At 55.4% G+C, this 57671-nt stretch carries 53 protein-coding genes and 1 tRNA gene (2 of these 54 cut by a window edge); 23 read left to right on the top strand and 31 right to left on the bottom strand.

Features of this window, described 5'->3' with window-relative positions:
- The 5 genes in view from FHW71_RS15130 to FHW71_RS15110 are tightly spaced (at most 48 nt apart) and all read right to left on the bottom strand, a layout consistent with a single transcriptional unit that may run on beyond the window.
- Positions 1–246, bottom strand: the 5' portion of a protein-coding gene (locus FHW71_RS15130; RefSeq protein ID WP_179452184.1) for a heme ABC transporter ATP-binding protein. 534 nt of this gene lie to the left of the window's left edge; only the first 246 of its 780 coding nucleotides appear in the window; the start codon lies at positions 244–246; the stop codon falls past the left edge of the window.
- Entirely contained in the window at positions 243–1241 is a 999-nt protein-coding gene (locus FHW71_RS15125) for an iron ABC transporter permease (RefSeq protein WP_179452183.1), read from the bottom strand. The genes FHW71_RS15130 and FHW71_RS15125 overlap by 4 nt, the downstream gene beginning before the upstream one ends.
- Positions 1231–2061, bottom strand: coding sequence for a hemin ABC transporter substrate-binding protein (locus FHW71_RS15120; protein ID WP_179452182.1), 831 nt, complete (start codon positions 2059–2061; stop codon positions 1231–1233). The genes FHW71_RS15125 and FHW71_RS15120 overlap by 11 nt, the downstream gene beginning before the upstream one ends.
- Complete coding sequence (locus tag FHW71_RS15115; RefSeq protein WP_179452181.1) at positions 2058–3080, bottom strand: ChuX/HutX family heme-like substrate-binding protein; 1023 nt, start codon at positions 3078–3080, stop codon at positions 2058–2060. The genes FHW71_RS15120 and FHW71_RS15115 overlap by 4 nt, the downstream gene beginning before the upstream one ends.
- A gap of 48 nt (positions 3081–3128) precedes the next feature.
- Complete coding sequence (locus FHW71_RS15110) at positions 3129–5462, bottom strand: TonB-dependent receptor (protein ID WP_179452180.1); 2334 nt, start codon at positions 5460–5462, stop codon at positions 3129–3131.
- Between the two features lie 221 nt (positions 5463–5683).
- On the opposite strand from FHW71_RS15110, the gene FHW71_RS15105 reads away from it, so the two are divergent.
- Positions 5684–5971, top strand: coding sequence for a SelT/SelW/SelH family protein (locus FHW71_RS15105; protein WP_154192485.1), 288 nt, complete (start codon positions 5684–5686; stop codon positions 5969–5971).
- A gap of 60 nt (positions 5972–6031) precedes the next feature.
- On the opposite strand, the gene FHW71_RS15100 is transcribed toward FHW71_RS15105, so the two are convergent.
- From FHW71_RS15100 to FHW71_RS15090, 3 genes are all read right to left on the bottom strand, one after another.
- Positions 6032–6571, bottom strand: a complete 540-nt coding sequence (locus FHW71_RS15100) for a PadR family transcriptional regulator (RefSeq protein ID WP_061720252.1) — start codon at positions 6569–6571, stop codon at positions 6032–6034.
- Positions 6572–6660: 89 nt separating this feature from the next.
- Positions 6661–7443: a siderophore-interacting protein gene (locus tag FHW71_RS15095; RefSeq protein ID WP_179452179.1), complete on the bottom strand. Its 783-nt coding sequence runs from the start codon at positions 7441–7443 to the stop codon at positions 6661–6663.
- 233 nt (positions 7444–7676) lie between these two features.
- Positions 7677–7820, bottom strand: coding sequence for a hypothetical protein (locus FHW71_RS15090; protein ID WP_162129952.1), 144 nt, complete (start codon positions 7818–7820; stop codon positions 7677–7679).
- Between FHW71_RS15090 and FHW71_RS24145 the strand changes: the two genes are divergently transcribed.
- A complete protein-coding gene (locus FHW71_RS24145; RefSeq protein WP_137386906.1) occupies positions 7821–7877 on the top strand; it encodes an SEC-C metal-binding domain-containing protein in 57 nt (18 codons plus the stop codon).
- Positions 7878–8072: 195 nt separating this feature from the next.
- Here FHW71_RS24145 and FHW71_RS15080 read toward each other — a convergent pair whose 3' ends face one another.
- The 4 genes from FHW71_RS15080 to FHW71_RS15065 all read right to left on the bottom strand — a co-directional run bounded on the left by FHW71_RS15080 (position 8073) and on the right by FHW71_RS15065 (position 11757).
- Positions 8073–8939: a helix-turn-helix domain-containing protein gene (locus FHW71_RS15080; RefSeq protein ID WP_008107201.1), complete on the bottom strand. Its 867-nt coding sequence runs from the start codon at positions 8937–8939 to the stop codon at positions 8073–8075.
- 221 nt (positions 8940–9160) lie between these two features.
- Entirely contained in the window at positions 9161–9328 is a 168-nt protein-coding gene (locus FHW71_RS15075) for a DUF2474 domain-containing protein (protein WP_179452178.1), read from the bottom strand.
- A 1-nt stretch (position 9329) separates the two neighbouring features.
- Positions 9330–10334: a cytochrome d ubiquinol oxidase subunit II gene (gene cydB, locus FHW71_RS15070; RefSeq protein ID WP_008107197.1), complete on the bottom strand. Its 1005-nt coding sequence runs from the start codon at positions 10332–10334 to the stop codon at positions 9330–9332.
- Position 10335: 1 nt separating this feature from the next.
- Positions 10336–11757: a cytochrome ubiquinol oxidase subunit I gene (locus tag FHW71_RS15065; RefSeq protein ID WP_176971509.1), complete on the bottom strand. Its 1422-nt coding sequence runs from the start codon at positions 11755–11757 to the stop codon at positions 10336–10338.
- Positions 11758–12321: 564 nt separating this feature from the next.
- Here FHW71_RS15065 and yghX point away from each other — a divergent pair.
- Entirely contained in the window at positions 12322–13212 is an 891-nt protein-coding gene (yghX, locus tag FHW71_RS15060; RefSeq protein ID WP_179452177.1) for a YghX family hydrolase, read from the top strand.
- A gap of 30 nt (positions 13213–13242) precedes the next feature.
- Here yghX and FHW71_RS15055 read toward each other — a convergent pair whose 3' ends face one another.
- Positions 13243–13605: a winged helix-turn-helix transcriptional regulator gene (locus tag FHW71_RS15055; protein ID WP_008107191.1), complete on the bottom strand. Its 363-nt coding sequence runs from the start codon at positions 13603–13605 to the stop codon at positions 13243–13245.
- A gap of 97 nt (positions 13606–13702) precedes the next feature.
- Here FHW71_RS15055 and FHW71_RS15050 point away from each other — a divergent pair, with 97 nt between their 5' ends.
- Both FHW71_RS15050 and treF read left to right on the top strand, forming a co-directional pair.
- Complete coding sequence (locus tag FHW71_RS15050; protein ID WP_179452176.1) at positions 13703–14557, top strand: SDR family oxidoreductase; 855 nt, start codon at positions 13703–13705, stop codon at positions 14555–14557.
- A gap of 323 nt (positions 14558–14880) precedes the next feature.
- Complete coding sequence (treF, locus tag FHW71_RS15045; RefSeq protein ID WP_052026007.1) at positions 14881–16539, top strand: alpha,alpha-trehalase TreF; 1659 nt, start codon at positions 14881–14883, stop codon at positions 16537–16539.
- An 87-nt stretch (positions 16540–16626) separates the two neighbouring features.
- Here the strand turns inward: treF and FHW71_RS15040 are convergent, their stop codons facing one another.
- Positions 16627–17445, bottom strand: coding sequence for an alpha/beta hydrolase (locus FHW71_RS15040; protein WP_179452175.1), 819 nt, complete (start codon positions 17443–17445; stop codon positions 16627–16629).
- A 216-nt stretch (positions 17446–17661) separates the two neighbouring features.
- On the opposite strand from FHW71_RS15040, the gene FHW71_RS15035 reads away from it, so the two are divergent.
- Positions 17662–19251: an MFS transporter gene (locus FHW71_RS15035; RefSeq protein ID WP_179452174.1), complete on the top strand. Its 1590-nt coding sequence runs from the start codon at positions 17662–17664 to the stop codon at positions 19249–19251.
- Here the strand turns inward: FHW71_RS15035 and FHW71_RS15030 are convergent, their stop codons facing one another.
- Positions 19252–20160 carry a LysR family transcriptional regulator gene (locus tag FHW71_RS15030; protein WP_179452173.1) on the bottom strand — a complete coding sequence of 303 codons (909 nt, stop codon included), beginning with the start codon at positions 20158–20160 and terminating at the stop codon, positions 19252–19254.
- 143 nt (positions 20161–20303) lie between these two features.
- On the opposite strand from FHW71_RS15030, the gene FHW71_RS15025 reads away from it, so the two are divergent.
- Positions 20304–22175 carry an amidohydrolase gene (locus FHW71_RS15025; RefSeq protein ID WP_179452172.1) on the top strand — a complete coding sequence of 624 codons (1872 nt, stop codon included), beginning with the start codon at positions 20304–20306 and terminating at the stop codon, positions 22173–22175.
- 90 nt (positions 22176–22265) lie between these two features.
- Here the strand turns inward: FHW71_RS15025 and FHW71_RS15020 are convergent, their stop codons facing one another.
- Positions 22266–23213 carry a sensor domain-containing diguanylate cyclase gene (locus tag FHW71_RS15020; RefSeq protein WP_179452171.1) on the bottom strand — a complete coding sequence of 316 codons (948 nt, stop codon included), beginning with the start codon at positions 23211–23213 and terminating at the stop codon, positions 22266–22268.
- A 379-nt stretch (positions 23214–23592) separates the two neighbouring features.
- On the opposite strand from FHW71_RS15020, the gene FHW71_RS15015 reads away from it, so the two are divergent.
- The 4 genes from FHW71_RS15015 to FHW71_RS15000 all read left to right on the top strand — a co-directional run bounded on the left by FHW71_RS15015 (position 23593) and on the right by FHW71_RS15000 (position 29302).
- Positions 23593–26838 (top strand): transporter substrate-binding domain-containing protein, encoded by a 3246-nt coding sequence (locus FHW71_RS15015; RefSeq protein ID WP_179452170.1) that lies wholly within the window; start codon positions 23593–23595, stop codon positions 26836–26838.
- Positions 26835–27539, top strand: coding sequence for a response regulator transcription factor (locus FHW71_RS15010; RefSeq protein WP_008107174.1), 705 nt, complete (start codon positions 26835–26837; stop codon positions 27537–27539). Before FHW71_RS15015 ends, FHW71_RS15010 begins: the two co-directional genes overlap by 4 nt.
- A 131-nt stretch (positions 27540–27670) precedes the next feature.
- Positions 27671–28735: a mannonate dehydratase gene (gene uxuA, locus FHW71_RS15005; protein ID WP_179452169.1), complete on the top strand. Its 1065-nt coding sequence runs from the start codon at positions 27671–27673 to the stop codon at positions 28733–28735.
- A gap of 153 nt (positions 28736–28888) precedes the next feature.
- Complete coding sequence (locus FHW71_RS15000; protein ID WP_179452168.1) at positions 28889–29302, top strand: ester cyclase; 414 nt, start codon at positions 28889–28891, stop codon at positions 29300–29302.
- On the opposite strand, the gene FHW71_RS14995 is transcribed toward FHW71_RS15000, so the two are convergent.
- From FHW71_RS14995 to FHW71_RS14940, 12 genes are all read right to left on the bottom strand, one after another.
- Positions 29285–29707, bottom strand: coding sequence for a MarR family transcriptional regulator (locus FHW71_RS14995; protein ID WP_179452167.1), 423 nt, complete (start codon positions 29705–29707; stop codon positions 29285–29287). The two genes, FHW71_RS15000 and FHW71_RS14995, sit on opposite strands and share 18 nt — an antisense overlap.
- Before the next feature lie 118 nt (positions 29708–29825).
- Entirely contained in the window at positions 29826–31088 is a 1263-nt protein-coding gene (fabF, locus tag FHW71_RS14990; RefSeq protein ID WP_179452166.1) for a beta-ketoacyl-ACP synthase II, read from the bottom strand.
- Between the two features lie 36 nt (positions 31089–31124).
- A complete protein-coding gene (locus FHW71_RS14985) occupies positions 31125–31667 on the bottom strand; it encodes a helix-turn-helix domain-containing protein (protein WP_036649142.1) in 543 nt (180 codons plus the stop codon).
- A 180-nt stretch (positions 31668–31847) separates the two neighbouring features.
- The gene (locus tag FHW71_RS14980) at positions 31848–32540 is read right to left on the bottom strand and encodes an amino acid ABC transporter permease (protein ID WP_061720264.1); all 693 of its coding nucleotides are present in this window, start codon (positions 32538–32540) and stop codon (positions 31848–31850) included.
- Between the two features lie 15 nt (positions 32541–32555).
- Entirely contained in the window at positions 32556–33242 is a 687-nt protein-coding gene (locus FHW71_RS14975) for an amino acid ABC transporter permease (protein ID WP_218889374.1), read from the bottom strand.
- A 111-nt stretch (positions 33243–33353) separates the two neighbouring features.
- Entirely contained in the window at positions 33354–34169 is an 816-nt protein-coding gene (locus FHW71_RS14970) for a transporter substrate-binding domain-containing protein (protein ID WP_154155229.1), read from the bottom strand.
- 20 nt (positions 34170–34189) lie between these two features.
- Positions 34190–34927, bottom strand: coding sequence for an amino acid ABC transporter ATP-binding protein (locus tag FHW71_RS14965; protein ID WP_179452164.1), 738 nt, complete (start codon positions 34925–34927; stop codon positions 34190–34192).
- Between the two features lie 10 nt (positions 34928–34937).
- Entirely contained in the window at positions 34938–35504 is a 567-nt protein-coding gene (locus FHW71_RS14960) for a peroxidase-related enzyme (RefSeq protein WP_179452163.1), read from the bottom strand.
- On the bottom strand, positions 35501–35983 hold the full coding sequence (locus tag FHW71_RS14955) for a hypothetical protein (RefSeq protein WP_179452162.1): 483 nt from the start codon (positions 35981–35983) through the stop codon (positions 35501–35503). The genes FHW71_RS14960 and FHW71_RS14955 overlap by 4 nt, the downstream gene beginning before the upstream one ends.
- Entirely contained in the window at positions 35980–37434 is a 1455-nt protein-coding gene (locus FHW71_RS14950) for an NAD(P)/FAD-dependent oxidoreductase (RefSeq protein ID WP_179452161.1), read from the bottom strand. Before FHW71_RS14950 ends, FHW71_RS14955 begins: the two co-directional genes overlap by 4 nt.
- A gap of 297 nt (positions 37435–37731) precedes the next feature.
- On the bottom strand, positions 37732–38691 hold the full coding sequence (locus FHW71_RS14945) for a LysR family transcriptional regulator (protein WP_179452160.1): 960 nt from the start codon (positions 38689–38691) through the stop codon (positions 37732–37734).
- A 100-nt stretch (positions 38692–38791) separates the two neighbouring features.
- The gene (locus FHW71_RS14940) at positions 38792–39700 is read right to left on the bottom strand and encodes a LysR family transcriptional regulator (protein WP_179452159.1); all 909 of its coding nucleotides are present in this window, start codon (positions 39698–39700) and stop codon (positions 38792–38794) included.
- 130 nt (positions 39701–39830) lie between these two features.
- On the opposite strand from FHW71_RS14940, the gene FHW71_RS14935 reads away from it, so the two are divergent.
- The 7 genes from FHW71_RS14935 (at position 39831) to FHW71_RS14905 (ending at position 50017) form a co-directional block, all read left to right on the top strand.
- Entirely contained in the window at positions 39831–41141 is a 1311-nt protein-coding gene (locus FHW71_RS14935) for an MFS transporter (RefSeq protein ID WP_179452158.1), read from the top strand.
- A gap of 14 nt (positions 41142–41155) precedes the next feature.
- A complete protein-coding gene (locus FHW71_RS14930) occupies positions 41156–42244 on the top strand; it encodes a tartrate dehydrogenase (RefSeq protein WP_179452157.1) in 1089 nt (362 codons plus the stop codon).
- A gap of 140 nt (positions 42245–42384) precedes the next feature.
- A complete protein-coding gene (locus tag FHW71_RS14925) occupies positions 42385–43791 on the top strand; it encodes an MFS transporter (protein WP_179452156.1) in 1407 nt (468 codons plus the stop codon).
- 412 nt (positions 43792–44203) lie between these two features.
- Positions 44204–44386, top strand: a complete 183-nt coding sequence (locus FHW71_RS14920; protein WP_007893075.1) for a general stress protein — start codon at positions 44204–44206, stop codon at positions 44384–44386.
- 509 nt (positions 44387–44895) lie between these two features.
- Positions 44896–47178, top strand: coding sequence for an autotransporter outer membrane beta-barrel domain-containing protein (locus FHW71_RS14915; protein ID WP_179452155.1), 2283 nt, complete (start codon positions 44896–44898; stop codon positions 47176–47178).
- 168 nt (positions 47179–47346) lie between these two features.
- Complete coding sequence (locus FHW71_RS14910; protein WP_179452154.1) at positions 47347–47964, top strand: glutathione S-transferase; 618 nt, start codon at positions 47347–47349, stop codon at positions 47962–47964.
- A 10-nt stretch (positions 47965–47974) separates the two neighbouring features.
- Positions 47975–50017 (top strand): pyridoxamine 5'-phosphate oxidase family protein, encoded by a 2043-nt coding sequence (locus FHW71_RS14905; RefSeq protein ID WP_179452153.1) that lies wholly within the window; start codon positions 47975–47977, stop codon positions 50015–50017.
- An 18-nt stretch (positions 50018–50035) separates the two neighbouring features.
- On the opposite strand, the gene FHW71_RS14900 is transcribed toward FHW71_RS14905, so the two are convergent.
- Positions 50036–51052, bottom strand: a complete 1017-nt coding sequence (locus FHW71_RS14900; protein WP_179452290.1) for an NADP-dependent oxidoreductase — start codon at positions 51050–51052, stop codon at positions 50036–50038.
- 91 nt (positions 51053–51143) lie between these two features.
- Here FHW71_RS14900 and FHW71_RS14895 point away from each other — a divergent pair, with 91 nt between their 5' ends.
- A complete protein-coding gene (locus FHW71_RS14895; RefSeq protein ID WP_179452152.1) occupies positions 51144–52040 on the top strand; it encodes a LysR family transcriptional regulator in 897 nt (298 codons plus the stop codon).
- 58 nt (positions 52041–52098) lie between these two features.
- Here the strand turns inward: FHW71_RS14895 and FHW71_RS14890 are convergent, their stop codons facing one another.
- On the bottom strand, positions 52099–53058 hold the full coding sequence (locus tag FHW71_RS14890; RefSeq protein ID WP_179452151.1) for an autotransporter domain-containing protein: 960 nt from the start codon (positions 53056–53058) through the stop codon (positions 52099–52101).
- 492 nt (positions 53059–53550) lie between these two features.
- Positions 53551–53626: transfer RNA gene (locus FHW71_RS14885), tRNA-Phe, on the bottom strand.
- Positions 53627–53821: 195 nt separating this feature from the next.
- Between FHW71_RS14885 and FHW71_RS14880 the strand changes: the two genes are divergently transcribed.
- The 4 genes from FHW71_RS14880 to FHW71_RS14865 all read left to right on the top strand — a co-directional run.
- A complete protein-coding gene (locus tag FHW71_RS14880; protein WP_179452150.1) occupies positions 53822–55144 on the top strand; it encodes a PAS domain-containing methyl-accepting chemotaxis protein in 1323 nt (440 codons plus the stop codon).
- 444 nt (positions 55145–55588) lie between these two features.
- Positions 55589–56812 carry a SpoIIE family protein phosphatase gene (locus FHW71_RS14875; protein ID WP_179452149.1) on the top strand — a complete coding sequence of 408 codons (1224 nt, stop codon included), beginning with the start codon at positions 55589–55591 and terminating at the stop codon, positions 56810–56812.
- Positions 56813–56821: 9 nt separating this feature from the next.
- Positions 56822–57373 carry a SiaB family protein kinase gene (locus FHW71_RS14870; protein ID WP_179452148.1) on the top strand — a complete coding sequence of 184 codons (552 nt, stop codon included), beginning with the start codon at positions 56822–56824 and terminating at the stop codon, positions 57371–57373.
- Positions 57374–57380: 7 nt separating this feature from the next.
- Positions 57381–57671 carry the 5' portion of a DUF1987 domain-containing protein gene (locus tag FHW71_RS14865; protein WP_008103278.1) on the top strand. The gene runs 96 nt beyond the window's last position, so the window shows 291 of its 387 coding nt (coding positions 1–291); its start codon is at positions 57381–57383; its stop codon lies off the right edge, out of view.

Raw genomic sequence — 57671 nt, 5'->3', positions numbered from 1 at the left:
CACCGCGCGGCGCTGCGCCAGCGGTTCGCGCGGCCAATCATTTAGGGGCCGATCGCCGAGCCAGCATTCACCCGCTTCAGGCGTGAGAAACCCGGTGAGTAAACGCAGCAGCGTGGATTTCCCCGCGCCGTTGGGGCCGATCAGCGCGATCATTTCGCCAGGCTGTAAAGTCAGGGAAACGTCGTCGATCAAGGCGCGTGAGCCGTGGCTAAAACGCAGTCCGCGCGCCTGCATGCAGTCACTCATTCATCCCCCTTGGGCTCTCGCAGAATCAGCCAGAGAAACCACGGGCCGCCCAGCAGGCTGGTTAACAAGCCAACCGGCATTTCCGCCGGCACCACCACCGTGCGCGCCAGCGTATCGGCCAGCAGCAGCAAAATCGCGCCCGCCAGCGCCGAACCCGGCAGCATCCAGCGATGATCGCTGCCGAGGCAAAAGCGCATCAGGTGCGGCACCACTAAACCGACAAAGCCGATAATGCCGCTCACCGCCACGGCGGTGCCCACCAGCAACGCGCTCAGCACCAGCAGCTGACGCTGCGTGCGCTTCACGTCGATGCCCATGTAATGCGCATCCTCTTCGCCGAGTTGCAGCAAGTTGAGACGACGCGCGCGCAGCTGAATCGCCACTAATGCCGGCAGAATCAGCACCGCGCACACCAGTAAACTCGGCCACTGCGCCGCGCTCAAACTGCCCATGCCCCACAGCGCCAGCTGACGCAGCTGCTGATCGTTACTCAGCCACGACAGCACGCCAACCGCTGCGCCACACAAGGCGTTGATGGCAATGCCGACCAGCAGCAAGCGCGAGAGATTGCCCAGCGCCAGACGGCTAAAACTGAAGATCAGCAGCGTCACCACCAAACTGCCCAGAAAGGCAGCGAGGGTTGGCAGCCACAGCGCCAGCAGCGGCGGCAAGCCGAGCGGGATGACGATTGATATCGCCACCGCCAACCCCGCTCCGCTACTGATGCCGAGCAAACCGGGATCGGCCAGCGGATTGCGAAACAATCCCTGCATCACCGCGCCGGATACCGCCAGCGCCATGCCGAGCAACACCGCCAGCAGCACGCGCGGCAGACGGATGTTGATCCAGATTTGCCACGCCATATCGCTGAGCGGCGCGCGCAGCAAGGTGCGCATTGAAAGCGGCATCGCACCGAAGTTGGCGGCCATCAGCATTAATATCAGCGTGCTGATGGCCATCAACAGCAGCCAGCGCATCACGACATTATTCGCCATGTTTTGGTTTTGCTGCTTCAGCGGCGTGTCGAAGCTTAATAATGGCGCCCGGCGTATCAAGGCCAAAGCTCAGCAGCGCCATCTCATCGACCACCAGCAAAGCGCGATGCTGACCGGCTGGCGTCAGTGCCAAACCGGGCAGCGCCCACACTTTCTCTTCGCCGCCCAGCGTACGCAGGCCATCTTCACCCACCACGATCAAATCCGGTGCTGCTGCGACCACACCTTCCTGCGACAGCTGCTGATAGTGCGGCACCGCCGCCATCGCATTGATCAGACCCGCGCTGCGAATTGCGCCGTCCGCGCCAGTTTGCGCGCCCGCCGCCTGGGTGCGCATGCCGCCGTGCGCCATGATAAACAGCACTTTAACGGGCAAAGGCTGTTGCGGGATCTGCGCGCGCTGCTTGTTGACCTTTTCGATCAGCGCGTTGGCTTCATCTTCACGATGCAGCGCCTTGCCGATGGTGGCGATTTTTTCCGGGATGGCGTCGAGGCTGTTTTTGCCGGTAACATCCACCACTTTCACGCCAGCCTGCTCCACCTGTTGCAACACCAGCGACGGTTTTGCCAGCTCGCTGCTTAGCACCAGCGTCGGTTTCAGCGCCAAAATCCCTTCGGCATTCAGCTGACGCATATAACCCACATCCGGCAGCTTGTTGGCCTGCGCCGGATGCTGGCTGGTGCTGTCGCGCGCCACCAGATCCTGCTGCGCATCCAATGCGTAGATGATCTGCGTGACGTCGCCGCCAATCGAGATCACCCGCTCGGCCGCAACAGCCGGCAGCGCCAGCGCAGTCAGCAGCAACAAAAGTTTTTTCATGCTAACGCCTCCAGCGACATCACCTGCTCGCGCCAGCGTGCCTGCTCCGGCGTGCCTTCGCTGCGCTGACCATACAGCTGCGCGATCTGCGTGCCGTCAGCGGCAAACAGTTCCAGACTGGTGACGAAGCCGTCGCCGCTTGGTTTGCGCGTCACCCAGCTTTCGCTGATGTGATCCGCCATCAAATGGAGCGTGAAGGTCGGATTGAAGATGTTGATCCAGTTATCCATCGGCATCAGCTTCTCTACCGCGCCGGTGAAGATCTGCGTGCAGCCACGGTTGCCGATGAAAATCATGATTTCGTTGCCATCCTGCTGCGCCAGATCCAGCAACTGCGCCAGCGAGTCATTGCTCACCTGACGCGCCAGATCGTCCGCCACCGCGCGGAACGCCTGCGGGCGCGAGATGTTGTGACGCTTCAGCAAACCAAAGAACTGATGCACATCGGTGATGGCGCGCCATTCGGCTTCCACTTTGCTGGCATCAATCGTACTGCTGTATTGCGGCGCGCTGGCGGGTTGCGGATCTAACGCCGCCGCACTCTCCAGCACAAATTCCGCAATCAGCGCATCCCACGCGGCGAAATCGGTGTTGTCGGTGGTGTAGATTTTCAGCACCGCATCAGCGTGGCGATCAAAAATCTGGATGCTTTGACGTTCTCCGTGAGCGCTCTGCTCGCGCAGGAAGAACGCGCTGTGCCACTGACTCGGGAACAGGCGCTGATCTAGCGCACGCGGGTTGAGAATCAGTCCGGCGTGTTCGCCGAGGTGCAGGTTTTCATATTTGCCCACCTGCTCGTGGACTGCATATTCATTGCGGGTAATGCTTTTGGTTTCACCTACCGCCGCCAGTGCCGCCAGCAGCGCAGGGAAATCGGCTTTTAACGCTTTTGCATCATGGCCGACACGCGCTTCACACAGCAGCGCTTCGCCAATGCCCATCAATGCCGCGAGATCGCGGGCGTACTTTTTCGGATGCTCGCCTTTCAGCGCCAGATAGTGATCGTAACGTGGGTTCATTGCCTTGCTCCATGAAAATGCCCTGCGCTGCCGCAGGGCGAAAAGGGATTAGAAATCGACGTTCACACCCAACTGGAAGGTGCGGCCTGGCATCACCGCCAGGTTGATGTCGTTGCGTTCCTGGGCATTGCTGCTGGTCAGCGTGCGGCTGCTGGTGTAATCCCAGTATTTGCGATCGGTAATGTTGTAGATGCCGCCGCTCAGCTTGACGTTTTTCGTCGCCTGCCAGTAAGCCGTCGCATCCACCATGCCGTAACCCGGTACGCGCATATATTCCGAGGTGGAATCAGTGATAGCCGTGCCGGTGTTGGTGTAGCTTTCGCGGTTGGTCGCCGTGGCCTGCTTGCCTTTCACGAAAGTGGCGGTCAGCGCTGCGCCGTAGCCGCGCGCTTTGTCATCCCACGCCAGACCCACAATCGCTTTCAGTGGCGCGACGCTATCGAGATCGATGTACTTGTCACCGGCGTAGCTGGACTTGGATTTACCTTCGTTATAGCCCAGCGCAAAGGTGCTGCTCAGGCCATCGACCTGCGGGAACCAGGTGCCGTAATTCACTTTGGTTGAAATCTCAGCACCATAAATGTAGGCCTTATCGCGGTTTTCAGCCTGATAGCTGGTGTAGATGTTGCTCGGTACGTTGACGAACATCTCCGGATTGGCCGAGCGACGATAGCGGGTGTAAGCGATGAAGTTTTTGTACTGGTTGTAGAACACCGAGGTATTGACCGTTACGCCTTCAGTCGCCTGGCCTTTCAGGCCCCACTCGAAGTTGTTGCTGGTTTCGGTTTTCAGATCGGTGTTACCAATCAGCGCATACTGCGCGCTCCCCGCGTAGCTGGAGCCAAGGTTCCATGAACCATACAGCTGGCTGGTGGTAGGGAACTGCACGCCGCGTTTATATTGCAGATAGGTGGTTAGCGCTGGCGTTAAGTCGTACTGGAAGGTCAGCGATGGCAGCACTTGCGTATCGGAGTTGGTTTTGCCGTACAGCGCATCGACCTGCTCTTCGGTCAGCACCGTGCTGCCGTTAGTCAGATCGCCCAGATCCTTGGGTTTGGTGCTTTGATACATCACGCGCACGCCGGGAATAACCGCGAAGTTGTGGCTATCAACATCGAAATTGATCTTATCTTGCAGGTAACCTGCCACCGCGAAGGTGCGGCTGTCAGACTGCGGCTGCGTGATGGCGCTGAAAGTACTCGGCGTTGGCTCCTGACGGAACGGACGCTCGCTGTTATCCAGGCGCGCGTTGACACCGGCACTCAGCTCATGGCGGCCAAGCGTTTTGGTGCCGCGCGTGTCGAAGCCATAGGTATCGACGTTGAAATCAGAGTAAACAAAGCCGTACTGGCTGGCGCTGGTTGGCAGATACGTATTGTCGTGCGCCTGCGTTTGCTGCCAGTAAAGGCGCGTGGTCAGCGTATCGATAAAGTCGTTGTACGGCGTCCACTCATCCGCCAGATTGATGCCCCAGCGGCGCGTATCACTCTGCTGCTGCGCGGTGCCCCAAACGGTGTTGCCGCTGGTGTCCCAGGTATCGTAATGGCTGTGATTGGTTTTGTGATAGTAATCGAAAGTAGCGCTCAGCTTGTGCTGATCGTTCGGCTGCCAGATTCCGGAGGTCATAAAGGCGTCAGAGTGCCAGTTGGCCGGATAAGCATCTAGCACGCCGCTGTTGTTCTCGGTTTCCTGACCATCGCGACGACTGTAAACAAACAGGCCGCGTAACTCATCATCGCCGGCGGCGGCGGTGATGCCGTTGTGCCAGCTACGATTCGATGAGTCGTAACCGCTCTGATAACCGAAGTAAGTATTTTTGTCGCTGCTAAGGTAATCGTCGGCGCTTTTGTTATGGAACGAGACGTTACCGCCAATCGAGGTATTCGGCTGATCCACCGCCGTGGCGCCCTTCTCGATATCAACGCTGCCGAACATGTAGGGATCGATGTAATCGCGGCCAATACCAAAGGTGTTGTTGCCGGTGCGGCTGACGTAAGGACGTCCGGTGGCATCGGGAATCGGAATGCCGTCGATATCCATGCCGACGCGGTTACTCTCCAGACCACGAATGTTGTAACCGGTATAGCCCGCGCGGTCGAAACCGCTTTTGCCGGCCGAGGATCCACCACTCGAACCGGTGGCGCTGATCAGCGGCTCATAACGCATGATCGAGCCGAAATCATTCGCACCGCGTTTTTGCAGCTCTTGTGCCGTGATGGTGGTTTTATTGCCGGCCTGTTGTTTTGGCGCGGTGACGGTGAGTACCGGTTCATTGCTGGTGCTGTCGCTGGCGGCAAAGCTGCAAGCGGCATGTATGGCTGAAGATAAGATGGCAACTTTGAAAAGACGTTGCTGGGCCGTTCCCTGAAAGAGTGAAGACATGCGCGAAATACCTGGTTAATTGTTAGTATTCGCTCACTTGCTTGCTGCCTGAAAGTACGGGCTTTGGTTAAAAGACCGTAAAAAAATATGGACTTATTTTATGTAATAAATGATGTCGACAGGAATGTAATGCAAGTGGTAATCATTATCAACTAGCAGTAAGCTAAGATGTATCTTGGACCGCACATTTTGTTAACTTCATTATCTAAACGAGACACGTTATGTCACAAAAACCAGCGATTACCATTCATTACTGCACGCAATGTAACTGGCTGCTGCGTTCCGCCTGGATGGCGCAGGAGCTGCTGCATACGTTTGCCGAGGATTTAAGTGCAGTGACGCTGAAGCCGGGAACCGGCGGCGTGTTTGAGATTACCATTGATGGTCAGGTGATTTGGGAGCGTAAGCAGGAAGGCGGATTCCCGGATGCGGCCGCGCTGAAGCAGCGCGTGCGCGATATTTGCTGGCCGGACCGCGCGTTGGGGCATGTGGATAAGAAGAAGAGTTGATTTGGGGTTGGTGCGGTTTTCTGGACGGTCGCCATGAATGGCGACCCTACGTTCGTCCTGCTAACTTTTGGCGATTTTTTCCGCCGCTTCGTGCAACGCGTTGATCACAATCTCCAGCGCCTCATCCGAAATATCTTCCTGCGCCAGACGATGATTCAGCGTGTGTTTGATCAGATGAATCGCCTGCTCAACCTGCGGAATGCTGCGGTTATTCACCAGAATCGCCAGCGAGGTTAAGCGCTCGATAATCGCATCCACATTGTCACGATTCTCCGCCAGCAGCGCCACGCCGCTCTCGTTCAGCGCATAGGCTTTTCGTGATGCCTGCGCATCGACCACGCGAATCGCATCCATCTCTTCGAGCAGCGTCAGGTTGGGATAAATAATGCCGGGACTCGGGGAATATTCCCCTTTGGAGAGCTCTTCAACCGATTTGATCAGCTCATAACCGTGCGCAGAACTGTTGGCCAGAAAGTGCAACATTAACAGGCGGATATCGCTGGCATCCAGCATCCGCTCCCGACGCTTCTTACGTGCGCCTGCACAGACGGTACGCTGTGCGTGATCGGACTGCCATGGAAAATCCCGCTGCTGTTTCATTGCCTTCCTGAGCGCTAATTAAGGGAGGTTGATAGTAGTCTGCCACCTGGCAAAATTCAACACAGGCGGCAGCGCGCGCGGCGTTTGCGTTATTTCTGATGCCAATAAGCTACGGCGCGCACGAAATCGGTATCTGCACCGCGTCCCTGGGTGAAGTAATCGCTCAGCAATTTCACCGCTTCGCCCTCGCCGGTCAGCCAGATGAAGTATTCAGTGGCGGGCAGCGCAATCTGATCCAGCTGTGCCGTTATCGGTGCCAGGTTATCGGCCTGCATGCTGCCGCTTCCCAACCAGCTCACCTGCACATTCGGCAAATCACCGAGATAATCGCGGCCGGTGGCTTCATCGGCATAGGCCAGCAGGTGAATGTCCTGCGCCTGGATTTCGCTGTAACGACGTTTAAAGGCCGGCAAACCGGTCTCATCGCAGACGTAAATCTGGCAGGAATAATCCGTTGGTATCACCAACGAACCGCGCGGGCCGCCCATCGCAATTTGATCGCCCACTTTGGCTTGGTTTGCCCAGCTGCTGGCAACGCCGCCATCGTGGATGTAGAAATCGATGGTCAGAGAATCGACGCCGTTAAATTCCAGCGGCGTGTAATCACGCGCGGCAGGACGCACGCCATTCGGCCAAACGATGCCTTCATCGGTGATTTGCGGCAGCGCCAGTTCGGCACCAGCATGTTCCGGGAAGAACACTTTGATGTGATCGTCAAACGATGGCGAGTTGAAGCCGGCCAGATCGCTGCCGTTGAAAACAATGCGCCAGAATTCTCCGGCAATCAGTGTCTTGCTGACCACGGTGATATGGCGGAAACGCAGTTCATTGCGCACGCGGCGTGGCGCGCGTTCGGAAGGGGTAGTTTGCAAGTGGTGTCTCCCTAAAAGATAGTGAAAGTCATTCTCATCTGATGGGGAGAGAATAGTTATGATATATCTTCGATGCAATGCCGAAAAATGCTATCTGGGTGTTTGGTCGCCAGAATGGTACACGCAATCACAAAGGTCGCCATAAATGGCGACCCTACGGCGAATGTAGGGGCGTCATTTATGACGACCTTCATAAAGGATGCAGCAGATGGGAATTTTGTGGCGGGACGAGATTAAGCCTGGTGATTGCCGCAGGTAACGAAACTGCCATCATCCTGGCTATGTTTCGGCAGCACATTGTCGCCGAGAATTTCATGCTGCGCGCAATGAGGTTGATGCGGATGCAGTCCGCCCGGCGGTGAAAAAGGCTCAGCCATCTGTGCACTTGCCAGCGAAGAAAACGCTACAAGCGCTGTCATGAGGAACAACGGTAGAAGTCGCATAATTTTTTTGTCTGTTCACTATAGCGGCCCGGAATGGACCAGAAATGCAGGTGATTATCCAGCCTGATGTGTGGCGGCTGGTGATTTACGCGGCCAATCAGGTTTCGATGAAGAATTTTACGCCGATTACGTCAGTGAGTTTATAAAATCGTGCGGTTTGTCACGGTTTACCGCACGAATTATGCATTACTTATCCGCCACCGGAATATAGAAGGTGCCTTGCAGCAGATCGGGCGTGCTGTATTTCAGATCCAGCTTGAGCAAATCTTTGCCCGCACGGCGTGCTACGCCCAGCGCTGGCAGGTGGTTGTAGTAAATCTCCGCGGTGAACGCGTTGATCTCTTCCGGCGCACCGTGCCAGTCAATCTCCGCATACAAACCACTTTCTCCGGTCCAGTTCTGCACGTTGCGCGGCAGTACATCGGCGTACTGACTTTCCAGCGCCTGGAACAGGCTGATGTGCTGCTGATCGGCAGAATGTACGCCTGGACTGAACTGGAAGCCCAGCCAGCCGCGATTCACGTGCTGACCAGCAAAAGCGATGAAGTCGCGCGTGTGCTGCGCCACCACATGGTTGTGGTGATCGATGTACTCCCCGAAGCGACATTCCCACTCAATCACTTCACCACACAGCTGAATCTCCGGCTTCTGCGCCAGACGCGCATTGACCCACTCGCGCTGCGTGGAGATGCGGCTGTGGAAATCCTTCATCAGCATCTCCGGAATGCGGCGATAGGCACCCGGCGTCATTGAGAAGTGACTTTTAAACACGCGGGTAAAATTCTGCTGATTATCAAAGCCAAAGCGCACCGCAATATCGATCAGCGGCATGCTGGTCAAACGCAGCGCCATCGCAGCCATGGTCAGACGACGTTTGCGCGTGTAGGACGCCAGCGTTTGCCCGGTCATCTCTTTGAACATGCGCTGCATGTGCCATTTGGAGTAACCGGATTTCAGGGTAATCAGATCGATGTTGAGCTCGTCGGTCAGGTTCGCTTCTATCCAGTCCACCAGATCGTTGATGTACTGTTTTTTTACATTCAGGCTGAGCATGATTTTGATGGTCGAATGAGGTGGTTAACGTAATGAATTTGCGTTATTCGTCACATAAATATAACAAAAACGTATTACTAACGTAAGGAAGAGTAAACGCACCGAAGCGGGAAAAGCATTAATTGCTTAGGTTACTAACGTTTTTTGAGGGTGGTAATAAAAAAGGTCGCCATGAATGGCGACCCTACGGTGATATCAGCGAGTTCTGTTAATGCCGGAACTCAATGCGAACGCATGCCCGCTGCCGTCATCATAATACGAAACAGTGATGCCACCACACCGAGTGCCAGCACGCTTGCGCCGTAAATGACCACCAGCCACATCAACTGCTTCCACCACGGAATCTTAGTTTCAGAGTGAGTTTTCATGTTGCTGACCTCGGTTTTCATATCAATGGTATCCTTCGTCGGCTTTGATTTTTCCGCGGAACACGTAGTAACTCCAGAAGGTGTAACCCAGAATGACCGGAATAATCAGCAAGCCGCCCACCAGCATAAACGCCTGGCTGCTCGCCGGAGACGCCGCCTGCCAGATGGTGATTGACGGTGGAATGATGTTCGGCCAGATGCTGATGCCAAGGCCGGAGAAGCCAAGGAAAATCAGCGCCAGCGTCAGGATGAACGGCGAGTAATGCGCTTCACGCTTGATAGCACGCACAATCCCCCACGAACACAGCACCACCAGCACCGGAACCGGCAGGAACCAGAACAGGTTCGGACGCGAGAACCAGCGCTGCGCGATATCCGCATGCGTCAGCGGCGTCCAGATACTGATAATGCCCACCACCAGCAGCAGCGTCAGCGTCAGCGGTGTCGCCAGCGCAGACATCTTACGGTGCAGGTCGTGTTCGGTTTTCATGATCAGCCAGGTACAACCCAGCAGCGCATAGGCAATCACCAGACCAACGCCGCAGAACAGCGGGAACGGCGCTAACCAGCTCATCGCTGAACCCGCATATTCACGGCCAACCACCGGGAAACCATTCAGGATAGCGCCAACCGCCACGCCCTGACTGAAGGTGGCCAGCAGTGAACCGGCAATAAACGACTTATCCCAGAACGGACGGTGTTCTACCGTAGCTTTAAAGCGGAACTCAAAAGCGACACCACGGAAGATCAGGCCAATCAGCATTGCCGTCAGCGGAATCGACAGCGCATCCAGCAGCACCGAATATGCCAGCGGGAACGCGCCGTACAGCGCCGCGCCGCCCAGCACCAGCCAGGTTTCGTTGCCATCCCAAACCGGGGCAACGGTGTTAACCATCATGTCGCGTTCGATGGGATCTTTGTTAAACGGCAACAGCAAGCCAATGCCGAGATCGAAGCCATCCATCACGATGTACATCAAGGTGCCAAACACGATGATGGCAAACCAGATAATTGAAAAGTCGATCATGTTAGTGCTCCCCACTCTTTTCGCTATGGGTTTTGGCCGCCGACAACGGACGCGCTGGCGTGTGATGCTGACCCGGACCACCGTGATCAACCTCTTTACCTTCGCCGGTCACCGGACCCTCTTTGATCAGACGCATCATGTAGAGGTAACCGACACCAAACACCGACGAGTAGACCAGAATGAACGCCAGCAGGCTGATGCTCATGTGCATATCGCCATGCGCGGAGACCGCATCAATGGTGCGCTGCACGCCATAAACCACCCAAGGCTGACGTCCAATTTCGGTAGTAAACCAGCCGGCCAGAATGGCGATCAGACCCGATGGCCCCATCAGCAGTGTGAACCACAGGAACGGACGCGAGTGATACAAACGGCCTTTGAAACGCAGCCACAAAGAAACCACGCCGAGCGTAATCATCAGCAGGCCTAGCGCCACCATCACGCGGAATGACCAGAAGATGATGGTCGAGTTCGGGCGATCCTCTTTCGGGAAGCTCTTCAGCGCAGGAATCTGCTTCTCCAGGCTGTGCGTGAGAATCAGGCTGCCAAGGTATGGGATTTCCAGCGCGTACTTGGTGCGCTCCTGCTCCATATCCGGCACACCGAATAGAATCAGCGGCGAGGCTTCACCCGGCTTGTTTTCCCAGTGTCCTTCAATTGCCGCGATTTTCGCTGGCTGATGTTCAAGGGTGTTCAGGCCGTGCGCATCACCGATCATTGCCTGAATCGGTGCCACTATCAGCGCCATCCACAGCGCCATCGAGAACATCTTACGAATCGCTGGATTGTCGTTACCGCGCAGCAAATGCCATGCGCCCGACGCGCCGACAAAGAAGGCGCTGGCGAGGAAAGCACCCACCGACATGTGGAACAAGCGATAAGGGAACGAAGGGTTGAAGATGATTTTCAGCCAATCTTCCGGCACCACGATGCCATTCTGGATGATGTAGCCCTGCGGCGTATGCATCCAGCTGTTTGACGCCAGAATCCAGAAGGTGGAGAAGATGGTGCCGAGCGCGACCATGCAGGTTGCGAAGAAGTGCAAGCCTGGACCGACGCGGTTCCAGCCGAACAGCATCACGCCAAGGAAGCCCGCTTCAAGGAAGAACGCGGTTAACACTTCATAGGTGAGCAGCGGGCCGGTAATACTGCCAGCAAACTGTGAGAAACCACTCCAGTTAGTGCCGAACTGGTACGCCATCACCAATCCGGATACCACGCCCATGCCGAAGTTAACGGCAAAAGCTTTCGACCAGAAATGGTAGAGATCGCGATAGGTCTCGTTACGGGTTTTCAGCCACATCCCTTCAAGCACCGCCAGGAAACTGGCGAGACCGATGGTGATGGCTGGAAAGATAATATGGAAGGAAACAGTAAATGCGAACTGAATCCTGGCCAGATGAAAGGCGTCTAATCCAAACATTGCTTACCTCATTGCCACAAATTACACCGAATTTTTACTTATAATTAACAAGCAGAGCGCAGCGGTTATTTCGCCGTGCTTAAAGAAATGTCGCGCCAATGTAAAAGGAAGTGGTGCGAACGAAAAGATACAGGGGAAGTCGGTAAAACTATAACAGTGTTTTTTGATTTCGATCATTGTTTTCAGCAGAAACTAATACTTTAAAATCACTATGTTAAGGTTAATCACCCTCACTCATTGTGACAATATTGTTATTATTTTACGTTTATTCCCGCTGTGCTTATCAGGTAACCACTTCATTTATTTATTTTTTAGTGCGCAGAAAAAAGGCGTTATTTACTGCTCCTCATTAGAGCATGTAAATATTTCCGGACAGATCGGGATGATCAGGATTGTTAATTAAAAGATAATTAATTTAAAACGAAAAGCGTAATTCCTGCTGCTTATTGGTGACGTGATGTAAACGTGGTGACGTTAACCTGCTGCGGCATGGCATTTGCCAGCGGCGACAAGCTGTGCTTTTTTAGAGCAGTAATCAACCAGTTAAACAGCGAAGGAGAGGTTATGGCCCGTCTTACTGCACAGGATTTCCCTCAGGAACTGCTCGAGCTTTACGATTACTACGCCCACGGCAAAATCAGCAAACGCGAATTTATCTCGATGGCGGCGAAATTCACCGTTGCGGGCATGGCGGGCGCGACATTATTGAGCGCGATGAGCCCCAATTATGCGCTGGCGCAGCAGGTGGAATTTACCGATCCGGCGATCAAACCGGAGTACATTCACTATCCATCACCGCAAGGTCACGGCGAAGTGCGCGGCTATCTGGTGCGTCCAGCCAATGCAACCGGCAAAGTGCCTGCGGTGGTGGTGGTGCACGAGAATCGTGGCCTTAATCCGTATATCGAGGATGTGGCGAGACGCGTAGCGAAAGCCGGTTATATCGCGCTGGCACCGGATGGCCTGAGCTCGCTGGGCGGTTATCCGGGCAATGATGATGAAGGCAAAACGATGCAGGCTAAAGTCGATCCGACTAAGTTGATGAATGACTTCTTCGCCGCGATTGATTTCCTGATGCACCACGAGGAAGGCACCGGCAAAGTGGGCATCACCGGCTTCTGCTACGGCGGCGGCGTCGCCAATGCGGCTGCAGTCGCGTTCCCCGATTTGGCCTGTGCGGTGCCGTTTTATGGCCGCCAGTCTAAAGACGAAGATGTGCCGCGCATCAAAGCGCCGCTGTTGTTGCACTACGCCGCGCTGGATAAAGGCATCAACGAAGGTTGGCCAGCCTATGAAGAGGCGTTGAAGGCCAATCACAAAGTCTACGAAGGCTATGTTTATCCGGGCGTGAATCATGGCTTCCATAATGATTCGACGCCGCGTTACGACAAAGCCGCCGCCGAATTAGCCTGGAGCCGCACGTTGGGTTGGTTTGAGAAGTATTTGCGCGCGTGATTGCTGTGGTCGCCATAAATGGCGACCACCTTAATGCGCCTTCAATATCCGATGCACATTGCTCTCCAGCCAATCCGCCAGCCCTGTCACCTGCCCTTCCACTTCGCGGCCTAACGACGTCAAACGATACTCGACGTGCGGCGGCACCACTTCATAGGCAATGCGCTCAACAAAACCATCCTCTTCCATATAGCGCAGCGTCTGCGCCAGCATGCGTTCGCTGACGCCGCCAATCTTGCGACGCAGCTCGCTAAAGCGCAGAGTTTCTTCGCGCAGCGCCAGTAAAATCAGTACGCTCCAGCGGCTGGTAATGCGTTTCAGCACTTCGCGCGACGGGCAGTTCACGTTAAGCAACTCACCACGTGTAAATTTTTCACTCATCTTTTCAGACATTTAACTCACCCATCTCAAACTAACAAATCTGTAAGTACTTACTAAAAGTTAGTTTATCGCTTAGGCTGTTTTCATACCAGTTCAAAAGGAGAACAACATGATTGCGATTACAGGTGCCACAGGCCAACTGGGCCGTTTGGTGATTAACGAGTTACTGAAAAAAGTGCCAGCTAGCGACATCATTGCCGCGGTGCGTTCGCCGGAGAAAGCGGCCGATCTGCAAGCATTGGGCGTGACGCTGCGTGCGGCGGATTACAGCAAACCGGAAACGCTGCAGAGCGCCTTTGCTGGCGTCGATAAGCTGCTGCTGATCTCATCCAGTGAAGTCGGCCAGCGTGAAGCGCAGCACAAGGCAGTGATCGAGGCGGCAAAAGCCGCCGGCGTCGGCTTTATCGCCTACACCAGCTTGCTGCATGCCGACACTTCACCGTTGGGTTTAGGCGTTGAGCATCGTGCGACTGAAGCACAGCTGAAAGCCTCCGGCATTCCGTTCGCGCTGCTGCGTAACGGCTGGTACACCGAAAACTACGCGGCGAGTATTGCACCAGCGCTGGCGCATCATGCCTTTATTGGTGCGGTGGGTGAAGGTCGCATCGCCTCGGCGGCGCGCGCTGATTATGCGGCGGCGGCGGCCGAAGTGATCAGCCGTGACGACCAGGCTGGCAAAGTGTATGAGCTGGCTGGCGATGACAGCTACACGCTGGCGCAGTTCAGCGCCGAGATTGCCAAACAGTCGGGCGAGCAAGTGGATTACATCAACCTGCCACAGGCCGAATTTGCCGCCGCGCTGAAAGGTGCCGGTTTGCCGGATGGCTTGTCCGAGATGCTGGCGGATTCAGATGCCGGTGCCGAAAAAGGCGGATTGTTCGATGATAGCCATACGCTGAGCAAACTGATTGGCCGTGCGACCACGCCGTATGCGGAAGTGATTAAGGCGGCGTTACAGAAGTAAGGTTAACCAGGTTGGCATTTATGCCGACCTGGTCAATCACCGCTGCGTTTGCCATCAATTGATCAAGCCATCCCATGCTTTTTCACGCAAATTTTAGCGATTTTCTTAAATACAGATAATTCTGCGTACCTATTTAAACATCCATCCTAAACGCCGCTTTCATTTCCTGAAATATAGTCCGTTGTAATCGCTGAAAAATCATAAAAACACCGGATCCATCGACATGATTTATTACGTTCATAGATAAATCGCATTGTTGTTTCGCCCGTTCAGAGCTCTATAATTTGTTCTTTACGCATTCAAGAATTTACCAGGAGGCTGCTATTAATACTAACCAACAGCAATATAACGCTTTCGAGGATCGACGCGCTGATGCTGAACTGGAGTATCAATATAATCCTCATGAGTTCGTTCGCGAAGGTATGCAGGATTCGGAGCCGGAACCCGAGCTGATTGAAGGTCTGCCCGCGCCGGATGCGCTGACGCCTGCCGATCGCTACATGGAGCTGTTTGAGCAGGTGCAGACATCGCACATATTTGCCGACAGCAAAACGTTCCCGGACTGCGCACCAAAATTCGATCCGCTGGATATTTTAATTCGTTTTCGTCGTCGTAAACGCGCAGCGGATTTTGATCTGGAAGCATTCGTGCATGAACATTTTTATTCTCCTCAGGTGAATGAGAGTTTTTATGTTTCCAATCCGGATAAAACTTTAACTGAACACATTGACGATCTGTGGCCGGTGTTAACCAAAATGCCGCAGCAACATTTAGCGCACTCATCGCTGCTGCCGTTGCCGAAACCTTATGTGGTTCCCGGCGGTCGATTTGGAGAAACCTATTACTGGGACTCCTACTTCAGCATGCTCGGTCTGGCCGATGCCGGTCGCGATGATTTGCTGCGTCACATGGCGGATAACTTCGCCTGGCTGATTGATAACTACGGTCACGTGCCGAACGGCAACCGGACTTACTACCTCAGCCGCTCGCAGCCACCGGTGTTTGCGCTGATGGTTGAACTGTTTGAAGAGGATGGCATTCGCGGGGCGAAACGCTATCTTGATCAGTTGATGAAAGAGTATCAGTTCTGGATGGATGGCGCGGGCGAGCTGATGCCGCATCAGGCCTATCGCCACGTGGTGCGCATGCCAGATGGTTCGCTGCTCAACCGTTACTGGGACGATCGCGACACGCCGCGCGATGAATCGTGGCTGGAAGATATTGAAACCGCGAAGAAATCAGGTCGTCCGGCGAATGAGGTGTATCGCGATCTGCGTGCCGGAGCCGCATCGGGCTGGGATTACTCCTCACGCTGGCTGCGCGATCCGCAGCGTCTGGCGAGTATTCGCACCACGCAATTTATTCCGATCGATCTCAACGCGTTCCTCTACAAGCTGGAGCTGATGATTTCGACGCTGTCCCATGCCAAAGGCGAAGAGCTAACGGCGCTGGCGTGGCAGAAAAAAGCCGATGCGCGTAAGCAGGCGATTCACCGCTATCTGTGGGACAACACCGCCGGTGTTTACCGCGATTACGACTGGCGCCGCGAGCGCTTTGGCGCCTTTACCGCCGCAGCAGTGGTTCCGCTGTTCCTTGGTCTCGCCTCACCCGAGCAGGCGCACTTGCAGGCCGTTGCGCTGCGTCATCTGTTGTTGACGCAAGGCGGTTTGCTGACCTCGATGGTGGAGAGCGGCGAGCAGTGGGATAAACCCAATGCATGGGCGCCGCTACAGTGGATGGCGGTTGTCGGTTTGAATCACTACGGTGAAGAGACGCTGGCGACAGAAATTGCCGTTAACTGGCTGAATACGGTGAACAATTTCTACTCACTGCATCATAAGCTGGTGGAGAAGTATGACATCAGCGGCGATCGTGCCCGTCCGGGTGGCGGTGGTGAATATCCGCTGCAGGACGGCTTCGGCTGGACCAACGGCGTGACGCGCAGATTGATGACCATGTATGGGCATTTGCTGGCAGATTGATTAATACGCACCGTAGGGTCGCCATTCATGGCGACCGTTTCACATATTGCGCATTTGGTCGCCATTAATGGCGACCGCTAACGACTTCTACTTCTGCAAAAACGCCAACAAATCCGCATTCAGCTGATCCTGATGCGTCACCGCAAATCCATGCGGACCGTTCTCATAAACCTTCAGCTCCGACCCTTCAATCATCTCATGCGCCAACTTACCGGTGGCTTCAAACGGCACGATCTGGTCGTTGCTGCCATGAATCACCAACGTCGGCACATCAACTTTAGCGATATCCGCGCGGAAATCGGTCTCAGAGAAGGCCGTGACACAATCAATCGTGCCTTTCAGCGACGCCAGCAGCGCGATGTTCAACGTCTGCGTCAGCACGCCATCAGAAACGGTTTGCCCGGCGTTGATGCCATAGAACGGCGTGGCGAACTCTTTGATAAATTGCGCGCGGTCTTTACGCAAACCCTCTTTAATGCCATCAAACGCGGCCTGCTCTACGCCTTCTGGATGATCGGCAGTCTTGCCGAATATCGGGGTTACCGCGCCCAGCAACACTAATCCTTTCACTTTCGCCGTGCCGTAGCGGCCGATATAGCGCGTCACATCGCCGCCACCCATTGAGAAGCCCACCAGCGTCACGTCGTCTAATTGCAGATGCTCAATCAGGCCATGAATATCATCGGCAAAGGTATCGTAATCGTAGCCTTCCCACGGCTGTTCAGAACGGCCAAAGCCGCGGCGGTCAAAGGCAATCACGCGGTAGCCGCGCTCAGCCAGGAAATTGAGTTGGCTATCCCACATATCGGCATCCAGCGGCCAGCCGTGGCTAAACAGCACCGGTTGGCCCTTGCCCCAATCTTTGAAGTAAAGGTTCACGCCGTCTTTAGTCTTGAAAGTGCTCATATTTTTGCTCCGTTAGTGAGTGATGTTGTGTCTGTCAATCAAACTACATCGAGCTATGGGAAAAACCTAAAGCAGAGATTTTGACAACTTGTTCAAGGTTTTTGGTGCTGCAAAGCTGTCAAAAAAGCCTGAACAAGTTGAGGAATTTTTTCCGCTATCAAGCACGCGGCGGGATTCGTAAGGTGCTTACATCGCCTCTCTTACAGGAACATGATGATGAGCCAGCCCACTTCCGCTACGTCGCGCAGCAGCGCTTTCTCACCCTTTGGTTACGGGCTGTTTGCCCTGATCTGGACCGCTTCAGTGCTCGGCAACACCGGCAGCTTTATCCGCGATGTCGCCAGCGCCTGGCTGGTGACCGGACTCTCCGATAACCCCACGGCGGTGGCGCTGATGCAAACCGCCGCCACCTTGCCGGTGTTCCTGCTGGCGCTGCCGGCTGGCGTGCTGTCGGATATCGTCGATCGCCGCCGCCTGCTGATTGTAGTGCAAATACTCATGGCCAGCGTCAGCGGCACCTTGCTGCTGCTATCGCACAACAACTGGCTCACCGTGGAATGGTTGATCGGCCTGACCTTCGTCGGCGGCATTGGCGCAGCGCTATTTGGTCCCGCCTGGCAGGCGATTGTGCCAGAACTGGTGCCACGCCATGAATTGAAAAACGCCGTGGCGCTCAACTCGCTCGGCATCAATATCGCGCGCGCCATTGGTCCGGCGACCGGCGGTTTGCTGCTGGCAAGTCTGGGAGCGATGGCGGCTTATGGCGCCGATGTGGCGAGCTACTTTTTCGTCATCGCCGCGCTGCTGTTGTGGAAGCGCCCAGCGAAAGCCAAAACCGAACTGAATGAACACTTCTTTGGCGCGTTTCGTGCCGGGCTACGCTATGTGCGGGCCAGCCACGATCTGCACCGCGTGCTGCTGCGTGCCGCGCTCTACTTCGCTTTTGCCAGCGCTATTTGGGCGCTGCTGCCGCTGGTGGCGCGCAGCATGCTGCACGGCACCGCAGGCTTCTACGGCCTGCTGCTCGGTGCGGTCGGCGGCGGTGCGATTGCCGGTGCGCTACTGCTGCCGCGCCTGCGCAGCGTGCTGAGTAACGATGGCTTGCTGCTGCTCTCGGCGCTGCTGAGTGCGCTGGTGATGCTGGCGCTGGCGTTCAGTCCGCCGCAGTGGCTGGCGCTGCTATTGATGCTGGTGCTGGGCGTGGGCTGGATCATCGCGCTAACCACCTTAAACGGCGTGGCGCAGGCAGTGCTGCCGGATTGGGTGCGCGGTCGCGGATTAGCCGTCTATTTGATGGTGTTCAACGGCACGCTGGCGGGCGGCAGTTTGGCGTGGGGCCTGATTGCGCAGCATGCGGGACTCGGCAATACGCTGCTGATTGCCGGTGCGGGATTGATTATTAGCGCGCTGCTGCTGAAGCGTCTGGTGTTGCCCGCTGGTGAAGCCGACCTGCAACCGTCGCTGCACTGGGCGGAACCGCAGCTGGATGCCGATACCGATGTGCGTCGCGGGCCGGTGTTGATTCAGATCCGCTATCGCGTGCTGCCGGAAGATCGCGCTGCCTTCAAACAGGCAATCCACAAGCTGGCGCATGCACGTCGTCGCGACGGCGCGTATTCATGGGGATTGATGGCGCAAACCGACGATCCCAACGCGTTGCTGGAGTGGTTTTTGGTTGAGTCGTGGCAGGAGCATTTACGCCAGCACCAGCGCGTTTCCCACGCTGATGCCGAGTTACAGCAGACGGTGCTGCAATACCATCAGGGCGAGGAAGCGCCGTTGGTCAGCCACCATATCGCCATCTGATTAAGCCGGCAGATAGACATCGCGCAAACCTGGCAGCGTGAGTAAGCGCTCGCGCCACCAGGTTGCCGCATTACCGCAGGCGCTTTCATTCCACGCCAGATACGCCATATCGCGGCGGCATTCGCTATCCAGCTGACGCGCCACCAACGCCCCGCTTGCCAGATGTGGAAGCGCCAGATAAAGCGGCAGATAGCCGCAGCCAAGGCCATCCAGCTGTGCCTGCAGTTTGGTAGGGAAATCATGCACGCTCAGGGTTTTCTGCTCATCCAGCACGCGTAAATCAATGCCCGTGCCGTGGCGCGAAGAGTCATGCACCGTAACGGCGCGATACTGGCGGATCTGCTCGCGCGGCAGTGGTTCCGGCGCGGTAGCGAGCGGATGATTAGGCGCGACGGCAAACACATACTCGAGCCAACCCAGCGGCTGGCAGACAATCTCTTTGCGCGTGGCGGGTTCCTGCACCGCGCCAAAGACAATGTCCGCTTCGCCGTAGTTGAGCGCTTCCCAGCAGCCGGAAAGGACATCCTGGCGGAATTGCAGCTGGGTGTGCGGATGCTCCTGATAAAACTCATCGATCAGCGGCGTCAAAATGCTAAACGGCACCGATGCATCTACGCTTATTACCAGCTGGCTCTCCCAACCGCTCTCCACGTAGCGCGCCTGCTGTTCCAGCTCATTCACCGCGCGCAGCAGCGTGCGCCCTTTCTCCAGCATCAGGCGGCCGGTGGGCGTAAAGGTGGCGCGATGGCCGGAACGATCGAGCAGCGTGATTTTGAGATCGCTCTCCATTTTCTGCACGGTGTAGCTCAATGCAGACGCGGTTTTGAACAGCCGCGCCGCTGCGGCAGCAAAGGTGCCGTGGCGATCCAGTGCGTCCAAAATCAACAGCGCCTCAAGGTTTAAACGCATGGCCAATCCTCCCCAAAAATTGTTGAACAACAACCCCAAAACAATCCGTTATCAATAAACGCTCTCATTTCGTATTTTTTTAACCAACGAAGCAAGCGCTTTAACACTGACTCAGCCCGCAACGCGAAATCTTTTGGAGAATGATGATGACAACGGCCTCACTGATTTTTACTAACGGCAAGTTTCACACCGTCGATCGCACTAATCCGCTGGCAAGCGCCGTGGCGATTAAAGACGGCAAATTCCTTGCCGTGGGCAGCGAAGCCGAGGTGATGCGCTTCGCCGGCAATAACACACAGATTATTGATGCCAAAGGCCATACCGGCATTCCCGGCCTCAATGATTCGCACCTGCATCTGATTCGCGGCGGGCTGAATTACAACCTTGAGTTGCGCTGGGAAGGTGTACCGTCGCTGGTGGATGCGCTGCGCATGCTGCGCGATCAGGCGCTGCGTACGCCGTCGCCGCAATGGGTGCGCGTAGTCGGCGGCTGGAGTGAGTTCCAGTTTGCCGAACGCCGCATGCCGACGCTGGATGAGATCAACGCCGCCGCGCCGGACACGCCGGTATTTATCCTGCATCTCTACGATCGCGCCCTGCTCAACCGTGCGGCGCTGCGCGTGGTCGGCTACACCAAAGACACGCCGAACCCGCCGGGCGGCGAGATCCAGCGTGACAGCAATGGCAATCCTACCGGCATGCTAATCGCCCGTCCCAACGCCATGCTGCTGTACGCCACGCTGGCGAAAGGTCCAAAATTACCGCTGGAACAGCAGGTTAACTCCACGCGTCAGTTTATGCGCGAGCTCAATCGCCTCGGCCTGACCAGCGCCATTGACGCGGGCGGCGGTTTCCAAAACTTTCCAGATGATTACGATGTGATTTCCGAACTGCATGCCAAAAAGCAGCTGACGGTGCGCATCGCCTACAACCTGTTTACCCAGAATCCCGGCCACGAACTGCAGGACTTTGAGAAGTGGACCGATATGCTGAAACCCGGTCAGGGCACCGATTTCCTGCGCCACAACGGCGCGGGCGAAATGCTGGTGTTCTCAGCGGCAGACTTTGAAGACTTCCTCGAACCGCGCCCCGATCTCGCGCCGGGCATGGAAGATGAGCTGGAGCGCGTGGTGCGACATCTGGTAGAGCATCGCTGGCCGTTCCGCCTGCATGCGACTTACAACGAATCGATCAGCCGCATGCTCGACGTGTTCGAAAAAGTGAACCGCGACATTCCGTTCAACGGCTTGCACTGGTTCTTCGACCACGCAGAAACCATCACCGAAGCCAATATCGAGCGGGTTAAAGCGCTGGGCGGCGGATTGGCGGTGCAGCATCGTATGGCGTTTCAGGGCGAATATTTTGTTGATCGCTACGGCAAAGAGGCCGCCAAACAGACGCCGCCGGTGGCGCGCATGCTGGAAGCCGGCGTGCCGGTGGGATTGGGCACTGATGCTACCCGCGTTGCCAGCTACAACCCGTGGACCGCGCTCTACTGGCTGGTCTCCGGGCGCACCGTCGGCGGCATGCAGCTGTACGATGACAATGCGCGTATTGACCGCGAAACCGCGCTGATGCTGTGGACCAAAGGCAGCGCCTGGTTCTCGAACGAGCAAAGCGCTAAAGGCGAGATTAAGGTCGGGCAGCTGGCGGATCTGGTGCTACTGTCGAAAGATTTCTTCAGCGTGCCGGAAGAGGAGATCAAAGGGATTGAGTCGGTGCTGACGCTGGTGGATGGCGAAGTGGTGTATGCCGCAGGCGGATTTACGCCGCTGTCACCGCCGCCCGTGCCGGTGCTGCCTGAATGGTCGCCGGTAGTGACGGTGCCAGGCCACTATCGCAGCGCACCGCCGCAAGCGAATGGTCGCGCCGCCATGATACCAAAAGTACACCAGTGCAGCGGCCCGTGTGGCGTGCACAGTCACTCGCACGATGTGGCGCGCCAGTCATCGGTGCCGGTGTCGGATAATAATGCGTTCTGGGGGGCGCTGGGATGCTCGTGTTTTGCGTTTTAAGTAAGAGGCCAAACCGTTGTCGTAGGGTCGCCATTTATGGCGACCAAATGCGCAATATGTGAAACGGTCGCCATGAATGGCGACCCTACATCAACCCGCCAACCCAAAACCCTGCTTACCGTTCTTCTTGATCTGATACATCGCCTCATCGGCGCGCGTCAGCGCCTCATCGAAGCTGTCGCGTTCCTGTACCTGGGCAATACCAATCGATGCACCAATCTGCGCATGGCCGTTATCAATATCAAACGGCGTCAGCGCAGCATCCAGCACCGCCTGCAGCAAAATGCGTACTTTCGGATAGTCGATCAGGAACGGCATCAGCAGCACAAACTCATCGCCGCCAAGTCGGCCAATCACCACGTTTGGTGGCAACACGTCGGTGATGCGCTGACCCAGCTGAATCAACACCTCATCACCGCTGCGATGCCCCAGCGTGTCGTTAACGTGTTTGAAGTTATCAAGATCGATAAACGCCACACACAGCGGTCCCTGCGCTTTCATCTTGCTGAACTGCGTATGCAGCGCGTGGCGGTTGGTCAGTCCGGTAAGCGGATCGTGATGCGCCAGCGATGAGAGCTGCGCTTCGTACTGCTTCTCTTTGGTCATATCGATGTGCGTGCCGGTGACTTTGATCGGATTACCCGCTTCGTCCCATTCGGTGACGCGTCCGCGATCCAGCACCCATTTGATGTTGTCGTTCTTGCCCAGCATGCGGTGCAGCGCTTCGTAGTAAGGCGCGCGCCCTTCTATATGATCGTAAAAGGCTTTCAGCACTTCGTCGGCGTCATCCGGATGCAGGCGATCGCGCCACACATCAAACTGGGCTTTGGTCTCTTTCGGCTGAAAACCCAGCATCGCGCCCCAGCGGCGGTTAAAAATCACCAGTTTGCCGCTGGGAATATCCAGCTGCCACAAACATAAACCGGTTCCATCCAGCGCTGCACTCAGCTTATTACGCGCGTCATGCGCTATACGCTTTAATCGCGCATTATGCTTTTTCAGGTTCTGAATCTGCTGACGTAGCGCTTCTTCTGACATGGTCGGCTGATGGAGAGGAAATAAGCGCTATTTTGCCTGCCAGGAAGTTTCTGTAAATAAAACAAATGAAAAGCCGATTAGCAGCGGTAAATTGGAGAAACTTCAGGAGTTACGTCGAAAGTTTCCAGTGAAAACAGCTGACTAAACTTACTTAAGTACCAGCATTTAATAAACTCTACGTTATTCATCTGCTTAAACATCTCAACTCACCTATTGTTATCCGCGCACCATTTTTCAGATATTTCTTAACTGACATTTAATTCCTGCAGAGTTGCGTGCCGCTATGTGATGAAACCTGACGCAGCTAACACACCGTCAGAAGGTTGCGCGGCCACGCTGGCGGTGCAGAACGCTGACATAGATGGTTGAGAGTTGATTCGTGGGCAAACGCATTCTGAGCATGATTTTCCTGTTGGGCTGGTGCTTCTCTGCCTGGGGTGCTTCCACACTCAACTTCACGCCACGTTACGGATTGATTTCTCCGGAAGTCACCCTCAATCCTGAAAGCCAGCGCTGGCTGGCGCGCCATGCGGTATTACGCGTGGGCGTCTGGAGCCATACTTTACCGCCTTATTCGGTGGAATTTGAAAAGAATGCTTTTGAGGGGCTATCCGCCGATTACCTCGCCATCGTCGCCAAAACGCTTAACCTGCCAGTGGAAATCAAACGCTATAAGACTCGGCTGGAGTTGGTTGATGCGCTCAATAACAAGCAAGTCGATCTGATTCCCTATTATCCGCAGGCCGCCAATCACGAGACGAAACTGGCGCTCAGCATTCCGTATTCACTGGCGCAAAGTGTGTTGATCAGCCGTCGTCAGGCAAAATTTGATCGCGAATTAAAAGACAGCCGCTATCGCCTGATGTACTACGGCGATGATGAGTTGCGAGATCTGCTGCATAAACGTTACCCCAATGCGAGCTTAGCTCCCGCGTCGCCTCCACTCTGGGCGTATACCGATACAGCCTTAAATGAAGACACCGTGTTCTGGAGCAACTCTGCTACACAACGTTATTTGTCACAGCGCGGTCTGCAGAACATTATTGAAGGTCATAGCACGCCTTACATGAACGACGTGGATGCTCGCTTTGCCACACGCGCCAACAATGCGCCATTGATCGCCGCGATTAATGAGATTCTGACCAATATTCCGCTGCGTAACGCAGTACAGATCGCGGAAGCATGGGGACTGGATTATCAGTCTGTGGTGAAAAACCATCCGCTGGATCTAAGCGAAGCCGAGACGCGCTGGCTGGCGCAGCACCGGGACATCACGGTGAATTATGATCCGACACATCTGCCTTTCACCTTTCTGGATGGCAAGCAGCGCATCGCCGGGCTGAGCGTGGAGTTGCTGAAACTCATCTCACAGCGCACCGGTATCCGCTTTCGTTACCAACCGATGCAAGGTTTGAGCTCCATGCGCGATGCGCTGGTTAACCAACGCGATTCTCTGATCGTTGTGAGCGATGCCGCTTCCCAGCAAAGCGATCACATCCGCTATACGCGCACCTATATCTATTCGCCCTGGGTAGTGATGACACGCAGCGACAGCAAATGGCGCAGCTTTGATGAGATGGCAGGTAAACGCATCGGTATTTATGAGCGCTCCTATTATCGTTTTGATCTGCGTCAGCGCTGGCCTGCCATCGATTTTAGTGAAAATGCCGTTTCAATCGATGCACTCGGGCAGCTACAGGATAAGCAGGTTGACGGCTTTATCGTGCCTTATGAATCCGCGCAATATTTACTGAATAACCACTTCAATGACCGCTTCAGAGTGGCGTTTGTCGCGCCGTTGCCGATGTTTCGCATGGCGATGGCCGCCAATGCGGCGGATGAACACCTCATCTCAATCCTGAATAAAGCATTGTCGGATATTCCCCAACCTACGATGCAATCTCTGATGGAGCGTTGGATCAAATACACGCCACCGGCCACCAGCACTTCATGGCAGAGCTATCGCAGCTACGTGCTGCGCATCGTTGCCGTGGCTGGCGTCTGCCTGCTGTTTTTCCTGTGCCGCAACCATCTGCTGAAGTCTTCGCTGGCGAAGCAACGCCAGCATGAGCGAGAAATGAGTAGCCAACTGCACTACATCGAAACCCTGCTGGATGATGTCCATAAGGCCAAACGGGCTGCGTTGCGCTCTAGCGAGGCCAAAAGCACGTTTCTCTCACATATGAGTCACGAAATTCGCACCCCGCTCGCGGCGCTGATTGGCTTGCTAGAGATTGAGCATTTAGGCCAAAGCGATCCCCAGCAACGACAGAAAAATATCGATTTGGCGTGGCAATCTTCACGTTCGCTGCTGTCACTGGTGGGCGACATACTCGACCTGGCGAAAATCGAATCCGGCCATTTCAGCATTCGTCTTCTGCCGATGTCGCTAAGCGATGTGGTGCACGATACCGAAGCGCTCTTTCGCCAGGTGGCCCATAACAAAGGGCTGGCACTGAATGTAATGCTGGATATCGATCAAGATGCAGTGCTGTTTGATCCCGTTGCGCTAAAGCAAATCCTGGCGAATCTGGTCAGTAATGCCATCAAGTTCACTACGCATGGCGAAGTTGAAGTGGCGTTGTATCAGGCCGAAGTCAGCAAACCCGAATACGTACTGGAAGTGTGTGACAGCGGCGTTGGCCTGACACCCGAGCAACAAAAAGCCATTTTCGAACCCTTTATTCAGGTTGATCAGGGCACTAATCGCGTCAGTGGTACCGGCCTTGGCCTCAACATTTGCCGTCGCCTGGCGGTGATGCTGGGCACCGAGTTGCATGTAGAGAGTGAACCGAATGTAGGAAGCGTATTCATGCTGCGCTTTACCGCCCAGCCTGCGACGTTGACCGACGCAGAAGTTGAGCCGGTGGAGGAACATCCGCAGGTGTCACTCAGAATGCTAATTGTCGATGACAACGCCACTAATCGCCTGCTGCTGGCGCAGCAACTGCGTTACGCCGGACATCATGTGCTGGTGGCGGAAGGCGGTGAAGAGGCGCTGGCATTGTGGCGCGAACACGAAGTTGATCGCGTCATCACCGACTGCAATATGCCCGGCATGGATGGCTTTGAATTTACCCGCCAGTTACGTATTGAGGAGAAGCTACTAAACCGGCGTGCGGTACCGATTTATGGCCTGACGGCGATGGCCGAAGAGCGCGTAGCACAACTCGCGACGCAGGCTGGCATGGATGGTTGCCTGTTTAAACCGCTGGAGCGCACGCAACTGCTGCGGGTGGTCACTGGCAATATCGCCAGCAGTACACGCAATGAAACCCTGCTCACTTTGGAAAACCTGGCAGCCAACGATCCGCAAGCCTGGTGCGATCTGGTCACCACCGCACAGCAACAAAATGCGCGCGACCTTGCCCAACTGCAGCAAGCCGCTCTGGCAGAGGATTTCGCGGGTGCACGCCACGCCGCACATCAATTACTCGGCAGCGCCAAATTGCTGCGAGCTGAAAGTCTGCAACAGAGTTGCCTCGCCGCCGAACAGGCAGCAGAGCAACGAGAGAGTGTGTTTTTGCAACAACTGATACCCGCAGTTACCACCGCAGTTGCAGAACTGGAAGCGCTCTTCCATCACGCACTGAAAAAGAATCCCAATAATGAGGTGAAACCATGAAACAAGATGCAATCTGGCAGGTTGCCGTATTAGATGATCATCCACTGATCGGCAAAGCTATTCAGTACCGACTGGCGCAGGAAGCGCTGCTGGATCTGGCGGGTGCTTTCTCTCAGCGTCAGCAGTTGATGGCTTTTTTACAGCGTCACTCAGTAGATGTCCTGGTGTTGGACTACATGCTTGGCGAGGAGGAACTCGATGGCCTGCAGATGGTAAAACAGCTGCGCGTGCGTTATCCGGAGATGAAAATTTTGGTTTCCTCAGCGGTGGAAAAACCCGCGATAGTCCAGTTGCTGTTGAAAGCAGGTGTACATGGCTTTGTGGGTAAAAGCGAAGATCAGGAAGTGCTGATTGCCGCCTTGCACCAGGTTTGCCGTAACAAGCGTTTTCTCACCCGCGACATGTTGCTGGAGATGGACAAGTTTCAGGAAAGCGACCGGGAAATGCATGATTACCTGCTGCCGCGCGAGCTCGGCGATGACATTGCATTGCTGCTACGTGAGCTAAGCCCGCGCGAGCTGGAAGTGATCCGCTGCTATCTTGACGGCTTAAGCGTCACGCAAATCGCCGGTAAATACGCGCGCAGTCGCAAAACCATCAGCGGGCAAAAGCAGACCGCGCTGCGCAAACTGGGGCTGCGATCCGATCTGGAACTCTTCAAATACAAAGAGCATTTCAGCGATCTGGCCGTGCATCTTTGAGCCTCGCTTAATGCGGATAAATTGTGTTCTGTGACGCGGATCAAGGCTTATTGAACGCACCGTGCTGTCATGATGTTTACTAGAATGGTAGTTTATCAGTTATCACAGACACGATAACGGTGGATGACATTATGCAACTGACAATGCGTTGGTTTGGTCCGAAAGAAGATAAAGTTTCGCTGGAATATATTCGTCAGGTGCCGGGCGTGCGCGGCGTAGTGGGCGCGCTGTATGACGTGCCGGTGGGCGAAACCTGGCCGAAAGAGAAGATTAACGCGCTGGTTGAGCAGGTGCATGCCGCCGGGCTCACCGTGGAAGTGATCGAAAGCGTCAACATTCACGACGACATCAAAATCGGTCTGCCGAGCCGCGACCAATATATCGAAAATTATAAGCAGAGCATCCGCAACCTGGCCGAGGTTGGCGTGAAGGTGATTTGCTACAACTTCATGCCGGTGTTCGACTGGATGAAGACCGACATGAACTACGTGCTGCCAGACGGCTCGCTCACCATGGCGTTCGAGAAGAAAGGCATCGATAAGAGCCTCGACGAAGTAGTACAGGAAGTGCTGGGCAACTCCAACGGTTTCGCCCTGCCGGGCTGGGAACCGGAACGTCTGGCAAAAGTGCAGGATCTGTTTGCTCAATACAAAGATGTGGATGACGCGAAACTGCGCGAAAACCTCTCTTACTTCCTGAAAGCGGTGATCCCGGTATGTGAAGAAGTGGGCGTGAAGATGGCGATCCACCCGGACGATCCACCGTATTCGATCTTCGGCCTGCCGCGCGTGGTGAAGAACCGCGACGATCTCGACTGGATCTGTAACGTGGTCGATTCTGAGGCCAACGGCATCACGCTGTGTACCGGATCGATTGCCGAAGATCCGAGTAATGATGTGTACGCTATTCTGGCTGAATTCTCGCGCCGCAAACGCATTCCGTTTGCCCATGTGCGTAACATCAAGATTATTCAGGATAAAGATTTCTACGAGTGCGCGCACCCAACGGAATACGGTTCGCTGGATATGTATAAAGTGCTGCAGTCGATGCATGACAACGGCTTCGATGGCTACATCCGTTCGGATCACGGCCGCTTTATCTGGGGCGAAACCGGCCGTCCGGGCTACGGCTTGTACGACCGCGCGCTGGGCACCACCTATCTGCTGGGATTGTGGGAAGCGCTGGGCAAGCGCTGAGTTTTACGCGGTGCGCACATTTGCGCCATCGTAGGGTCGCCATTCATGGCGACCTTCCCAACCAAACACACCGCACAAGCTATCAAACTCCCCCTTCCAACTTGCCGTTAAATATATACAGTTAAACTGTATATATTTAACGGAGACTTCCCCATGTCAGAACTAAACAAAGCCGTTGTACGTCGCTTCAATCAGCAGGTGATTGCCGAAGGCGACCGCCAGGCTTTCGATCAACTCGTTGCCGAAAACTTCATTAACCGCTCAGCGCCAGCGGGCGCACCCAGCGATCGCGAAAGTCTCTGGCACACTTTCGATAAGATCCTGCGCCCCGCTTTCTCCGATCTACAGGTGCATATAGAAGCTCAAATCGCCGAGCGCGATTGGGTCACCACGCGCAAAACGATAACCGGCGTTCACAACGGATCGCTGATGGGCATCGCACCCACCGGTTTACCTGTAACCATTGCGGTGATTGATATGGTGCGAATTGAACAGGGAAAATACGCGGAGCATTGGGGCATGAACACGCTGGCGGCGGTGATGGCGCAGCTACAGCAGTTTGCGTAACGCAGCCAGCCCTTTTTGCAGATCGTCGCGATCCTGCTGCCCGAGCGTTGCATCGATGCGCGCCGCAATCCACGCTGCGCGCTGTTCACGTGCGTCGGCCAGCGCAGCGCGTGCCTGATCGCTCAACACGATCACCTGCGCCCGCGCGTCATGCGCGCTTTTTTGCCGCAGCACCAAACCTTGCGCCTCCAACTCGTTGATCACTAAACGCATGCTTTGATGCTTCACGCCGCGCAGACGCGCGAGATCGGCGATAGAGAGCGCGTCATGGCTATCGAGCAGATCCAGGGTTTCATATTGCGAGGTGCGCACGGTCGCGGTGCTGACGCGGACGTTGCGTACGAAGTGACTAATCAGCTGACGGAGCTCTTCCGCCAGCTGCTGGGTTGCAATTTCAGTGCTCAAAGGGGGCCATTCCTGCGCGCTATCGTTGCCGTATTATAGGAAGGTGCGCATGAATGCGCACCCTACGAAAACCTGTCCAAACGACCGTTTTACGCTTAACTGACGTGCATCAGAAAACCTATTGCCAGGCTTTAAACAACAAACTGGCATTCACACCGCCAAAGCCAAAACCGTTGGAGAGCGCATAGGTCATCGCCGTTGGCTGCGGTTTTAGCGCCACCAGATTCAGCCCGGCTGCCGCTTCATCCGGATGCTGCAGATTCAGCGTCGGCGGAGCAACCTGATCGCGCAGCGCCAGAATCGAGAAGATCGCTTCTACGCCGCCCGCCGCACCGAGCAAATGTCCGGTGGCCGATTTGGTGGAAGTGATCGCCACCTTGCTGCCAGCGAACAGCGCGCTAATTGCGGCCAGTTCGCCCTTGTCGCCGACCGGCGTCGACGTGGCATGCGCATTAATATGCTGCACCTCGCTCGCGGTAATGCCCGCCTGCGCCAGCGCGGTTTCCATCGCCCGACGCGCGCCTTCGCCATTTTCCGGACCGGCAGTGAGATGGTAAGCATCGGCGCTGGTGCCGTAACCTACCAGCTCCGCCAGCGGTATTGCGCCGCGCGCCTCTGCATGTTCCAGCGATTCAATCACCAGCAATCCCGCGCCCTCGCCCATAACAAAACCGTCGCGGTCACGATCAAACGGACGTGAAGCCTGCTCAGGACGATCGTTAAAACCGCCTGACATCGCTTTCGCTGCAGCAAATCCGGCCAGGCTCACGCGATGGATCGCTGCTTCGGTGCCACCGCACAGCGCGATATCCGCTTCGCCACTGCGAATCATTCGTGCCGCATCGCCAATCGCCTGCGCACCCGCCGCACAAGCCGTTACCGGCGCGCCAATCGGCCCACGAAAACCGTGCGCAATCGAAACGTGTCCGGCCGCCAGATTGGCGAGGAACGAAGGAATGGTAAACGGCGACAGACGGCGCGGCCCACGCTCGGCGGTGGTTTCTACCGCGTTAGCGATCTCGTTAAAACCGCCGATGCCGGTGGCGATCACCGTGGCGGTGCGCTGCTGCTGCGCGCTGTCCTGTGGGAACCAGTTGGCCTGCGTCAGCGCTTCATGCGCCGCCACCAGCGCGAACTCGATAAAGCGATCCATCTTCTTGCGATCTTTGGCGGCAATAATGCCGTCGGGATTGAAACCATGTTGTGGATCCTGCTCCAGCGTCGGCACCTGTCCCGCCACTTTGCACGCGATATCCTGCACCATCTCCGGCGGCAAGGCGCTAATGCCCGATTTTCCCGCCAGCAGCGACTGCCAAACCGCTTCCGTGCCGCAACCCAGCGGCGATACCAGCCCCATGCCGGTAATGACAATTCGTTTCATCTTTAACTCCTTAATCTGCAGGTGCTGAGTTGCACCTCAGCATGATGATTGCAGCGCTGGCGGCGCGAATTTCTGGGTGTTATCTCCAGCGCGTTTTTTCTGCAGATAATCATGGCGATAGTGCATCATCGGCTCTGCTGCCGGGCCGGGCACCATCTGATATTTATCCAGCGTCAGCGGCTGACCGTTTTCGCTATCGACCATCTGCATCTTCACCGGGCGCTGCGTGGCGGTTTCCACCAGCTGCATCTGACGACCTTCCGGCGAGAAATGGGTGCTGCCCCATTCGGTCAGCGCCAGAATCACACCGCGAAAATCGCGGCCAACAGCCGTCAGGTGATATTCGAAGCGTGCCGGGCTGGTGCTGTAACACACCTTCTCCAGCAAGCCATCGTCCACCAGCTCTTTCAGCCGCCGCGACAAGATGTTGGGCGCCACGCCGCTGCTTTTCTGGAACTCATCGAAGCGGGTAAAACCGGCCAGCGCATCGCGCATGATCAGTATGCTCCAGCCATCGCCAATGCGCCCAAGGCTGCGTGCAATGGGACAAGGCATGTTGTAGAGCGGTTGGTTTTTCAAGGTTGGTTATCCGACATCGGTGTGATGTCGGATACTGTTGCAGAGTGACTTTCATTTTGCAAGTTACTTGCAGAATGAAAGTTTGTAGCGAGCATAAAAAAAGGTGCGCATGAATGCGCACCCTACAAAAACCTTACCCCGCACTCATCCCGTAGGGTCGCCATTTATGGCGACCTGGGTTTACGTCCGCACCCGCAATCTCGCCTCGATCTTATCGGCGATCTTGGTGACCACATACGCAATCACCATATAAAACACCACCGCCACCAGGAAGGCTTCGAGATAGTAGAAATTCAGCGCCGCCGTCAGCTGCGCCTGAGCAAAGATATCCACCACTTCGATGGCAAACGCCAGCGACAGCGCTTTCATGATCACCATAAAGGCGTTGGCCAGATCGGGAATCGCCGCCACGATAATCTGCGGGAACATCACGCGGCGGAACAGCTGGCCGCCGCTGTAGCCGAGCGACAGCGCCGCATCCGATTGTCCGCTATCAAACGAGTTAAGCGCGCCCTTCCACACTTCCGCCTGAAACGCCGCGACGCAGGCGCTCAGGGCGACGATGATGATCACCCAGTTCGGCAGCGAGTGCGCATTCACTTTCACGCCAAACAGTGTGGCAACGAAGTCCAGCGCCGGTGGCAAACCGTAATAGGCGAGGAAAATTACCACCACCATCGGCACGCCTTTGAAGGCAATCTTGTAAGCGATCACCAACTGGCGCAGCACTGGAATGCGGCGATGTTCAATGAAGGCAAACAGCCCGCCGAGCAGCGTCGAGCAGATAAACACCGTTACTGCCATCAGCAACGTCACCGGCACCGCATCGAGAATGCTCCAGAAGTCCGGCAGCAAAACCTCAAGATCAAACATGGTTTCTCTCCCTCATCAGACGCTGGTGAATTTGACGCGTGCAGCGGTTTTCGAGCTGTACTTCGCGTGACGTTGTTCGAAGAAACGGATAATCAACCAGGCTACGCCGCACAGCAGCGAATAGAGCACCGCCAGCACCAGATAAGTGCCGAACTGATATTGGTTGTAGTCGCGTTCCATGATCAGATGCGCAGTCGCCATCACATCCGCCGCACCGATGTACATCACCAGCGCCACGTTATGAATCAGATAGATAATCGCATTGCCGTAACCCGGCAGCGCATAGTGCACCGCTTGCGGACCAACAATGCGCAGCATTTTCTGGCGAAAGCTGTAGCCCATGCTGTCGGCGGCGTCATGCTGGCCGCTCTCCACGGCGAGAAATGCCGGGCGCATCACTTCCGACAGATAACCGCCGTGATAGAGGCTCAGGCCAATCATCGCCGCGATATTGGCGGTGACAAAATCGCTGAAGCCAAACTGCTCGGCCACCAGCGGCAAGCCATAAAAAGCGACAAACAGCTGCAGCACCACCGGCACGCTGCGCGCGTACGAGACATACAAATCGACACACTGGCTGATGACCGGGATGCGGCGCACGCGGAATACGGTGGCGATCAGCGCCAGGAAGAACCCGACGATCATCGCGACAAACATTATGCCAAGCGTCAACGGCAGCGCCGAGAGCAGCTCGGGAATCATCGAAGTCAGATTCACGGTGAAACACTCCTGCTAAAAAAGAGCCGGTGAATGCGTTGTAGGGGCGGCCTTTGGCCCGCCCTTTCCAACGCATCATCGAGCACAGTGAATCGCTTACTTCATATACTTAGAAACGTCTTCGCCAAACCACTTCTGCGCCAGCTTATCCAGCGTGCCGTCGGCTTTCAGCTGTTGCAGCGTTTTGTTGATGTCATCATTCAGCGCCTGGTTCTCGGCCGAACGGTGAATCAGCACGTAGGTATTGTTGATGGCCACCGGCTCGCTGGCTTTGATTGCCAGTTTCTGGTTGTCGATCACCGTTTGCTCGCCAAGGTTCGAAGGCAGGATCAGCGCATCATATTTGCCACGCTGCACCTCTTTCAGACGGTCCGGATAAGGCACGCCAGCGCTCGAGGCTTTGATCTCAACCTTGTCGTTCGGGTTTTCCTGCTGCCACTGCGTCACGAATTTGTACACGCCGCCGCCGGCGGTGACTGGAACGATGTTCTTGCCAACCAGATCTTTCATGCTGTTGATGGTGCTATCGCTGCGGCTGTAGATCTTCATCAGGCTGGCACCGATCGGCGCATCCGGGATCAGGAACTGTTTGCTACGCGTTGGCGCTTTGTAGTAACCGCCGGTTGCCATGTCATATTTGCCAGTCGCGAGGCCGGTTTCCTGGGCGATATCCGCCGCACCTTCCATCACGAATTTGTACTGCGGCAGTTTGGCGTTGATGGCTTTCAGCACGTCCGGCTCGTAGCCCTGCGGCTCGTGACCAATCGCGCCCCACGACAGCGGTTTAGATTCCGCTGCGGTGGCAATTTTGATGGTGCGCACCGCATCCGCGAAGCTGTTACCGCTGATCAGTGCCAGCGCGATGATGCCAGGCGCGGCCAGGCGACGTAATGTGGTTTTGATTGCAGGCATGTCGTTGATTCCTTTAATTATTAGAATACGCGCTCTGAATTGAGGAACTGAGCAAGTCGCGGCAGGGTTGGATTATCGAACATCTCAGTCGGGCTGCCCTGCGCGGCCACCACGCCCTGATCCATAAAGACGATGCGGTTCGAAATACTTTTGGCGAACTGCATTTCATGTGTCACCAGCAGCGAGGTAATGCCGGAGGACGCCACATCTTTAATCACTTTCAGCACCTCGCCCACCAGCTCCGGATCGAGCGATGAAGTTGGTTCATCAAACAGCATCACATCAGGACGCACCGCCAGTGCGCGGGCGATGCCGGTACGCTGTAGCTGCCCACCGGAAAGCTGCGATGGATAGTGATCGAGCTTGGCGCCCAATCCGACGCGATCCAGCTCCTGCACGGCGATATCGCGCGCTTGCTGCTTGCTTTTGCGTTGAATGACGATCAGCGGATCCATCACGTTTTCCAGCACCGTCATGTTTTTGAACACGTTGAACTGCTGGAACACCATCGCGGTACGCAGGCGGATCGCCTGGATCGCCGCTTTATCCGGTGACTGATAATCCATGCGGATCTGATCGAGCTGAATGGTGCCCGACGCCGGTTTGGCCAGATAGTTAATGCAGCGCAGCAGCGTAGTTTTACCGGTGCCGCTTGGCCCGATGATCGACACCACATCGCCGCGTTTCACCGACAGATCGACACCTTTCAGGATCGGCGTGCTGCCGTAAGAGAGCTTAATACCGTTGAGTTCTAACATGCAGCAGCCCTTATTTGTTCAGGTCAGCATGGCCAAGCACATGCATCAGACGGTTGGCCCAGCCAAAAATGGCGATGGCGTGGATCAGATCGATAATCTCCTGATCGTTCATGCCGACCGCGCGCAGTGCCGCCATATCCTCGGCGCTGGCTTCGGACGGCGTCACCGACAGGCGACGGGCAAAACGGTAGATCGCCGCATCACGCTCGCCGAGCACATCCGCGCGATCAAAGTAGATGGCGCTCACCACCGCATCACTCTCTGCCAGCTGCGCATGGCGACGCGCATGTACCACCGCGCAATATTTGCAGCCGTTGACGATCGACGCACCCAGCGCACCGAGTTCACGATCCGCACGATCCAGCCCGCCATCGACATACATAATGGCGTTGAACAGCACCGTACGCGCCACGTAGCTGTCGGGATCGTGCGCTAACGTGCGCACATATTCGGAGATCTTCTTGTTGGATGGCGTCACTTTCATCGCATCGAGCTGCGCGGGCGTGGCATCTGCCACCTCAACCGGCGCGATATACGGATGCCAATGCAATGGCTTGAGATTAACTGACGGAATCATGCAGACCTCAACAAACGTAATCCGGCCGCGACGCGCGTCTGGAAGTTAACAAAAGCGATCAGCTCGGAGAGCGCCACAATCTGCGGATTGCTCAAGCCAGCCTGTTCCAGCAAGCGAATGTGCTGCTCGGTGGCGTTCATTGGCTGCTGGGTAACGAGATCGGCGTGGCGCGCAATCGCCGCCAGCGGTTCTGGCAGATCGCTTGCGCCTGCCGCCAGCGCCAGCAGCGCCTCGGACGGCTGCAACGCCGCCAGCTGCGCCTGATAATCCTGTTGCAGCTCGGCATCGTGGTTCAGCTGCGCCATACGCTGCGCCAGCGCCAAACGCACATCCGGCGCTAAGCCCTGATCGTCGTTTGGTGCCAGCACCGAGATGCGACACTGTTCCGCGCCATCAACAAATTCCGGGCGCAGGCGGCGCGTGCCGTACAGCGCATCTTCAGCGTTTAAGCCGACTGCGCGATCAATTGCGTCACTCACTGCGCGTTCTCCTGGTTGAGTAAGGGCGTGGAATCCACCCATTCATCGCCCTGCAATTCAGGGGTATCAAAAGCCTGTAAGTTGGCGTAATGCTGCTCGACGTCTTCGGCAAACAACGAAGCGGTGATGCCGCGCACCAGACGATCGGCACCGGCGCTCACCGCCGGAATATCGCCGGAGACTTTGCCGTGCGTCAGCATCGCGGCATCGTTGAAGCAGTGAATATGCGCCAACAGCGGACAGGCGCCTGGCATCAGTTCGCGGAATTCAAAAGCGGGGCCGAGATCCGGCGCTTCCAGCAAACCGGGACGCGGCGCGCCCATTTCTGGCTGATAGCGTCCGTCGCGCCAGCTGCGGATATGCGGCGCGATGGCGGCAAACTCCGGGCGACCGTGGAAATCGTTGCTAAAGCCGGTCGCAGCAATCAGGAAGTCATAGCAGAACGGGCCTTGCGTGGTTTCGATTAGCAGGCCATCGGCTTCTTCTTTCACCGCTTTGATGCCGCAATCAAGCAAAAATCGGGCATTGGCATGACGCGACACGCGCAGCGTTGAGGAGCGCGGCGGCGGCGTTTGCGTGGTGGCGGTGTAATCGACAAACTTCCACTTCCACGCGTCCGGCAACTGATGCATGCCGTGCACCACGCCCTGGCTGCCGATGCCGGTCATTTTGTTGATGCGCGGCATCTGCTTACGACGAATCAGCAGATCCACCGCGCCCGCGCCGTTTTCCAGCGCGGTGGCGGCGTTATCCATCGAGGATGCGCCCGCGCCAATCACCGCAATGCGTTTGCCTTTTAGAGCTGAGAAATCAATGTCGTCGGCGGAGTGCGCCCAGAACTGGCGGCTAATGCCTTGCAGGAAATCCGGCACGGCGAAACCGCCAAGGCCAGAACGTCCGGTGGCCAGCACCAGACGGCGGGTATAAATGCGGCCGGTTTCGGCACCGCTGAGATCGAGGGCAATCAGATCATCGGCAAAGGCAATGTTGTTGATGCGCACATTGTTGCGCACCGGCAGATTCAGCACCTTGCGATACCAAATCAGGTAATCCATCCACTGCGCTTTGGGAATTTTATCCAGCTCTTGCCAGGCTTCTTTGCCCCACTGCGCGGTGAACCACGAGCGGAACGTCAGTTGCGCCATGCCGAGCGCCGGGCCGTGCAGTGATTTCGGTGAACGCAGCGTTTCCATGCGCGCAAAGGTCACCCACGGACCTTCCAGCCCGGCGGGTGCGGCGTCATACGCCACCACATTGCTGATGCCGGTGAACTGCAATTTCGCCACCGCCGCCAGACCGCACATGCCCGCGCCGATCACCACCACGTCACGCACCGGCGCGCCATCCTGGGTGCGCTCGGGCACCCAGGATTTCGCGGGCAGTTCAAGATATTCCAGATCCTGCTGAAGCTGAGCTTCCAGCGCGGCAAGGCCATCGGCGGCATAAGTCATACACGTTTTCCCAGAAATAAGCGGCAGCCAGAATGCGGACGAAACCACTAAAGCGCGTTAGTGACTATGCATTTCCATTATCCTGATAACACATAGTTAATGGGTAATAATCATCAAAACGCATAGTAAGAGCTAAGGCTTCGCATAATCCTCTTGCCCTAAAACAGAGTCAATATTCTCGCTCAGCTTTTGACCAATGGATTTCTTATATCTTATGCCGGAAATGTTATAAGCGGATTTGACGTTCGTACGTAGGGTCGCCATTCATGGCGACCTTGTTAACCACCGCACCGTCCATTAATCCTGATTAATCAATCGCATAATGCGCGGATGTTCACTGGCGGGCAGACGCTCAAAACCCGGCAACAGAGTGGCGGCAGCATCCGCCAGGGCCTCAATCAAGGCCTGCGCAGCCGTTGAAATTTGCCGTCCCTGCGGCGTAATCACGCCAAAATAGTAAGGAATATCCTCCTCCAGTGGACGAATCGCCACACCGGCCAGCGGCATGCCCCACGCTGTGACAGGTTCGAGGATCGCCACGCCAAGCCCGGCGCGCACGCAGCCAAGAATATTGGCGGAGGAGTTGGTTTCGATGGTTTCGTGCAGCGGCGTTTTGACCTTTTTCAACGCTTTTTCGTAGCGTCCGCGCAGCCGCTGCGGGCTCCACGGCGCAATCAACCGCCGTCCCGCCAGGCTGCTCAACGACAGTTGAGATTGCGCAGCCAGTTCATCGTTCTCCGGCAACGCCACCACGCACTGCGACTGCCCAATCCAGTGCAGCTCCACCGCGTGATGCTCCAGCGGCAAACTGCATAAACCGAGATCGGCTTCGGCGGTGATCACCGCATGCGCCGTCTGCACCGCCGATTCGCTGATAATTTGTACTTTGTTCTGCAAATTGAGCGCGGCCAGCGCCTGCGGCAGCAAACCCGCCGCCAGTGCAGGCGTGGCGGCAATACTCAGCGGACGATGTTGCTGATGGGCGATCTCCTGCGCGCGCAGGCGAATCTGCTGCAATGAGAGCAGCGCTTTCTGCACGTATTGATGCAGCTGCAGCGCCTCTTCCGAGGGATGAATACGCGGCCCGTTACGGATAAACAGCGGATAACCCAGCGATTGTTCCAGCTCCTGGATCAAACGCGACACCGCCGGCTGCGAGCGATTGAGCGCCTTCGCCGCCGCGGTGACGCTACCGGCAGAGATCACCGCCGAGAAGGCTTCCAGCTGCCGCAAATCCAGGTCGTTTAAAATAGTCATCGCGCGATTTTTCCCTAACTCATTGATCGTTCCCGACATTGGCGCGGGAAATATTCCATCATAGAGAGAGTAGTGGGAATTAGCCACCGGCTGGATGAGGCTATAATTTCGCCGTCAGCTCACGCTGATGCTCATGCAGCAAACCCAGCATATCCAATAGAAAACTATCTTCGTTGCCCTTCTGCCAGGCAATACTCAGCGGCAAACCTTTAATCTCTTCAGGCAATTCCAGCGCGATATAACTGACGCTGTCGCTGTTCATGGTGCGATACGAAGCGGGCACCACCGCTAATCCCAGTCCGGCAGAAACCAGGCTCAGAATGGTTTGCTTCTCTTCGGCGAACTGGGCGATATGCGGCGTGAATCCTGCCAGTTTGAACAGGCTCATGGTGAGATCGTGACTGTGCGGGCGTGTGCGACGGTCGGGAATGATCATCGCTTCATGCTGAAAATCGGCCACTGCCACTCGTGCGCGCTGCGCCAGCGCATGCTGGATTGGCACCGCCAGCACGCAGCTTTCGCGGGTAATAAAGCGCACTGCTAATGTCGCATCAATACTTTGCGGCTCGCGAATAAAAATCATATCCAGCCAGCCCGACTTTAATTTCGGAATTAAATTAATCGTTTTGTCTTCAATAATATGAATATCGCTGTGAGGATGCAGCGGAACAAATAAATTAAGTAACGCCGGAACTAATCCACGCGCGGCACTATCAATTGCACCAATACGTAATGTGCGACGTTCATCTTTTAATCCCACTTTAAAACGTTTAGCCAGCGCATCAAATTGATCGATTAATTTGCTGGCATCGTCAAAAAAGAGTGCGCCTTCGGCGGTTAATGAAACATTACGCGTCGATCGATTTAACAGACGCACGCCAAGGTCCTCTTCCAGTAAACGAATGAAGCGAGAAAGTGACGCAGGCATCATTTCCATCTTATGTGCTGCGCGGCCAAAATGCAGTTCTTTACCCACCGCAACAAAGCAACGCAATTGATTTATATCCACATTCCCCTCACCCGTTGATTATGCAAATAGTTTATATAATCCACATCTGATGATAAGCCAAAACAAAACTGCATACTGAACTCGATTACAAAAAAATAACACCACCCTACACAATCTGGAGCACTTTAATATGAACTCTCACCTCGAAAAAAGGGTGATGCGTAAAGTGACGTTACGCATTGTGCCCTTCATCATGCTGCTCTACTTCATCGCTTTTCTCGATCGCGTCAATATTGGTTTTGCTGCATTAACCATGAATCAGGATTTAGGTTTCTCGCCCACGGTATTTGGCTTTGGTGCCGGAATCTTTTTCCTCGGTTATTTTCTGTTTGAAGTACCGTCGAATTTAATTCTGCATAAAGTCGGCGCCCGCATCTGGATTGCGCGCGTCATGATCACCTGGGGATTGGTTTCCGGCTGCATGGCTTTTGTGCAGGGCACCACCAGCTTTTACGTGCTGCGCTTTCTGCTGGGCGTGGCGGAAGCCGGATTCTTCCCCGGCATCATCCTCTATCTCAGCTACTGGTTCCCGGCGGCGAAACGGGCGCAGGTCACCGCCATCTTTATGGCTGCCGCGCCGCTTTCCACCGCGCTGGGATCGCCAATTTCTGCTGCGTTACTGGAGATGCACGGCCTACTGGGCTACGCCGGTTGGCAATGGATGTTTGTGCTGGAGGCGATTCCGGCGCTGCTGTTCGGCATCGTGGTGCTGTTTTACCTCACCGACCGCCCGGCAAAAGCCAAATGGCTAACCGATGAGGAGCGTACGTGGCTGGAAACCACCATGCAGGCCGAAGAGCAGGCGCGCGCCGTCAAAAATAGCCACAGCAGCGCATGGCGCGGACTGATGGATAAACGGGTGTTAGCGCTGGCGCTGGTTTACTTCGGTACGTCAGCGGGTTTGTACACGCTCGGCATCTGGTCGCCGCAGATCATCCGCAGCTTCGGCGCATCCTCGATGGAGATCGGCTTCCTTAATGCCTTCCCGGCGGTGATCGGCGTGATCGGCATGATCCTGTGGGCGCGCCACTCCGACCGCACCAAAGAGCGCAGCTGGCATGTGATTGGTGCCTGTTTGCTGGCGGCGGCTGGCCTGATTTATGCCGGTAACGTCAGCACGCTGTTCACCGTGATCATCGCCCTGACGCTGGTCACCGTCGGCATCAGCGCCTCAAAACCGCCGCTGTGGAGCATGCCGACCTTATTCCTGAGCGGCCCGGCGGCGGCGGCGGGCATCGCCACCATCAATTCCATCGGCAACCTTGGCGGCTTTGTCGGCCCGATGATGATTGGCGTAATCCGCCAGCAAACCGGCAGCTATACGTGGGGCCTCTATTTCGTGGCGGGACTGCTGGCGCTGTCGGCCATTGTGGTTCTGCTGCTCGCCGCCAGCGGTAACCGAGCGCAAACGGCGAAAATCCCTCATCCTCATACTCATTGATCTGGAGAAACAACATGCGTAACTATTCGATTGCCGCAATCCCTGCGGATGGTATTGGCCCGGAAGTGATCTCTGCTGGCGTGGAAGTGCTGCACGCGTTGACGCGTCACGATCCTCAGCTCAAGTTCAACGTGCAGACTTTTGACTGGGGCTCGGATTACTACAAGCAACACGGCGTGATGATGCCGGAAGATGGCCTGCAAACTCTGAAGAAGTTTGATGCGATTTATTTTGGCGCGGTCGGTGCGCCCGACGTGCCGGATCACATCACGCTGTGGGGTTTGCGTTTGCCAATTTGTCAGGGCTTTGACCAGTACGCCAACGTGCGTCCCACCAAAATTCTGCCGGGCGTCACCTCACCGCTGCGCAATCGTGGCCCCGGCGATCTCGACTGGGTGATTGTGCGGGAAAACTCAGAAGGCGAATATTCCGGTAACGGCGGCCGCGCGCATCGTGGTTTGCCGGAAGAAGTTGGCACCGAAGTGGCGATCTTCACCCGCGTTGGCGTGACGCGCATTATGCGTTATGCCTTCAAACTGGCGCAGTCGCGTCCGCGCAAGCTGCTGACGGTGGTGACCAAATCCAACGCCCAGCGTCACGGCATGGTGATGTGGGATGAGATTGCCGCCGAAGTGGCGCAGGAGTTTCCGGACGTGCAGTGGGACAAAATGCTGGTCGATGCGATGACGCATCGCATGACGCTGCATCCGCAGAGCCTCGACACCATTGTTGCCACCAATCTGCACGCCGATATTCTGTCGGATCTGGCCGGTGCGCTGGCGGGCAGTTTAGGCGTTGCGCCTACCGCTAATATCGATCCTGAACGTCGCTTCCCGTCGATGTTTGAACCGATTCACGGCTCGGCTTTTGATATCACCGGCAAAGGCATCGCCAATCCGATCGCCACGTTCTGGACGGCGGTACAGATGCTGGAGCATCTCGGCGAGCGCGACGCAGCGGCGCTGATTATGCAAGGGATCGAATATGTCTGCGCGCAGGGCATTCTGACACCGGATGTTGGCGGCACGGCGAATACCGCAGAGGTGACGAAAGCGGTGGTGGCGTTTATTGAGGCCAAAGCTAACGTGGCTGAAGCCGTCTGATTTAATCGGGTGAGCATTGTTGTGGTCGCCATGAATGGCGACCCCACGACGGCATCAACATTTTGCTAAACAATTCGGTTTGCACCTGCCGCGCTTTTCATTAAAAGTCTTTGCATCCTTCTGTTTTCGCAGGTCCTCGCATGATCGACTCAGGCAGAGAAGCCAAACCGAATTCCCATCATACCCTGCTGTTAGCGTTATTGGTTGCAGTGACCTTCTTTATGGAAAACCTCGATGCCACGGTGATCACCACCGCGATTCCGCAAATGGCGCGGGATTTCGCCTCCAGCCCGGTGGCGCTGAACATTGGCGTCAGCGCCTATTTACTGGCAGTGGCGGTGTTCATTCCGATGAGCGGCTGGCTGGCGGAGCGCTTTGGCGCGCGTACCGTTTTTGCCAGCGCCATCCTGATTTTCACTCTCGCCTCGATCCTATGTGGATTGAGCGACACGCTCGCGATGTTCACGCTGAGCCGTATTCTGCAAGGCATAGGCGGCGCGATGATGGTGCCGGTCGGTCGCATGGTGGTGCTGCGCGTCACTGAGAAAAAGGAGATGGTGAAAACCATCGCCTTTATTACCTGGCCGGGTTTGATTGCGCCGGTGCTCGGCCCGCCGCTGGGCGGTTTGATTGTCACGTACGGGCATTGGCCGTGGATTTTCTGGCTCAATATTCCGCTCGGCATCCTTGCCATCATCGCCACCGCTTATCTGGTGCCACAGTTCAAAGCTGAACAGCGGAGGCCGTTTGACGTGCGCGGCTTTGTGCTGACCGCCACCGCCTGCACCTCTTTGATTATTGCGCTGGAAGCGCTCGGGCAGATGCATCTCAATTTTGGTATTCCGTTGTTGCTGCTTGGCGTGCTGTGCAGCTGGCTGGCGTATCGTCACAGCTTCCGCCATCCGCAGCCGCTGCTGCCGTTTAGCGCGATGAAAATTGCCACCTTCCGCAATGCGGTAATTGGCGGCTCGTTCTTCCGCGCCTCAATCAATGCAGTGCCCTATTTGCTGCCGTTGCTGTTTCAGCTTGGCTTTGGCTGGAGCGCGGCGCAGGCCGGAGCCATGGTGTTGTGGGTATTTGCCGGCAATCTGGCGATGAAACCGGCCACCACCTGGCTGATGAAACGCTGGGGTTTTCGTCGCGTGTTGATGATCAATGGCGTGATCAGTTTGGTGGCGATGCTCGGCTGCTTGCTGCTTAAGCCATCGCTGGGTTACTTCGCCATCGCCGTGATTCTGTTTATCGGCGGGCTGTCGCGCTCGCTGCAGTTCAGCTGCTACAACAGCCTGGGCTTCGCTGATGTGCCGCAAAGTAAGATGAGCGATGCCTCGGTGGTATTTAGCATCTTCTTCCAGTTCAGCATGAGCGCGGGCATCGCGTTGGCGGCGTTGTTCCTGCGCGCATCGATGCTGTGGCAGGAACATAGCGAAATCGCGCAGAGCGATATTCATATCGCTTTCGCCGGTGTGGCGTTGTTGGTGCTGTTGTCGCTGTTTGACGTGTTGAGACTGGAGAAAAATGCCGGTGCGCAAGTGCTGGTCAAATAATATTCGCGCACTATTTAACGTTAAAAACGTTAATAGTGCGCTTCGCTTAAAAATAATCACTTTCACATAAGGATTTATATTTTTTACACCCATTTTAAGATAATGACTAATGATGCGAATGCTTACCAAATCTTAAGTAAAAAACGAAATATCAGGAATGCTGATTAATTTCATCACATTGAAAGAGAAAAATTTTAAAGGCGAAGCGGCAATATATTTATATTGACCAGAGGAGCACGCAAAAATAATTATTACCCGCCTCTATCACTCCTTTGCAGACAGAAAAATTCCTCAGCATTATCAAGGAAGATGAGATAACTCCTAATTACCCGTTGTTGTGCGTTAGGCTTTAACGACTAACCTTAAGTGGTAAGTGAAATATGCGTTATCCCCTTTATCTGAGGTATTGATTATGACAACACCACGTGGCGGTTCTGGCAATTTTGCCATGGACCCAGAAAGAGCTCGCGAAGCGGGTAAAAAAGGCGGCCAATTGAGCGGCGGGAATTTTCGAAATAATCCTGAACGTGCAATTGAAGCAGGACGAAAAGGCGGTAAGAAAAGCCGTCGTGTCGTCGATAAATCACCCGAATAACTTTGTTGCGGCTATTAAAATTATTAGCCGCAATCTTTTTATTATCAGAAGATAAAAACCTACGAAAAATAACACCCCGTCTTTATAAAAATTCCACTTTGAGACGTTTCTCGTTGCTAATAATGGAGACAATTAAATAACAAAAACATCAAACCGCCATATACCCTCAATAAATATCGCACCAAATAATCTTCTTGTTTTTATTTTATCGCTCACCTACACTCCGCAAAAATAATTCACCGCAGTCATCACTAATATAAACCATAACTCTAAATAGTTACTTATTACTTAAATAGTCTTCTCAAAACGGCAGAAACATAAACTTCGCCGTGCGGGAGAACAATTATTGGATTGCCTGTTATTTATAAAAACATACCTCTGAACGGTGAGTATTCCTGCTGTAATTTTTAAACAACGGAGATCACGTGCACACTCAACGCCGCTTCAGAACGATTATCAAAAATCACTCTATCCCATTAATTAGTATCCTATTAATAGCGAAAACACCCTTGCAAACCGCCAGCGCGGCGAGCAGTGTCATTGCGCCAGATAGCTATAGTCACATACTTAACTATTCGGACGATTACGTTATTAGTTCGGGTGACACTATTAATTCCAACTCAGCGAAAAATGACACACTTTCAATTAACGATCCCAACTTAGCGCTGTATGGTCCTGTTGAGTCGGTTTCGTTACACAATTACGGAATCATCAATAATGGATTCAACACTCATAATTTAGCCGCCGTTTCATTTTTCACCAAAGACGGCAAGCTTGATAACAGCGGTAACATCAGCGGCTGGGACTTCAGCGTCATTATGGCTGGCGGAAAAAGCGCGATCGTAAACAACGGGCAAATCATTGCCAATAATGGCGTTGCACTGTTGAGCTTTGCCGATGAAACCGCGCTGCTTAATAACGGGGTAATACAGGGTTACACCAGCGCGATTGATGCGGAAAACAGCACGAGGGTACGGATTACCAACCTGGGTAATATCACTAGCCAGCAGCAGCCCGCTGTAATTCTGCACAGCGATAGCCAACTCTCTAACGCCGGTGTCATCGCCAGTCAAAATGCTCCCGCGCTATTACTAACCGGTTCTGGCAACGCCATTACCCTGAGTAATCACTCTGCCCTGAACGGCGGCAGCAATATTGCGCTGATGAGCCAGGGTGAAGCTAACCACTTGATTTTGGAGGGTGATGGCAGTGAGAACGGCAATTTCTTCGCCGACACGGCCCAGCACGGATTGTCTGCCATTACCTCCACAGCCAGCAGCCGCTGGGCGCTTAATGGTGATGTGGCGTCCTGGGGCGCGAGTGACGATGTGATGACCATTGCCGGGCAGTTACAACTGGCGGGACATACGGTGATTGCCGGCGGTGGCGGCGCGACCGTGCAGCCGGGTGGACAATTACAGCTGATGAACGGCGGCACGCTCACCGGCAACCTCGTCAATAACGGCGAGATTAGCGTTAATCCGGGAAACAACTTTCACGGTAATCCCTTTGTGATCAAAGGCAATTACACCGGTAATGCCAACAGCCAGCTCACCTTTAGCGGAGCCTTAGAGGACGACAATTCGGCGCTGAATCCACTGGTGATCAACGGCAACACCGCTGGTACCAGCCAGGTTACGGTGATTAATACCGGCGGCAACGGCGCACAAACCCAGCAAGGTATAACGCTTATCAAGATTAATGGCAGTTCCGCTGCTAATGCCTTCGTGCAGAAAGGTCGTATCGTGGCGGGCAGTTATGAGTACTTTTTGCAGCAGGGAACGCCGAATGCAGCCAACGATCAAAGCTGGTATCTGCGCTCTTCTTTACCGCCTGCAGCACCGATCGTTATGCCGATGGCAGCGCCGCAAACCAGCGCGATCCTGCGACCCGAAGTGGGCGCTTACGCAGCGAACATGGCCGCCAGCAACACACTCTTTATCCATCGATTACAGGATCGTCTCACTGCAACTGCGGCGGGATCGTCAATGTGGTTACGTCAAACCGGTACGCAGCAGCGTGCGCAAGCGGGAAGCCAGCTTACTGATCGCAGCAACCAATATATGGTGCAGATGGGGGCCGATCTGCTGACGCTGCAAACCAGTGAACAGAGTGCGCTTCACCTCGGCGTCATGGCGGGCTACGGCAACCATCACGGCAAAACCACTTCACGTATCACTGGCTTTGCCACTGAACATACACTTAGCGGTTACAGCGGCGGTATCAGCGCCACCTGGTATGCGGATGAAGCTCGCCGTTTAGGACTCTACAGTGATAACTGGCTGCAATTTAGCCGCTTTGAGAATCACGTGAAGGGAGACGATTTAAGCGCTGAAACCTGGCGTTCGCAAGGCGTAACGGCCGCCACCGAATGGGGCTATCGGGCAGTATTTTCGCTGAGCGATCAAACCCAACTGCTACTGCAGCCGCTATTACAGATCGCATGGATGAATGTGCGCGCCAGCGATCATCAAGAGCAGAGCGGCAGCTCAGTGCGTTTCACCGGTGATGGCAATGTTGCAACCCGCGTCGGCGTCAGAGTGGAGCTGCAAACGAGCCGGTTAACGCCCTACGCTGAAGCCAGCGCGTTGCACAACAGCCGCGCTTTTGGCGGCCAAATGGACGATCGCGTGGTGGAAATTGAGGGAACGAAGCACATTGCTGAAGTGAAAGCCGGTATTCGCGCCGACCTGTTTTCTGGTCTGGAGATCGCTGTTGAGGGCAACGCGCAGCAAGGCACGGATCATTATAGAAATCTGGGCGGTGCGCTCACGCTGCTGGCACATTTCTAAGAGTGCTTATTGCCCTCCGCCTGTTGCGGAGGGCTTTATTGCCTCCCACGATTCTTCCATTTTTCGCAACAATGACTTCGCTAACCCGGCTATTCTGCCGCTGAATGGTCTGTGCGAACCTTAGTTATCACCGGGGCTCATCCCGTGCAACACCTAAGGAACCGCAACATGAAACTCTATCACTTCCCGCTTTCTGGTCATGCTCACCGCGCACGTCTGTTCCTGTCGCTGCTGGATTTGCCGCATGAGGTTATCGATGTCGATCTCAAATCTGGCGAGAACAAAACGCCGGAATTCCTCGCCATGAATCCGTTTGGTCAGGTGCCGGTGCTGGAGGATGACGGCGTGTTTATTGCCGATTCCAACGCCATTCTGGTCTATCTGGCGAAGAAAAGCGGTCGCAGCGAATGGCTGCCGGAAGATGCAGCTGGCGCGGCGGCAGTACAGCGCTGGCTGACCGTTGCTGCCGGAGATATCGCCTTTGGTCCGGCAGCGGCGCGGTTGATTACCGTGTTTGGTCGCCCGTTCAATTCCGAAGAGGTGATAGCCCGCGCACATCTGGTGCTGTCACGCATTGAGCAGCATCTCGAAGGCCGTGAATGGCTGGTCGGCGATGGCCCGACAATCGCTGACATCGCGCAATACAGCTATATCGTCGGTGCGCCAGAAGGCAATGTCGATCTCTCCGGCTATCCGGCGGTGAACGCGCTGCTGCGTCGTATCGAAGCGCTGCCGGGCTTTGTGCCCTTCCCCCAAACTGCGGCTGGCCTGCGCAGCATCGCCTGAGTCCACCATTATGAGCAAGAAACTACCGGTTTGGCATCAGGGTGAAATCGCGCTGCAGCAGCAGGCGGGCGTGGCGGAACGCATGGCGGAAGTCGGCCAGCGGGTGATCCGCGATCACATGCCCGATCAACATCGAGACTTCTACGCACAGCTGCCGTTTATTGTGGCGGGCAGCGTTGATGCGCACGGCGATGCTTGGGCCACGCTGCTGGAAGGCCAACCCGGTTTTGTCTTCTCGCCGAATGCCACCACGCTGGATATTGAGGCGCGTCCGCATCAAGGCGATCCGGCGGCGGCGGGCATGCAGGATGGCGCGCCGGTTGGGCTGCTCGGCATCGAGCTGCACACGCGGCGTCGCAACCGCATGAACGGCGTGCTGCAGACGATTGGCGGCGGTTTTCGCGTGCAGGTGCAGCAGAGTTTTGGCAACTGCCCGCGCTATATCCAGCTGCGTGATTTTCACTATGCCCGCGATCCCGCCGAACCTTATCGCGGTGAGGTGGAAACCCTGAGCGCGCTGGATGATGCCGCCCGCGCCACCATCGCCGCGGCGGATACCTTCTACGTCGCCACCTATGCCGAACGTCAGGTTGATGCCTCGCATCGTGGCGGTAAAGCGGGCTTCGTGCGCGTCAGCGAAGATGGGCTGCTAACCATTCCCGACTTCAACGGCAATCTGTTTTTCAACACGCTCGGCAACATTCACCAGAATGGCAAAGCGGGATTGCTGTTTATTGATTACGCCAGCGGCGACACGCTGCAACTGAGCGGCGAAGCAGAAGTGATTCTCGACTCGCCAGAGATCGCTGCCTTTCAGGGTGCCGAACGGCTGTGGACGTTTCGCCCACGCCGCATCGTGCGTCGTCGTGCCGCCCTCGCCTTGCGCTGGCTAACGCCTTCGGATGGCGCAGCACCCAGTTCGCTGATGACCGGCGACTGGCAAGCCGCCGACCAGCGCCTACGTGCGGCGGAGCTGGCAGCGCGCTGGCGTCCGTTCAAGGTGATGAAGGTGGTGGATGAGAGCGCCACCATCCGCTCGTTTCATTTGATGCCGGATGATGGCGCGGGTTTAGTGCCGCATCTGGCTGGTCAACATCTGCCGATTCGCGTGCAACTGCCCGGAATAGATAAGCCGCTGATGCGCGCCTATACACTTTCGGTTGCGCCGTCGGATGGCTTTTACCGCATCAGCGTCAAGCGTGATGGCGCGGTTTCGCGCTACCTGCACGATCATCTCCACATTGGGGATACGCTGGAAGCGCGTGCTCCGGCGGGTGATTTTACTATTGATGCCAGCGAACCACGTCCGGCGGTGCTGCTTGCCGCTGGCGTGGGCATCACGCCGATGCTGGCGATGCTGCGACATCTGATATACGAAGGGCAGCGCAAACAGCACCTGCGCCCAACGTTCCTGTTTCAGTCGGCACGCAGCAAGGTCGAGCGCCCTTTCGTGCGCGAACTCGACCAGTTGTTGGCGGCGGCGCATGGCGCGGTGAAACTGGTGCGCGTTCTGAGCCAGACGGCGGATGCAGAAGCAGATATCGATTACGATTTCGCAGGCCGCATTGATATGGCGCTGCTCTCGCAGGTGCTGCCTTTTAACGATTACGACTTCTATCTGTGCGGTCCACCGCAATTCACGCAAGCGCTGTACGACGGGCTGCGCGCCTTCAATATCGCCGATGATCGCATTCACGCCGAAGCTTTTGGGCCGTCGTCGCTGCAGCGTTCCCGCGATGTGGTGGCCGAAGAAAAACAGCTATTGCCGGTAGCAACGCAATCGGTGCCAGTGAAGTTTATGAATTCACTTAAAGAGGCGCGCTGGACGCCAGATGCCGGTTCGCTGCTGGAGCTGGCGGAAGCGCGTGGCCTGAGCCCGGCTTATAGCTGTCGCGCCGGACATTGCGGCAGCTGTAAAACCAAACTGCTGCAAGGCGCGGTGACTTACTCAACGCCACCGAGCGCGCAAGTGGCGGATGATGAAGTGCTGATCTGCTGCGCAAGACCGGCGCAGCAGGAAGGTGAGGTGCAGGCGATTCAGCTGGCGCTGTGAGACGCCAATTGCCTTAAGTCAGGCGTTAATCAGCACGATTTTTCCCTGAATACTGCCGCGAGAAGCGCGCTCATGCGCGGCTGATGCTTGCGCCAACGGATAGGTGCTATCAACGATGATACGGATGATGCCTTGCTCAAGCAGGCGACCAGCTTCCACCAACTGACGGCCACTGGAACGCACTTGAGTGAATGAAACGGTAATCTCGCTTTTGACGGCCTCTTCGTGTCCCGAGAAGCCGATAGGATTCATCAGGAACAGCGCACCGCCCGGCTTGATGACGCTGAGAAAGCGCTCCATATTCGCACCGCCTACGGCATCAATCACCAGATCCACATCATGTGTAACAGACTCAGCGGCGGTCTTGTTGTAATCGATAAACTCATCGGCACCCAGTTCGCACAGCAGTGATTGATGCTTGCCGGAAGCCACCGCGATGACGTGCGCACCTTGCCACTTTGCAATCTGCACCGCCAAATGCCCAACCCCACCGCCTGCACCATTTACCATCACCTTCCGGCCTTTAAGCGGGATTGGAACATGCTGGAAAGACTGCAGCGGGTTCGGAGCATCGTGGCCGAGTTCGATCAGAAACTGCCACACGGTTAGCAATGACATTGGCGCACCGGCGGCCTCAACATGCGTTATCCCCGCCGGTTTCAATGCCAGCTCATTGGCAGGCACGCGCACGTATTCTGCATAAGCGCCGCTGCCGGTCATTATATCCTGCGGAAAACGCACCATCGCATAGACCTCATCGCCGATGCTGAAGCCCGAAACTTCTTCGCCTACTGCGGCAACAACACCTGAGATGTCGGTTCCCAAAATCATGGGAAAGACGGAGCTGGGTTGCCATTCCGGCGGCAGCGAACGATAACCCTCACGCAGATGGAGATCCGGCGGATTAAGGCTTGCGGCATGCACGCGCACCAGCACCTCACCGGCTTCGGCAATTGGTCGGGGGGCATCTTCATAATGCAGAACGTCCGGGCCGCCAAACTCATGCAATCGCACGGCTTTCATCGTATTGGTCATGATCATTTCGCTCTCTCATTGGTCTGATTGAGAAAGCGTAAGACTATTACGCCTGATTGATAATAAGGCTCCATTTCGCTTTAATAGTGCCATGAAGGAACAAATAGGTTTTGAAAGACTCACTGGCTTAATCGCCTTCGCCCGTGCTGGATCTCTCGGCAGTTACAGCGCTGCCGCCCGTTCGCTGTCGATTTCGCCCTCCGCGATTAGCAAAAGCATCCAGCGTCTGGAGACGCATCTCGGCATTACACTTTTCACCCGCACCACGCGTTCGCTCTCCTTCACGCCCGAAGGCCGCGACCTGCATGAACGCGTGCTTAAGTTGCTGCGGGATGCTGAAGAAATTGAACAGGTGGCGAAGTCAGCACGCTCCGAACCGGCGGGCACACTGCGCATTGCGACATCGCTGCCGATTGGCGTGCACATCATCGCACCTGCTATAGCCAGCTTTCGCCAACGCCATCCAAAAGTCATGATCGATTTGCGCATAAGTGATCAAATCTCGGATCTTGTGGAAGAGAGAATTGATATTGCGGTGCGCATCGGCGAGCTCGCCGATTCCTCGCTGATCGCCCGCCGACTCTCACCTTACCGACTCGGCTGTTATGCCTCGCCAGCGTATTTAGCCACGCATGGCATCCCACAGCATCCCGATGAGCTGGATAGCCATGAAACAGTCAATCTGCGCTATCAAAGTTCGGGACAAGTATTTCGCTGGCCGTTTCGCATCGGTGAGAAGGAAGTTGAAATCGTGCCGTCATCTGCTGTGATCGTTAATGCCAGTGAAGGCGTTCTGGCGGCAATTGCTGCGGGTGCAGGCATCGGCATGGCGACAAATTTTATGGCGGATTCTTGGGTTAAGCGCAACGAATTGGTGCCGGTTTTGGCCGATTTCGCCGTGGAGCGACACAATATCACCGCTATATGGCCTCAGAGCCGACGCAGTAATCCCGCGGTGCGTGCTTTTTTGGATATGCTGATTGATTAACTGAGGTTACCAAGACGGGAAAGTAATATTGCGGTAATCGTCAGTGGCAATATTCTCATTAAAAACTCATGGCCAGCCCCACGCCATATCCTTGCGTATTATTTCCGAACATATAACGTGCCACTATTCTTGTACGACTGATAAAAACCGGATATTTACTACTATCAAGCTCGAGCCCAACACCCAATGAATTTAAACTATCGAATCCTAATTGCCCACGCTGCTCACCCAAATATTCAGTGCGTGCAGCTTCAAGCACATAGCGCAAAGGACTTCCTAGTAACGTCCAATCTGAAACTGGAGCGCGACGACGTAAATAGAGCCCGAGGTTTTCCGCAGTGGCACTCCCGCTTACAGCCTCAGAACTATTACCGAAACTATTGAGCTCTTGATAGGAGTATCGCAACTCAACATCAATATCCTGCTCTTTGCTAAATAATTCATAATCCAACATTAGCGATCCTCCTAAGCCATACGCATTGAGGCGGCCACCATCCAGGAATTTGTAGTCTGCATCTTCAAATTTTTTTTGCAGAACAAAAGCGCCAATACGCAGATCACTGGCCATTGTACCTAAGGTGAAATTTGCGATGGGTCGCAGGACCCAATTGCCGCCGAGTTTATCCGTATGAAGTTTTATATCCCAGCCAATACCGCCAGTTGCAGTTAAGCTATTCCATTTAACCGGAATTTTGCGGCTTTCATTGCCATTAGAAACAACAAATTGGGGATCATATCGGCTGTAACCGAGTGTTCCTTCAAGATAGAGAGGAAATTCTTCACTTAGCGTTGCACCGCCGCCAAACTGAGTAATTGAAAGCGAGTTTTTTTCTTTGGTGTCAGCACCGATATTGAGGTCACTTGCGGTGACATCCGGTACCACCGTGTAGCTCATAAGAGAAAGGACGGCATTAGCGCGACTTTTTAGAGGAGTATCATCTGCAGCAAAAATAGTATAACTCATTAGAAGCATTACGCTAATTTGAATAATTCTTATACGAGAAAAGAAAAGAGCCATGTTTTACTCCAGATGTCATACCCCACGACCGATCGTTTCTTATTGCTTTGCAGCACCGCATATTTAAATTCATTTTATTTTAGACCGGGCTATGCAATAGAAAGTTATTTTCATCATTACTTTTCTATAAAGTGACAATAATCATAATAAGTAGTCACTTATTGGTGGGCGTTTAAAGGGGTGTAATTTTTAGAATCGGTGATGATGACTTCAGTGATAATTATTTTTCGGTGCATGGTAAGTATTGAGAAGGAATGAAATTGGGAAATTCAGAGGTTTTTGCACAAGCGATGAGAAAGGAATACAAAGACTGTTTTATGCGGGAATGCTGAAAGATTCGCTAAGATTTGTAATGCGTTACAGGATCGAAAAAAGGGTACTAGCGTTAACTAGTACCCTTTCTGGAAGGCATCGATGCTTCATTGTTGCTATAAACACCACCTTCTTTAAGCACCCGTCAGAAGTGTTACTTCTAACCAGCGCTTCGATGTATGGTGCCCGGACGCGGAATCGAACCACGGACACGGGGATTTTCAATCCCCTGCTCTACCGACTGAGCTATCCGGGCAACGGGGCGCATTAAACCCTACTCGCGCGGCACCGTCAAACGCTTTTCGGCAAAAATCAGCTGACTGATGCCTTTTAAAGCAACCTCCAGACCAACAGGTAAAAATTTATTCGCCTATCGCTGTTATAGGTGAATTTTTAATCGCTTGTGCCGATAACCGAGCTGACATCCTATACCAATAATAAGGTTCGCCCCATGTTCAGCACAATTGCATCAGGAATCTTGTCACGTCTAGCGTGGCAAAAGCGCAGTAATAGCATGGCAACGCTCAGTTCGCTGCAAGACGCTATCGCTATGGTTGAATTCACTCCAGAAGGAAAAATCCTCACCGCTAATGAACTGTTTCTTGAGCGCATGGGTTATTCGCTCAAAGAGATCGTCGGCCAGCATCACAGCATGTTCTGCACCGCAGATTTGCTCAACTCGCCGCAATACCGCGACTTCTGGCGACGCCTGAATCGCGGTGAAGGCTTCAGCGATAAGTTCCTGCGCGTGGCAAAACACAGCCGCCCTATTTGGCTGGAAGCGAATTACGTGCCGGTGCAGGATCGCAGCGGTCGGGTGATTAAAATCGTCAAACTGGCGAGCGATATCACCGCGCGCATCATGGATGCACAAGAGCAGCGCGCCATGACCACCGCGATTGAGCGTTCGATGGCGGTGATTGCCTTCAATCTCAAGGGCGAAGTGTTGATGACCAACGACAACTTCCTGAAAACCATGGGATACAGCGCCTCAGAAGTGATCGGCGTGCATCACAGCCAGTTCTGCCCGCCAGAGATGCGCAACAGCGACGAGTATCGCCGTTTCTGGCACAAGCTGAATCAAGGTGAATTTATCTCCGGCCAGTTCCAGCGCGTGAATAAACGCGGCCAAACGGTATGGCTGCGCGCCACTTACAACCCGGTGTTTAACGAAACCGGCGAGCTGTACAAAGTGGTGAAGTTCGCCACCGATGTTACTGCGCAGGTGGAGAAGAATCAGCAAGAGCGCGAAGCCGCGCAGCAGGCGTATCAAACCGCGCTGCAAACCAGCGAAAGTACGCGCCTCGGTGCCACGGTGATTGAGAACAGCGTGCAGACCATGAATGATTTGGCGGGCGAACTGCATGGCATTTCCGGCGATATCAATGATCTGAGCGAATCTTCAGACCGCATCGGCGCGATTGTCGAGAGCATCCGTCGGATTGCCGATCAAACCAACCTGCTGGCGCTTAACGCAGCGGTGGAAGCGGCGCGCGCCGGTCAGCATGGGCGTAGTTTTGCCGTGGTCGCCAATGAAGTACGCACGTTGGCGGCCAACATCAACCGCGCCACCACCGAGATTGAGAACATGGTGCAGCAGAACCATACGCTGGCGGAGAAAGCGCTGAAAGGTATCGCATCCAACCTGAAACGTGCCGATCAAGGCGTGGTGCTGGCGAAGGAAGCCGGCGGCATGATGGCGGATATTCGCGGCAGTTCCAGCGAAGTGGTGCGCGCGATTGGGCACGTTACGGCGGCGCTGAAGGAAGAATGATTTGTAGCCAGGTCGCCATGAATGGCGACCCTACGGGATTTATAGCGATGTTGAGTTAAGAATACGCACGACTGCTGCAGCGACGGTATTGAGGCGACATCCCAAACCGCTGAACGATTGAGGGATTCCAGGGCGAGCCGCATGGATGCGGCGAGAGGTGGCGCTGAGCAGGAGCGAATCGCCACCGGTCCGTCAGGAATCGTGATTGAGTGAAGGTACCGCGAAGCGGCGGGTTGGGCTGGCGCAGGGCCCGGGAGTGCAGCCAGGCGCCCTCTGCTCGGTCGCCGCACGAAGTTACTGCAACTGCCTCAGCATAGGGCGAACGAAAGTCGCTCGGTGCTTAACTGAGCGGCACTACGCCATGAATGGCGACCCAACTGATCATAAAAGTGTCACAGCCGCGCAGTAATCTAAGATAATTCCTAATCAACGTCAGATTCTTCTATGCAGCTGCCTGATTTACGCGCAGGCCTTGCCTCCTTGTCGAGTCGTTCTCGTGCGCGTTCGCTGTGCATTGCCGTGCCGTTTGTCAGTCCCGCGATGGACAACACGGCGGTGATGGCGTTGTTTACCGAGCACAAAGATCTGATTGGTTTGCCAGTGATCGAAAACGGTACGCCGTTTGGCATGATCAACCGCCATATCTTCCTGTCGCAAATGTCGCGCCCGTTTTTCCGCGAACTCTACGATCGCAAAAGCTGCATCGCCTTTATGGATAAAGAGCCGCTGGTGATCGATGCCGACACCGAGCTCGATCAGGTGGCGCAGCAAGTGGTGGCGACCGGCGATAAGTCGGTCACCGACGGCTTTATCCTCACCGAGCAAGGCCGCTACATCGGCATCGGATTGGGTATCGATCTGATTCGTACCGTGTCAGATTTGCAGCATCAACAGCATCAGCAAATTTTGCAGAGCATCGATTATGCGCGCGTGATTCAGGACGCGATGCTCGATCGCTCAAAGCAGCAGATGGCGCAGCAGCTCAGCGATTGGTGCCTGCACTGGCAGCCGCGCGATGGCGTCGGCGGCGACTATTACGCCTTCCATCAGGATCAACACGGCTGGCTGGCGCTGATTGCCGACTGCACCGGCCACGGCATTCCCGGCGCGTTTATGACGGTGATCCTGCAATCGGCGCTGGAAAATGCGCTGCAGCAGGATCGGCGCGCGCCGTCCGACGTGCTGCAATCGCTCAATCGCCATATCAAACAGACCCTTGGCCAGCTCAATGCCTCGCAGCAAACCTCGCTGTCGAACGACGGCTGCGATGCCATCGCGCTGCGTCTGGATAGCGAAAATCATCAGCTTTCATGGTCGAGCGCGCGCATGCACGCGCTGCTGCATAGCGCCAGCGGCGAGGCGGAATCGCTGAAGGCCGACCGCGTTGGCATTGGCTACACCGATACGCCGCAGGATTACGTCTGGCCGCAGCAGCAACGCACGCTCAATCCCGGCGACATGCTGCTGGTGATGACCGATGGCGTCACCGATCAGCCCGGCGGTGAACGTCACATTATGTTTGGCAAAAAGCGCATTCAGACGCTGCTGAATCACTATCAAACGCTGCCGATGCCGGCGCTTTCCACGGCATTCGAGCAGGAATTTCTTCGTTGGCAAGGCAACCAGCCGCGACGCGATGACGTCACCTGGTTTGGCTTCCGCTATTAGAGTCACGTTATGACACCAGTTTCGAACCTCAGCCGCCTCCCGCCAGAGAGCGTGGCGCTGCACTACACCGGCCTCTTTTCGCCGCAGAACATCACGGCGATGGGCGAAGTGATCAAAGTGTTTCTTGAGAATCAGCAGGCGCCGGTCAAAGTGCGGCGTCGCTTGTTCTCCAGCTTTGTCGAGATCGTGCAAAACATCCTGCGCTATTCACAAGATAGTCGCAGCACCAGCCACGCCGAGCAGGATTTTCGCTTCGGCACGGTGACGCTGCACGTTGAAGGCGACAACTACGTGCTGGAGAGCAGCAATCAGGTGGATGAAGTCGCCTGTGAGCAGCTGCGCTACTGGCTCGACCTGCTGCGCACCATGAGCAACGAAGAGATTAAACAGGCGTATCGCGTGGGATTACGCGCCGAGAGCCCCGCCACCAGCAAAGGGGCCAACATTGGATTATTAACGCTGGCGCGCGACGTCAGCGAACCGCTGGAGTATGAACTGCGTCCGTTGGCCTCCAACGGTTACGCCACGTTTTGGCTGAAAGCCACCATTCACCAGGATTGATCGATTGATGCAAAACCTTGTTATTGCTGCCACAGAGAGCACGCCCGAAGTGAGTTTTGATTTTGCCGCCGGCCAGTTTGCCCTGCGCGGTGAATCCTGGCCGGAGAACGCGGCGGCATTTTACCGTCCGTTGCTGGACGCCTTAGAGAACTGGCAGCCGCAGCCGGGCGGCGACGTTGAAGTGAATATCGCGCTGCGCTACTTCAACAGCTCCAGCACTAAAATGCTGTTCAGCCTGTTTGATCTGTTCAACCAGCGTGCGCAGAGCGGGCAAACCGTGGCGCTCAACTGGTTCTTC

Source organism: Enterobacter sp. Sphag1F (assembly GCF_014193275.1).
Lineage (GTDB): Bacteria > Pseudomonadota > Gammaproteobacteria > Enterobacterales > Enterobacteriaceae > Pantoea > Pantoea symbiotica.
Note: the sequence above shows the minus strand (reverse complement) of the source record. Positions and strands in the feature narration are given on the sequence as shown.

Excerpts from the sequence above, each read along its gene's own strand:
- FHW71_RS15020 (WP_179452171.1), bottom strand. The coding sequence starts at position 23,213 with ATGTCAGAAGAAGCGCTACGTCAGCAGATTCAGAACCTGAAAAAGCAT.
- FHW71_RS14880 (WP_179452150.1), top strand. The coding sequence starts at position 53,822 with ATGTTCAGCACAATTGCATCAGGAATCTTGTCACGTCTAGCGTGGCAA.
- FHW71_RS14870 (WP_179452148.1), top strand. The coding sequence starts at position 56,822 with ATGACACCAGTTTCGAACCTCAGCCGCCTCCCGCCAGAGAGCGTGGCG.
- FHW71_RS14945 (WP_179452160.1), bottom strand. The coding sequence starts at position 38,691 with ATGACTATTTTAAACGACCTGGATTTGCGGCAGCTGGAAGCCTTCTCG.
- FHW71_RS14920 (WP_007893075.1), top strand. The coding sequence starts at position 44,204 with ATGACAACACCACGTGGCGGTTCTGGCAATTTTGCCATGGACCCAGAA.
- FHW71_RS15120 (WP_179452182.1), bottom strand. The coding sequence starts at position 2,061 with ATGAAAAAACTTTTGTTGCTGCTGACTGCGCTGGCGCTGCCGGCTGTT.
- FHW71_RS14910 (WP_179452154.1), top strand. The coding sequence starts at position 47,347 with ATGAAACTCTATCACTTCCCGCTTTCTGGTCATGCTCACCGCGCACGT.
- FHW71_RS15080 (WP_008107201.1), bottom strand. The coding sequence starts at position 8,939 with ATGCTCAGCCTGAATGTAAAAAAACAGTACATCAACGATCTGGTGGAC.
- FHW71_RS14890 (WP_179452151.1), bottom strand. The coding sequence starts at position 53,058 with ATGGCTCTTTTCTTTTCTCGTATAAGAATTATTCAAATTAGCGTAATG.
- FHW71_RS14895 (WP_179452152.1), top strand. The coding sequence starts at position 51,144 with ATGAAGGAACAAATAGGTTTTGAAAGACTCACTGGCTTAATCGCCTTC.
- uxuA (WP_179452169.1), top strand. The coding sequence starts at position 27,671 with ATGCAACTGACAATGCGTTGGTTTGGTCCGAAAGAAGATAAAGTTTCG.
- FHW71_RS15090 (WP_162129952.1), bottom strand. The coding sequence starts at position 7,820 with ATGGCTGAGCCTTTTTCACCGCCGGGCGGACTGCATCCGCATCAACCT.
- fabF (WP_179452166.1), bottom strand. The coding sequence starts at position 31,088 with ATGAAACGAATTGTCATTACCGGCATGGGGCTGGTATCGCCGCTGGGT.
- FHW71_RS14925 (WP_179452156.1), top strand. The coding sequence starts at position 42,385 with ATGATCGACTCAGGCAGAGAAGCCAAACCGAATTCCCATCATACCCTG.
- cydB (WP_008107197.1), bottom strand. The coding sequence starts at position 10,334 with ATGATCGACTTTTCAATTATCTGGTTTGCCATCATCGTGTTTGGCACC.
- FHW71_RS15010 (WP_008107174.1), top strand. The coding sequence starts at position 26,835 with ATGAAACAAGATGCAATCTGGCAGGTTGCCGTATTAGATGATCATCCA.
- FHW71_RS14905 (WP_179452153.1), top strand. The coding sequence starts at position 47,975 with ATGAGCAAGAAACTACCGGTTTGGCATCAGGGTGAAATCGCGCTGCAG.
- FHW71_RS15035 (WP_179452174.1), top strand. The coding sequence starts at position 17,662 with ATGAGCCAGCCCACTTCCGCTACGTCGCGCAGCAGCGCTTTCTCACCC.
- FHW71_RS14900 (WP_179452290.1), bottom strand. The coding sequence starts at position 51,052 with ATGACCAATACGATGAAAGCCGTGCGATTGCATGAGTTTGGCGGCCCG.
- yghX (WP_179452177.1), top strand. The coding sequence starts at position 12,322 with ATGGCCCGTCTTACTGCACAGGATTTCCCTCAGGAACTGCTCGAGCTT.
- FHW71_RS14975 (WP_218889374.1), bottom strand. The coding sequence starts at position 33,242 with ATGATTCCCGAGCTGCTCTCGGCGCTGCCGTTGACGCTTGGCATAATG.
- FHW71_RS15055 (WP_008107191.1), bottom strand. The coding sequence starts at position 13,605 with ATGTCTGAAAAGATGAGTGAAAAATTTACACGTGGTGAGTTGCTTAAC.
- FHW71_RS15000 (WP_179452168.1), top strand. The coding sequence starts at position 28,889 with ATGTCAGAACTAAACAAAGCCGTTGTACGTCGCTTCAATCAGCAGGTG.
- FHW71_RS15105 (WP_154192485.1), top strand. The coding sequence starts at position 5,684 with ATGTCACAAAAACCAGCGATTACCATTCATTACTGCACGCAATGTAAC.
- FHW71_RS15110 (WP_179452180.1), bottom strand. The coding sequence starts at position 5,462 with ATGTCTTCACTCTTTCAGGGAACGGCCCAGCAACGTCTTTTCAAAGTT.
- FHW71_RS14930 (WP_179452157.1), top strand. The coding sequence starts at position 41,156 with ATGCGTAACTATTCGATTGCCGCAATCCCTGCGGATGGTATTGGCCCG.
- FHW71_RS15040 (WP_179452175.1), bottom strand. The coding sequence starts at position 17,445 with ATGAGCACTTTCAAGACTAAAGACGGCGTGAACCTTTACTTCAAAGAT.
- FHW71_RS15025 (WP_179452172.1), top strand. The coding sequence starts at position 20,304 with ATGATGACAACGGCCTCACTGATTTTTACTAACGGCAAGTTTCACACC.
- FHW71_RS14965 (WP_179452164.1), bottom strand. The coding sequence starts at position 34,927 with ATGTTAGAACTCAACGGTATTAAGCTCTCTTACGGCAGCACGCCGATC.
- FHW71_RS15030 (WP_179452173.1), bottom strand. The coding sequence starts at position 20,160 with ATGCGTTTAAACCTTGAGGCGCTGTTGATTTTGGACGCACTGGATCGC.
- FHW71_RS14960 (WP_179452163.1), bottom strand. The coding sequence starts at position 35,504 with ATGATTCCGTCAGTTAATCTCAAGCCATTGCATTGGCATCCGTATATC.
- FHW71_RS15115 (WP_179452181.1), bottom strand. The coding sequence starts at position 3,080 with ATGAACCCACGTTACGATCACTATCTGGCGCTGAAAGGCGAGCATCCG.
- FHW71_RS14970 (WP_154155229.1), bottom strand. The coding sequence starts at position 34,169 with ATGCCTGCAATCAAAACCACATTACGTCGCCTGGCCGCGCCTGGCATC.
- FHW71_RS15100 (WP_061720252.1), bottom strand. The coding sequence starts at position 6,571 with ATGAAACAGCAGCGGGATTTTCCATGGCAGTCCGATCACGCACAGCGT.
- FHW71_RS15125 (WP_179452183.1), bottom strand. The coding sequence starts at position 1,241 with ATGGCGAATAATGTCGTGATGCGCTGGCTGCTGTTGATGGCCATCAGC.
- FHW71_RS15065 (WP_176971509.1), bottom strand. The coding sequence starts at position 11,757 with ATGTTTGGATTAGACGCCTTTCATCTGGCCAGGATTCAGTTCGCATTT.
- FHW71_RS15050 (WP_179452176.1), top strand. The coding sequence starts at position 13,703 with ATGATTGCGATTACAGGTGCCACAGGCCAACTGGGCCGTTTGGTGATT.
- FHW71_RS14980 (WP_061720264.1), bottom strand. The coding sequence starts at position 32,540 with ATGTTTGATCTTGAGGTTTTGCTGCCGGACTTCTGGAGCATTCTCGAT.
- FHW71_RS15075 (WP_179452178.1), bottom strand. The coding sequence starts at position 9,328 with ATGAAAACCGAGGTCAGCAACATGAAAACTCACTCTGAAACTAAGATT.
- FHW71_RS14950 (WP_179452161.1), bottom strand. The coding sequence starts at position 37,434 with ATGACTTATGCCGCCGATGGCCTTGCCGCGCTGGAAGCTCAGCTTCAG.
- FHW71_RS14935 (WP_179452158.1), top strand. The coding sequence starts at position 39,831 with ATGAACTCTCACCTCGAAAAAAGGGTGATGCGTAAAGTGACGTTACGC.
- FHW71_RS14875 (WP_179452149.1), top strand. The coding sequence starts at position 55,589 with ATGCAGCTGCCTGATTTACGCGCAGGCCTTGCCTCCTTGTCGAGTCGT.